Below are 57,671 nucleotides of genomic sequence, written 5' to 3' on the forward strand. Positions count from 1 at the left end.
CAACCATATACTGACTACTGCCCGCCATGCCGCAGAGCTGACCAAACAGCTACTCACTTTTGCCCGCAAGGGAAATTATCAACTTAAGAGCTGCAATACCCACGAAATCATTCGCGATGTTTGTGCAATGCTAACCCGCACTATTGATCGAAGAATCGAGATTGATCAGCAATTAGATGCAAATCGTCCACATATTGTGGGTGACCCTGCTCAACTCAAGAGCGCTTTGCTAAATATCGGAATCAATGCCAAGGATGCTATGCCCTCTGGTGGCTCACTGAGCTTTGTCACTGCCAACATCACCATAGAAAAATCGGCTTCTATCGCCGATTTTGAGATCCAGCCAGGCCAGTACCTATTAATAACGATTACCGATAATGGCACTGGTATGTCTGACGAAGTGCGACGCCGTATCTTTGAACCATTTTTCACTACCAAGGAAAGTGGACGTGGTGCTGGACTGGGCCTTGCCGCAGTGCACGGCACCATTCATTTACATAAGGGCGCTATACAGTGTCAGAGCCGTGAGGGAATTGGCAGCAGCTTTAAGCTATACCTGCCAATTTCCAAGCCCCCAATCAAAAAGAGAACTTACCAAGCCAAGAAACTGGCTCGCGAGCGCAAATTGCGTATTATGGTTGTCGACGATGAGGCAATTGTCCGCACCTACTCCAAAGCCCTGTTCGAAATGAACGGCCATAGCGTCGTTACCTTTGCGACAGCAGAGCAGGCAATAACTTACTATCGAAAATATAGTGATGAAGTAGATTTGGTCCTGCTGGACATGATTATGCCCGGCATGGATGGGCAAGAATTGTTCGCCTTTCTAAAACGGATTAACCCCGAAGTGAAGGCTATTCTCTCCACCGGTTACAGCGTGGATAGTAAAGTTCAGGAAGTAATTTCTGATGGGGTGCTAGATTGCATCCAGAAACCATTTACATTCGAGCATCTCAGTAAAAAGATTGAAGAGATGATTGCCAGCGGAAAAATAACTCTCCCCAGGTAACAAAAAAGTTCTATCTGAATCGCCGCAGCCGACCTAGCTGACAGCTACGTCACAGAGTTCAGATACCAGTTAGTTAGCTGATGGAGTGCCCCCTATGATAATCGGTTGTAAAAAAGTGAAGTGATAAATTAATCAGGAAAAGGCTACACAAAAGCAGCTCAAGCGGAATTTCCCATTATTTTAGTGTTTGCAGACTCCCACAAACCAAAATCAATCGATATGTCATTACCTTCCTGCTCGGTGTAATCTCGATAGTTTTGAAGCCGATGCTTTCTTAGTGGTATGTCACAATTTTGCCGCTACGGTCCCCTTCCCCACCAATCTTGTCAGCTTGGTGTTCTCGTCTCCTATTTCAGTGGACACAGTCTCCACGAAGCGTACCATGCCCGCTAAAATTGCTGCGTTATAGTGCTCTCCACTTGCCTCAAGCTCTTCAACGGCTGCGTTCATATCCTTGAGAGCCATAGATGCTTCCAGATCCCACTCCTGCAGCTTGGCGAGACTTGCCCTGGCAGATGCCACTTGCTGTTCATTCACTCCGTCTTGAGTCGCCGCAAGACTTGCTTCCCGGACGGTTTTTATCTCAGCATCATATTTACGAATAGTAGTCAGGGAACGGCGAACAATACTGTTCAACTTGATAACAGTATCCCGCTCAAATGCGGCCTTGATATCGTTGCTAGCCAGTGCCACTGAAGCAGGTGTTTTTGCGGGGTGGATAACGCTTTCAACATTCGGTGCCGACTCCTGTTTACCTACCCAGACCTTCTCGTTTTCGACTGGCTCTTTGAGAGTGTGCGTAGCTAAAAACCCAAAAGCGATTATTCCGAACACTGCCACTGCAATATATCGTTTGCTATTCATACGGTGAGTTACCTTTGGTATGGCCGCCCCTTACGGAGCGGCACCTGATGGAGAGTGAGAATTTAGCTCATAGCGTAAAAATAGTTTACCTGCGAGTCCTTGATCTACTAATCAGGCTAAATGCTTCGACGTTGTTCATTAAATTCTGCGCGATCTGCTCGCCCATGACTTGGCCTGCAATATTGTCAAAGTCCCAGTGCACTCCGTTATAAATGCGGCTGAGGCCATTTTCCTGTTGAGCGGCGGTATAGGATTCAAAACGGACAGGTACCAAAGGCCTCGGTGTATCCGGCGTGAAAGGGTCGAAGCCTTCCCCATTGTATTCTTCCGATACAAAAGTAAAGGGCTGGTCTCCAAACATACTGCGCATAATCTCGAAGGTGGAAGCACCGAAGGTAGCATGACCCGATGGGTAGGAGGGGAACGGCGGTGTTGGCCTAATCGCAATGGTGGTATTGATGACTGACACCCCTACCGGCAACCACTGCTCATCCTGCAAGGTCGATGGGTTGTCGTCATCGATGCGAATACCGGTAACCGGTCTCCAGTAATTGTAATAGTATTTACTGTCCCACGCAGCGATACCAGAATCCGCCAGCCCCACATTGATCAAAGCAAAATACCGGGCCAGATCCAGCTCATTCTCGACTTTGTTATCCAGTGCTGCCTGCAGGGCGATAAGGTTATATAGTCTCGGGGGAATGCCCAATAACGGTACACCGTCATATCCCCAGTAATTCCCGATAAATCGTGTCTCTGCTGTGGATGTCGATGGGGTAATAGTATTGGCTGGGGACCCGCCGAGGGCCGCCACTTCCTCATAGGCTTCGGCATATTCCTCAGACGTAATTGTAGGCGGAATCGGACTGCGGAATTGATCACCTGAACTTAGTGAAAAAGGTGTCACACTGCCCCAATAGGCTCCGAGAGCCACGGAATCGTGGCCAACTGGATCCACGGGATCAGGCTGCCATTCTCCCGGTACCGTAGCACCCGTGTTGACCGATGTAGAGTGATAGGTGTCATCCCCATCCGCGACAGCGCCGCCCTCACCATAAGCGGGCTCCAAGTGGTCGGCCTTATCGTTGCTTCGCACCGCGAGCATGGCCGCAGCGGCGGCTTCGCCGATCACTTGGCCCTTGGCAATTCTTTCGGCACTATCTCTTGACTGGTCGAGGTCGGATTGCAGTAATTCCTGCAATCGCTCTGCCTGATCGGGGTAGAGTGCGCGCAAGGTTTCGTAAGCGGCGTAAGCGATAGCTGCATCTTTGGATGCATCTCTGGTGTCGAGCACACCGAGATCATTATAAGGTTGATATTTACCGTCAAAGGCGTTCAGAGCGTCAAACACAGCAGTTTGTACGATGGCGAATGCGCGACTGGACCGGGTAGGCCCCCCCTGGTAGAAATCCACTTCACCGGTATCAGGGTCGGGAGTATGATCGATAGCCGATGAGTCGAGCATCGTGTTGAACCAAAATACAACACGATCTCTAGGTCTATTAAGCTCACCAGACTTCCCCGATGTCCGCTCAAGCCGATCAAGTACACCTTTGGAAAGAGTTGATCTGCTGGTTTCTCCTAGATAAGCACTGGTTTGTCCCTTGGGCTGCTTACCCTTCGTCTTCTGAGCTTGTACAACATCCGTTGCCAGTAATAAGCCGGCTGCTAAAAAGCAGGCTGATGTTTTTAAAAAGATATGGTTCATTGTATTACGTCCTTAGATATTAAAGGGCGCGCTGAATCAGTACATCTATCAGTGGCCGTAAGTATGCTTTCGTAAATCGCATCAGGCTGTAGAAATCATGCCGAGTAATATTTCTCGCAAGTCTCTGCTTGCAAACTACAAACCTGCCCCCTATGTTGATCCCTACCGCTTCATATCGATTAATTTCATACATCCCTATAGCCATGGCGCCGATAATGAAGAGAAGGCCAAACATCAAAATGGTTCTCTTATCAGGTAGTTATTTTTTAGATGCTGAGCCAAGCTGAATACGGCTCGCTCTCCCATTTCCTGCTACTAAGGGAGACAAATTTCTCAACAAATTGCGGACAATGGACCTGCATAAAAGTGCTAGATAAAGGTTTTTCAACCAGAGCGAATATAATTTTAAAATTAGCGATCAGACGCTGTTTCCCGCATCGACAATTTACCCATCGGCAGCCTCTTCATCACTACGACTAAAAGTCTTTGATCTAACCTCAAACAATACTCCAGCCTTAAACAAGCACATAAAAACGGATTGATTGACTACCGATGCTAGTTTGGATTTTTGTAAATTCATCTCTTTACCTGTTATTCAACCTTGTCTAATTTCCCCATTTGAAACAGGTTAGTATTACCTGGCGAGGCAAACCTCGAATATAATAATTATTACAAATCTATAGACCACGGTTTATCAACACGGTTCCTGACAATTATTTTCATAAATTTACACACCCATTAAATTCAAACCAGCGGAATTTCCCACCACAAGAAAAGCTTAAACAACCAATTCCCAACCAAAAACCCAATACTAAAAAATATTAATAAATACGTAACTACAATTAACATCTAAACGCGAAAATCATAGCCAGCACAACAAAAACAAAGTCGTCATACGCAAGGCCCTGAGCATCCGAAACAATTAAATTGCCAGTAGATGACAATTCACAGACAGTGCTATGAGAAATATACTCTTGAGATCACACACATACAAAACCTATAGAAGCACCCTCCACTCTCACGCTATTAAGGCAGTAAAATAATAAAATACATTGCCCATTCGCTATGACCCAATGTAAACACATCTTAAGGGATTAACAATTTTCTATGAAGACAGTTAGACTTTTAGATCAGCACTTAGACTGGGCAAATATTTTACCGTCCAGTTTCAGTAACTATTGCCCCTAAAATACTCTATCTACTCAACTAGATCTTACTTGGAATGGCAGGCGACATAATCCAGAACTTCAATAACCAAGCCTAAAAAAGCAACCGCCAATACCTATTTCTAGCTCCATAACTAGCCGGTATTTTTCGATCGAAATCACCGATATAGATATGAAAAATTAGGCGTGCAAGCTAACTGTTGAGCCATTTTTGACCCCATAAAACGGACATAGTGCAGAAATGGAGATTGATCATTGTTCGTGGAGCCATCCACTAACAACGCTTGATTATCTCAACCCAGGAGCAGAGGGCTGATTAGGAGTGGAGAAATATGCCTGTTCATCTAACAGGAGAGAGCGAGATTGGTGTATCACAAGAAGTAATACACCAGATAGGTTAATAAATCTTTCCGACTTCAGAAAACCATGCTCTTAGATTTAACCCAGTTCAATCACCTACCGAAAGGTAGGTGATTGAATTTGCTAGTTACTGACAGGAGCTCTCTTCCCAAAACTGCGGAGCAGCAGATGGAGACCACCAATTTGGTCCATAGGTTGAGACATAAACTTGGCCGCCGAAGGTCACTCTATCTCCAACCTGGTAACCGTTATCACCCGCGTAAGGCTGCTGGAACTCAGGGCAGGAAACTGCAGAGCTATCGTCTCCACTATTGCTATCAGAGCTATCATCGGAACCGTTATCAGAGCTATCGTCTGAACCATTATCGGAGCCATCACAGGTAGTTTCATTCCAGAATTGCGGCGCGGCACTCGGCGACCACCAGTTTGGCTCATGTGTAGATTCATAAGCAACATTGTCATAGATAACTACGTCGCCAATCGAGTAACCTGGATCACCGCCATACTGCTGCACAAACGCTTCACAGCTGGAATTGCCGGAATTTCCAGAATCGCCATTGTCTCCACTATTATCCGAACTATCATCACCGGAATTATTGTCATCATCGGTAGAGTCATCATCCTGGTCTTGAATAAGCTCATATCCAATTTCAACATTTTCTAAACTGCTACCTTCTAACAAGTAGATACTGTTGATGCCATATAGAGGCTCAAAGCTGCTGCTACCATCATAATCACCGGCGCGGATGCTGCTCTGTTCCTGGTTAATCAGCTCAGCCAGATCATGAGACCAGTTTTCAGCGATACCCTGTTCATCTGAGGCAATTTCCAGAACAGTAGAGTATGAGGAGTTCTCACCGGAGCTATCAAATACACGAGTGTAAACTTTATCGCCCACATTCAGGTCTTGAGTTGGGTTAATAGTGCCCCCAACACTCCAGTCAGTATTGACAACATTATCACCGTCAAACTCGACATCGATAACGTTATAGAAGGCATTAACCGTATCACCTACATCCCACACAGCAAGAATTACATGGTAGCCTTCACGTTCCGGCACCTGACACTCGTGTGTCGTATTTACCGCAGGCTGCTCATAGTTGCCATCAACCTCACAGAATGGATCCAGATCAAATTGGTCACGGGTCAAAACCGCATTTGGATTCCAACCTTCTTTGGTAATGTAATATTTCCAGTCCCGGGTTACATGATTGGCGGTAAAGCGCCATTTAAAAGTTTGCCAACCGGAGCTAATATAATTCTTAACCCAGCGATCTGAGGATTGCTCATTTAATTCTGACCAAGAGCTATCTCCTGCACTGGCTATCTGCCCATCAGCAGGACCACTTTCAGGAAAACCTTCATTCCCTTCAATACTTTGCGGTTCCCATTGAACAGCACCGCAGTCAACATTCATCTCTCCTGTATCGAGAGCATATTTACACAAGGTTCCACGAGCGGATGCAACACCACCATCAGCGGCCTCTACATAGCCGTGGCTAAGTGCATTTGAACTCATACCGGCCAGTGCTATTGCCATCAGGGCGCTATTTAATACGGGTAGTTTAATTGCAGATGCTAGTTTGGTTTTTCGTAAAATCATATCTATGCCTGTTATTCAATTTCGTCCAACCTCCTTCCCCAGCTGAACCAGGTCCTTATCCTGATTACACATATTCGATGTGTAATGTTGGCGACAGAATTATGGACCGCTACTTAACAGCACGGTTCCTGACAATTATTGATATAAATTTACAAACTTCAGAAGATCACCAGCGCACCATTTTCCCTTAAAAATAATATTAAGGGGTATTATTTTTCAATAAAGAATAATCAATTAAAAAATAGGACGAAAAAACTACAGCGACTCCTAAAATAGAGAACAGGCAAACCTTTAACAGGATGAGAAATTTCACAGACGATTTTTAACTTAATACAAGTCCCCATACCCGTTAATTATCAATAGATGACACCCTATCTCACGAACAACCCCCTATTACAATTCAAAATAGATAAGCCTGACTGCCTTAAAACCATAAATTTCTCGATATTACCTACCCGCAAAAGTTGCTAGTAGGGCGGGAATTGGCAGCTACCCCAACCTACGAACACGTATTTCATCCTGAGAAAAAACCTCTTTACATATCAAAGAACTATCGCTGTCACCGCTTTTTTTAAACTGTCACTGCAAGTGTTTTCCTGGCAACAAATACCACTGGAGACCAGTAAATTATTCCCATGAGTAAATTACCACTGGGATAAAAGACCTATATTCGCTCACCTCTGTCTACACTGGAAAAGAACCCGGATGATTTTGAGTTTCCCTAACCAATCATTTTCTTGTAGTCACCATTCGTAGTAGGAAAGGTAGGATCAGGGATGATGTTGTACTTGATTATCCGCAGGCTCGGCCTGTGTCTGTTATTTTCTTCTCTTTTGCTTCCAGCCTGGTCTTTGGCTGAAACGGCAACAAACCCGGATAAACGGTGGGCTGCAATTGTTGGAGCCGGCCCGGGATTTTCCAATCGCCGCAATGAACTCACCCAATATCGCCTTGCCATATCCAAGGACCTGCCCTGGCAGTGGTCTCTTGCTGAGAAATGGACGCTCAAAACGCGACTGGAGACCAGTTACTTTGAATGGCGATCCGGCCTGGACGATGGCGATCCAGACGTCTCCAAACGGGGAGAGGATTTAGTTCACGGTATGTCAGTGAGCCCGGTATGGAGGCTTGAGTACCTACCCCAGTGGGACAAGCCTATCTTTCCCTACTTCGAGTTTTCCGTGGGGGCCAGTTACATTACTGAGTCCAATATTGTGAGTAAAAACACAAATCACACAACTCTGGGATGTCATTTCCAGTTTGAGGATCGAATTGGATTGGGCTCTGACTTTGGGAGTGAGCGCCGCTGGGGAGTCACAACTTACGCACTGCACTACTCAAATGCAGGAACCTGTTCTGAAAATTCCGGAGTGAATTTTTTTGAGCTGCGGCTGCACTATAACTTTTAAAGAAGAGGATTGAGCAGGCGCCGGCTTGATGTCAGCGCCTGCAGTCGTTGGCGGGCCCTAGAGGATGATATGTGGCAGATAACGGCTCATATCCTGGGTAATCAGGTTTGAATCTTCCCGGATGGATATTCCCGCTGCCAGGTCATCAACGAGCCAGCTTCCCACCAGAGTATGGTTCTTTCCAAACTTGGGGAGAGGATGCAGAGCCTGATAGATAAATCCTTCTTGCCCATAGGGGCCATCGGATAGCAAAGTGGTATCCGCCCCTTTTACTACTGAAATATTCGCCCCTTCTCGTGAAAAGATTGGCTTCTTAACTAATTCCGGGAAATCCGCAGCCTTGTCCAGCTCATCCTCAAAAAAAGAGGGAAGCAGATTCGGGTGCTCTGGAAAAAGCTTCCACAACATTGGCAGTAGCGCCTTATTGGAAATAATCGCCTTCCAGGGCGGTTCCAACCAACGGACATTGCTTCCTGCCAACAGGGTCCCAAACTCCTCCCGGAGCATAAATTCCCATGGGTACAGCTTAAACATCCAGGTAATTACCTGATCATTCAAATCGGTAAACTGACCCACTTCATCCCGACCAATATCTTCGATAAAGACAAAATGATTATTGATCCCCGCTTCGGAGGCACAATCCTGTAAATATTGAACCGTGCCCCGGTCCTCTTCCGTATCTTTACAGCAGGCGAAATGCAACTCCCGCCCCGGGGTCAGGAACTGTAAATCATGGAAGCGGTTAACCAGCTTTTCCTGCAGGCTATTGAATTGATCAGACTGTAGCGGCAGAGACCTGCGATCGACATTGTCCTGCAGCCACAACCACTGCCAGAAGCCGGTTTCATACAGAGAAGTGGGAGTATCAGCATTGTTCTCATAGAGCTTTGCCGGCCCCTGTCCGGAATAGGCAAAGTCCAGGCGAGAATAGAGACTGGGGTCGCCGTTACGCCAGGATGTTCGCACAAAGTCCCAGTGCTGCTCGGGTATACAGAACCGCCTCAGCAACTCCTCATCCTCTAGCACACGGGCAACGACATCCAGGCACATCTGGTGAATTTCTTCAGTGGGATCTTCAATGTGCTTTTCTATCTGCTCCAAAGAGAATTGATAGTAGGCGCTTTCATCCCAGTAGGGTTCGCCATACATGGTATGGAAGTGAAACCCAAACTCCTGCGCTCGCTCTTGCCAACGCGGGCGCTCACCAATCGGCAACCTCAGCACAAATCAACCTCCCCAGCCGCGCGAACCACCACTGCTGGAGCGACCCCCTCCCCAGTTGGATTTGGCCGATGCCACTGCACCAAAGCCTCCACGGGAAACAGTTTTGGTAACTTTAGGCTTAGGCGCCGTAGCGCTTTTATCCACCTTATAAGATGAACGGCCATAGTCGCCAATGATACCGCCGTCAGCTGTCATCAGCTTGTCGCGGTAACGGGAGCCTGAATAGCGGTAGACCGGGTTGTAGTAGCCATAGTTGTAGTGGCGATCCCTGTCATTGAGCATGGAGCCAACCATAAAGCCCGCCATCAGAGGCATCCAGACGCCGCTACTGGTCTCTTGGCAGCTACCAAACTCAGCCTCACACTGAGAGAGACGAGAATACTTGGGCCCGGTGCGCTCAGCTTCCTCAACCGCGCGCTGATAAGCTGCTTCACATTGAGCTTCGTCCAGCTGGGTATTGGCCACACAGTCATCTACTGAAGAGACAACTTTAACTTCCTCATCTGAGGAGCAACCGACCAGGGCAGCCGCTACACCTAAGGCAAGTGGGCGCAGTAAAAAATTGGAGCCACCGCCCTTGCGCATCCTTGCCAGGTTAATATTCTTGGTACGCTTCATTACCACCCCCAATTAGTAGCTCATGCAAGCCGCATTCAATACGCCAACAGCGATTGTAGTTGCAGCCAACATAACACCGGCACTCACCTCTCCATCTTCGATGCGCTCAACAATACGCGGCATAAATCCAAAGCGGATAATGGCAAAAGCAATTAACTGGGCGATCAATGCAACCAGGGCCCAGATGGCGAAATCGACAATAGAAATAGAGTTACTGGCAGCACCACCTACGGCAATTGCAAAACCCAAAACAGCGCCACCAAAACCTATGGCGGCAGCCGTATTCTTATCTTCGCGGATCAACTTCCACTCATCGTGAGGGGTCACCAGTGCGTATAAAAATTTAAACGCGATCAAAAGTACCAGCGACAGGCCAAAGTAGGCCGCAAAATGCAAGATACCAGTCAGTAAATCATAAGGCTGGTCCATTAAATATCTCCTTATTATCCGTGTATTGTTATTTGTGAGGGGGTCAGAGTAATGCCGGTGCTAATCACCAAGCTGCGGCTCAAGTAGCCTGCATCCTCTTCTTTCTCTTCAGCTGAGAGAAAAAGGGATTCGGTTTGCTGATCAGACAATTCGCGCTCAAAAAGCATGGTGAATTGATCCGTTACTGAATAATCACCATCTTCATCGTAAGTCTTCTCGGCCATATGCACTGGATTGTGGTAGTCCCCTGCTGCGGTCCATACACGGCTATAAGAGCGATCCTGCAGGTGGTAACTGGGTGCGCCAATATCACTCTTTAACAATTTATTCCAAGCCTGCTCCGAACCAACATCCAAAGTATCGTAAAAATGGAACAGCTTTACATCGACAACATGCTCATCCCGCTGACCGCCCTCAGCAATCACTTGCAGCCAGGCATCATCATCAGTGTAAAAGCGATAAATCCAGGTACCATCTAGTTCGACAACACCGGCCGCTTTAATGATCTGGGTCGGTGAACAGGATTCAATGGTCAGTTCATCGAGTATCAGGCGAATAGCCAAAGGGTCCAGCTCAAAACTCGCCCCCATTCGCAAGCCCATAATTTCTGGAGTCTTGACCTTTGGAGCGTCCTTTCCCTTTATTTTATTTATCAGTTTGGTAAACATGTACCAACACCTTCTTCATTACTTTTTATATCGAAACAGCTTTTTTCATCGAGCCGCTTTGCAGAGATATAATACAGCATGTCACCCTCGGTGACCTGATCGGTAAGCCCCGGGTTCACATCAATTTTAACCACGCCCTTTCTACGTACCGCAATTAAGGTCGCGGAGAGATCCCGCTTGAAATGGTCAAATAATTCACCGACAGGAAGAGGCTTTTCACCCCGATATTCAACGCTGTATTGGGTCATGCCGTAAGTGCTATCGAGCAACTGTCGGTGCAATCTTGCAGAACCGGGGTCAAGCGAGGATTTTGCCAACATCTCTACAGCGACAGAGGGAATACATTCGATATTGGGACAGTGGGCACGGAGCAATTCACCCACATTTTCATCTTGGAAATAAGCCGTTTTATGGCTGTTCGGGCTGAGCTTGTCGCAGAATAAGGCGGTTGTAAGGGTTACATCATCCAGAGGGTTGTCGATAATAATTCGAGCGGCATCGGCCAACCCTGCCCTCTGCATACCTTCCCCGTGGGAAAACGATTCCACCCGGACAAAATCAATCTTACCCGGCATCGGATTTTCGATATCGGCTTCAACACAGAGGACAATCTCTGCTGCGCTACCGTTTGTTTTGGAGAGTAGCAACTCAATCAAGCGGAGCGTTCTGGTACCGTTCCAGCCGATAATTACTGTGTGATCAATATGGTTTGTCATACGCAAGCCCTTCTTGCCGCGATGCACAAATTCTGAAACCGCAAAGCCAATTCTTGTGACCACCATGGCAAACAGGCTGAGGCCCACTGGGATCACCCAAGCGGCAACTACGACTTTACCCTCAGGGGTTACCGGGGAGAAATCGCCGTAACCTACTGTCGATGCGGTAACGACCAACCAGTAAAAGAAATTCTCGCCCGCGACAATATCAGCTTCACCGGCAATTTTGAGCAGCCAATAGGAGATGAAAACATAGCTGCCTACAGCTATGAGAATGGTGGTTACATTGGCCCGAATGAAAAGCGACGCCAGAAGGCGTCGCACTCGATAAAGCAGCACTGTGTTAAGCCTTTTCGCGGCCCGCTAACAGTTGAGCCAACTTATCGCTGCCACTTTTCTGGCCGCCGGGCTTGATGCCCGCCGCTTTCAGCTTGGCATCCAGGCTGGAACCGGTTTCCTCTGAAGCCAGCTCTTCCGCAGCTTCAAGCTCAGCAGCACGCTGCTCCTGCTTGTTTTTGATGCGATCCAGGCTGTCCAGCGCTGTTTTGATCTTGCTATTCGCACCCATGTGGCGGGAAGAAACCGCTACCTGTGCTTTTTGAACAGACTCAGTCGCTTTGATCTGGTCAATCTGCTGCTCCATACGGCGCACATTGGTTTTTGCCTGGGTAATATTACCTTTCAGGGTGCTCTCTGAACTCAGGAATCCATCCAGGATGCTGCGCTCAGTTTCCAGCTGGCTTTCCAGCTCGGTAACACGCTCTGCACACTCAAGAGCGAGTTCGTTATCGCCCTTTTCACTCGCGTTGATTGCGTGAGTGCTATAGGTTTCAACGTCGGCTTGCAGCGCTTGGACCTTACTCTCAGTAAGTTTGCGCTTCGCCATGATTTTGGTCAGGTTTTCATCGCAAGCTTTCAATTCTTCCTTCGCCTCGCGTAATTCTTGGTCAAGAATACGAATCGATTGGCTATCCGCTACTGCTTCTGTTCCCTCGTTAACTGCACCTTTCAAAGCAGTCCAAATTCTCTTAAGGCTCATGCTACACCCTCCGTTTCAAAATGATCGGCAAATAAATCCAGGAAGTCACCCACATTGGAAAACAGGGTCTCAACCTCCTCGATAACAACTTCGTCCTTGCTGGACACCGACAGAGCACCGAAAGCGACGTAGTAGTTCTCACCACCAATATTCTTAATCGCAATGGCTGTCAGGGGCACCAGCTGATGTGTTTGCAGAACCATTTCATTGAGCGCTGCCACATCATCTACCTGGCTCACGGGAAACAGAATGCTCTCTACAACTATCTGCTTCTCGCCAACATAGACAAACGCATCGACGCCTTCATCGTTGGAAATACTGAGGCAATCCCCCTCAGATTCGACCACCCATCCGGAGTGGTTTTCCGCCAATTGGCGCAGGTTCTCATTGTTCCAGGTCATCTCAACTCCCTCGCTGTGGAATATTGGTCACAAATATAGCACCAAAAAATCTGCGGTCAATAACTTATTACAAACTAATGTTGCAAATAATACACACAAAGATAATATTTACCACATTGGTGATAGTGAATAGGACGGAGTAGAGCCCATGGACCACAAGCAAAGCCTGAGCAACCAGCAAGCACTGACCCCTTACAAGCAGGCAATTGCTCGCTATGTGCGCGCATCAATGGCACTAAAGGGCATGCGTTACGGGGATCTCGCCCAAGCACTGGCCGAGAGAGGAATTTCAATGACACCGGAAAACCTGCGCAGCAAAGTCAGCAAGTGCATGTTTTCAGCAGATCTGCTGGCAGCCATCATCGATGCCATGTCGGTGGAGGACAGCGCCATGCTTGAAATCCTCAAACAGGCCCGTGAGCTGCAAGATCGAGGACTCTATGCCGAGCAGGAGAAAAGCTAACACGCCACCTCCTTGGACACCAGTACACGCGATCACACTTTGACTCCGTCGTCAGTAATCAAGCTTACCCGCTGAAGAACCGGGGTATCCACGACTCACCTGCACAGCTCCTTTACAGGTGAGTTAGTAGTGATGCAATTTGACGACTGGCTCACCATTACCACACTTTCCGACAACCTCAGGCTCTGAAAGCTTGGCCCCTGCAGGAATAATCTTATTCGTTGGCCACCAAACAAAGCAGGCATACCTGAAATTGACTGCCCAGTTACAGTAGAGGCGTCCGTCCTCTTCCTCATAGAACCGCGCCTGACAGAAACTTAAAGTGGGACTTCGCACCCCTTGAACCTGCTGGGGATCAGCCAAAGAAACTTGCACTCCGGCAATTGCAACCACAGAGAGGGAGAGAATCAGCAACCAGGATTTCATAGATCTACTCTGGAATTTTGCTCAAATCTCCTTGAAGACTAGCAGCTGCGGCGTAACTTTCATCTCTGAGCCCTAAGCAGCGGCACTAACCGTCAGGAATAGCAGCTTCAGATACAGGCACTTTTTCCTGCTGAAGGATCGTCAATAACTGCTCGATGCAGCCCTGCCGGTCTTTTCGCCAGTTAATATACGGCAGGGGAAAGACCGGAATGCCCGCCCGATACAATGCCTTGTAGACCTTTACACTAAAGTAAGACTCGTAGTCGCCGGGATACCCAATCAGGTCAATACCGATAAAACGCCCGCTCACAGCACAAACCACATCTACAATCTGCCCAGCCACAGGAAAGCCTACCCAATGGGGAATTTCGTGCTGGGTTAATAAATGGCTAACTTCACTCGCAAAACGACATACGATTTCATCACCCTGCAAATGACTGCCAACGGAGTGTGGAAACTCAACATATTGACGCAAGAGATGATCCGTAGGGAGAGCTTGGGGCTCAATCGACAATGCAACCAACTGCTTTTCTTTTGCCCTGGTAATTGCGACATTAAACACATCCGCCCGGTTTAAGTAGCTGGCTGCCCTCAACGATTGATTATCAATAGCCATGGAGATAAGCATTAAATCTCGCTCCTCTCCTTGAAAACCATAGGGCGTGGCAACGCGTACAGAAAAACTCTGTAACTTCTGAGAGGAGAAAACCTTAATCAACTCCCCTTCCAAATAATCGGCCTGATCCCGATAGGGAGACAAAACACCGACCGACGGCCGAATTGCAGCATCGGCATAGCGCTCGAAATGCGCTTTCAATTGCGCAATAACCCAGTCGCGCTCTACGGTGTTTCTCCCATTTTTCCTCCGGCGCCCTGGCAGTTGATAAAATTCTAGCGCCGACTCTGGTAATGGTTTGGGCCTGGCCCTCATAACTTTCAAGCGGCCGGAGTAAAAAGCATGGTTACTGAATGCGATCAGCTCTGGATGGCTGCGAAAGTGCTCATCCAGCATCACAACAGCTTGTTGAGTGGGAATCACGTCTGAAGCCAAATCCAAAAGTGATTGATCCCTATAGCTCAGTTTTGGCGGCACCCCGGCATCTTTTACCACTCCCTGCCAGATACTTTGCTGCCGGTTGCGGGAAAGAAATGAAACATGCCGCAGTTGCTTACTGTCACCGACAATCACTGCCCGCTCAGCTCGAAACAGAGCCGGCAGTGAACTCGCAATATCACACTGGGTTGCCTCATCAAAGACTACCAAATCGAACATGGCGGGCGATAACGGCAGCACTTCATTGAGTTCATCTGCCTCCACCAGCCATATGGGGAACGCCTGCATTACCACCCGCATATCAGTTTGGGCAAAGCGCTCCGCCTGTACTTTTGAAGTTCGAGATCGCAAGGCTTGATTGAATTGGCTCAGGGTACCTCGATTCTTTTCCAGCAGTCTGTGCAATGTATCGCGGCGATAAGTATTCAAATACTGACTTGCCAGGCTTTCAAAGTTGCGCCGACAATCATCAATCGCACCTTGTGATTGCCACAGACTTTTAACACTCAATCGATTTGCAAAGAAGCTCCAGGCATGTCGTGCTACCCACTGAGCAAACCGGCCTACACTAACAGCCCGCGCCAATCCCAGCTCTTTGGAGAAGCGCTTCTCCAAGCCCCTCAAGGCTCGATAAGCCCTCTTCAGTTCCCTCTTCACCTGGGCAGGCTTTCTCTCTGGAAGTTCCACCCCCTCTTTCAGCAGCCTATCCAGATGAGCTTTCAAGCTGGGGATAAAACCCCGCTCCTCTCGATGTACATACCCCTGAGTCAGCCCGTACTCATCTCGCAACTTATCCCGCACCACATCCAATGCTTGCTGGTTTTTCGATACCACCAAAACACTTTCACCATGCAGCACTCGATCGAGAACCATAGCGGCGATCGTAAAACTCTTTCCCGTACCGGGCGGACCTGAAACCAGGCTAAGAGGAAAGCGAGCCGCATTTTCCAGTGCCCTCTCCTGTGCCCCACTCAACAGACCCGGCAGCATACCCGGCTCACACGCTTTCTGTGCCGTTTCCCAGTGGCACTCTCCCAGCAATGCCTGTAACGGAGGAGATAATCTTTTTTCCCTGCCTAAAAGTTGTAATTCGTGCAGCACTCCACGAGAACCCCTCGATCTATCTGCAAGAATTACCGCACCCGCCGAGACCAGGGACAACTGAATACCCTTCGATACACTTTCAACAGCTGCCTTATCACTCAGGTTAGGCCAGCGCCCCAATTCCTCCACATTTTCCAAAATAGTGTAATGGGCTAGCCAGCGGCCGACGTCAGCCAGCTGTGTCGAGGACAGCGGCGAAGCAAGCACCGGGAAACTATCTGTTATGGAGGACTCAACATCAGGTTTAAGCAGTTGACGTAAAACAGGGAAATTAACGTGAATGTTTGCAGAGTTGATCTCTACAAAATAATCCTCATCAAAATGTAGCTTGGCAGGAAAATAAAGTAGTGGTGCACAGAGCTTGCGTTTTGCGCTTAGTCCAGATTGGAGAGCGTAGTTACCACAAATAAACAGGCAACCATAAATCAGCCGCCGCTCCTTTCGGTAAGCATCCACTTGTTCCAGCAGTTTTGCTCCCGCAGTAGCGGAGACAGGTATACGTGGTAACTCATCAGCCCCCAAATAGTCCCGCTCATCCAAGAACAGACGCCGATTCGATTTGAGATTTAGAATATTGTTGAGGGAGAGGTCGTAACTGTCAGCTTGATAGCAGCGCCGAAAGTATTCGATTAACTTCTTGGGGTGGTGCTGCATTGCAAATAACTCCTAGAGGACAACAAAATTCTAACGGATGCCGGAACCTTGTTATACCCCCCGGAGATTACTTGTCCTCAGCCATCCGCCATTAGCGACTGATATTTGCGGCGCTCGCCCGCACTCAGCTGAAGATCATACTTATCTACGATTGCCATAAACCGCTTGAGGTAAACTTGCTTGACCGGTCCATAGGGCGGCATCCACTTGTCCGGCCCTTTGTGGCCTTTACTTTGGTTACGACCGTCATCAACCAGCCATAAATTCTCGATGTCCTCAGCAAACCGCTGCTTTCGCTTGCGCGTCCAATCAGCTCCCCCGTGATCGTGCGCCCACTTCAGCGGCACAATATGTTCCACATCAAGATCTGAGGCTTTTACAAAGAAGCCGCCTGTGTAGGGATCCAGCCACAAACCGGTGTCTACTTTGCAGTGATTGGAGCGGGTATAGGTTACCGGGGATAGTGAATAGCGAATTAACAACTCATGGCGGGTATCCTGGCAATCCCGATCGGAATCAGACCACTTGGGCAGCCACTCCGCCCGATCATAGGACGCTGCAAAAGCGGAAAAACTGAAGGAGAAAACTACAGCAATGGAAGAAAGCTTAGAAACTGACCGAACGCTCATACATCAACTACCAATCAAACCAGAGCGCTAGGTTACAAGAAAGTGTGTACCAATTGTATGCGGCGGTTCAAATCAATAAGAAATGGTTCAAACGTTATACAAAACACCCCAAATGAAAAAATAGGGCTATAGCAAGAGTAATGAAGAGCAGGATATTTCGATCAATTTTTTTACTCCTAATAAAAATGCCCCGCCTGATTAACGCTTGACAGGGCATAATTTATCAATGATAGATTTTGCTACTTGTCCAGCCCTACCGCTTGAGGGATATAGATTGCGTGCAACTGTCCTCCGGCCATCATTTCCTGAATCAATTGTGTAGAGGGACCATTTTTTTGGTCACGCACATTAAAGGAATTCAGGTAACTATCCACTCGACCTTCAAAATCATAGTGAAACTGGATTGAACTCAAGAACCAACCATCACCCAGAATATCGCCCACATAAATAACCCCGGATGCTTCAGCATCGGTAGAGAGCGCAGCCTCTATCCCGGTATCATCCAGCCCACTGCGAACCTTGGAGGATTGTGAGTAGTATTGACGGTAGGGCTTACTCTTCACATGCTCTTCCAGCAGCGCTTGGTATTCTTCGTCAGCAGGCTCAGCTTCCAGCTCTCCACTTGCCAGCTGTTTCTCGATCTTCAGATCGAGCTCGTCTTCACTATCGCCAATAATTTCCGGGTTAAATTCGGCAACACGAATCATCTCTCCGGTTTCAGGGTCGAGAACGTAGATCGGTGAGTAATAATTAGATTTATCAAATTGCAACACCAAGCGAGTCTTATTATCGACACCAGCAACCGCTGCCATATTGTCGAAATTTTCATAGTTGTCAGTTATATCGCCATCGGATTTGCTACTCACTACTCTCTTGATGATTCCACCATCTATTGGATTGGTGATATCCGCAAACTCAAGCTGGTATACACCGTACTTGGCTCCAAAATAAAAGCTATTGGGATCTAATGGGTCCCAATCACCATCTTCCGGAGAACGCCACTGGGAGACTTCCATTCCAGTGGTATGAATGCGGAAGGCCTGCTGGCTCATATCGCGAATATCTTCTGGCTTCCCATCTCCGTCGGTATCCCGGCTGGAGAGTTGTACCAACTCAAACATCAATTCGTTATCGTCAAACAGCGCTCGATTGTCACTTTCACTAAAATCAACCACCGGCGCGCCATCGCTATCCAGAACCCGAACCGCATACAGCTCACCATTGGTCAAGCCAGCCTTATCAACTTCACTGCCTTCATTGGTTTTTTCACCAACATAGACTGTGAGAAAACCTCCATTGCGATAAGCATCATCCTCATCCCCCCGAGGCCGTTCATCATCGACAGACAGCAGTATGGTTTTATCCTGTGCTTTATAGTTGGGTACGATATTTTCAAAGCGAGATTTACCGAGTAGTGGCAATTCATAAGCATCACCAGCATTGTCTCCGGTTGTCAAAACAGCGATACCGCGACCGATATAAATTTCCGATTTGTCGTACTCGTAGACAGACTCGATCTCACTCTTGGCTTTCGCCTCGCCACTGATGCTACCAAAAGCATCAAATCGAAGGCCCTCATAACCACGCTTCTCAACCAAACCATCGTAATAAGTTTTGAGGCTCTCGCCACCGTCACTCTCTTCGCCGGTCAAGAACATCCGCACCTGGGTGCCCTTGCCGCTTTCCGCATTGTAGAAAGCAGTTTCAGCTGGCAGAGTTGCGGAGCAGAAGCGTTCGAATGCTCCCGTATTCACAAGGTCCCCATCCGCATCAAAATAGGGTTTCATTTGTGTTACGTAGGTATATCCTGGAGATTCAGCAACCTCACCATCCGTGTCATACAGGGTGCGCCGCCAGGCATAAACACCTTTAATCAGGTCCTCACCACCCTCAATTTCCCCGGTAGTTTTATTGATCACCCACTTTGAAATGAAGGTGCCTGTCGATCGGAGACTGCGATTTGAGTTCTCCAGAACCACCCCATCACCGCCAACAAAGTTGTAGTGTTCCTGGTTCATAAACAGGGTAAATGTACCATCGTCATTATCCAGATACCCCAAACCATCGGGTTCTCCAGACAATACATAAAGGCCATCCGTATCCGCAGCATCAAGACTCGGGTGCTCCTCGAATATAGGAAGCATATCCTGTTGGGGAACATTTTCACTGGAGTAATCTGTAGGGAGATAACCATTGCTGAGCAGATTAATTACCTTGACGTTTTCAGCTGTGGCGACAACATGTGGTACCTGCATTGTTGAAGGACCAATATACGCAGCAGCCTCAGAACCAGCAACTGATTCAAATAGACTGACTTCCTCTGGCACTTCCGGATCTGGAGTTACCACTACCGGATCATCATTATCGTCACTGCAACCAGCCAAAATTGCCGGTATAGCGATAGCTAACGCTGCTCTTTTGAAAAATTTATGATTTTTCATTGCCACTCCAATGCGTTGATTCCCCACCCGAAGGCAGTTCCAGTTATAAAGGCGGCATAGAGTAGTTGTGCTAAATGACAGACTTAATAAGGTTTGATTACAGGCGAAGAATAATTTAGCTCAATAAATTTAATTTTCTGCACAAAGCTCTTCATATATTTCAATGAAAATCCCCCTCTCAGAAAACAACTCTGTAATTAATGGATAAAAAACGAAGACAAAAAAAATCCCGTACCAAGCGAATAGTAACTTGGCACGGGACTCTTAGATCAGCCCCCAATTAGGGCAAACATGTTTTAAACGGATACAGGTTCGCTAATAGCCGCCTCTTTGCGTTGCTCCTTGGTTTCAGTTTCCCCGCCGATTACTTCGTTGGGTCTCACCTTGTGGAATACCGCATAGAACACAGGGATTGCAATCAGTGTCAACACCGTAGCAAATCCAAGCCCACCCATAATTGTCACCGCCATATCCGCAAAGAAAGCGTCGAACAGAAGCGGGGACATTCCTAAAATAGTAGTGACAGCGGCAAGGAATACCGGACGCAAACGGCTAACGCTGGCCCGTTGGATAGCTGTCAACCTCGGCAGGCCCGCATGAGTCTGAACCTCAATCTCATCCACCAACACCACGGCATTTTTAATCAACATACCAGACAAGCTGAGGACACCGAGAAGAGACATAAATCCAAATGGTAATCCCGTCGCCAACAACCCGACAACAACACCGACGAGACACATAGGAACAACCAGCCAGATAATCACTGGCTCCCGAACAGTACCGAACAGCAATATCGACACCAGGATCATAATCAAGAAGCCCAAAGGTAAACCTTTACCTAACGACTTCTGCGCATCGGTAGAACTCTCGTACTCACCACCGAATTCAACCTTGAAGCCTGGTGGCAACTCCATCTCTTCAACCCAGGGACGTATGCGACCAAAGGCTGCCATTGCCGTAACACCTTCAGGCGCATCCGCACTGATGGTAATAGTCGGCACCCTGTTGCGTCTTTGGATCAATCCTTCATCAGCGGTTAACTCGAAATCAGTAATCAACTGTCCTGCCGGAATATATCCCTGCTCATTGGGGCTCCACACTAAGCGGTCTTCCAGTGAACCCACTTGGTTGCGATCTCCCTCTGGCATACGGGCAACAATAGGGATAATTCGGTCACCGCTTTCAAAGTCGCCAACGGTGTAACCCGCAGTGGCAAACTGAATCATACGGCTGACATCAGCATTGGTAACCCCGGCAACTCGCGCTCGCTCATCATCCAGATGTGCGTGCAGAGTAGGCTCTCTGCTGCGCCAGTTGTGACGAATATCTTCCAGTCCTTTTTCACGGAACTGCTGTTCTACACTGACCGCCAAGGTACGCAGTGTCTGGTAATCCGGACCTGAAATACGCACTTCAACATCCGATCCGCCACCGGGACCAAACACCAGGCGCTTGAAAGTAATCAATGCCTCCGGCTGCGCTACACGCAACTTCGCCTTGGCACTCTCAATCAACTGGGGGATTTGCTCCCGGTTTTCAGTGCGGACAATCAACTGGCCATAAGACGCATTGGGTGGCTCGGGAGCATAGGTCAGCATAAAGCGATCAGCCCCGCGACCAGCTACCGCCGTTACGGAGACAACTTCATCCTGTTCCTGGAAGAATGCAGTCGCTTCCTGAAGCGCCTTGTCGGTACGATTAATATCACTGCCCTGAGGCATGAAGTAGTTAACATAAAAAAGAGGAGCATTTGAATTGGGGAAGAACCCCTGCTTCACAAACCCGAAAGCAAAGTAGCTGGCCAGGGTCACCACAATAAGTACTGCAATGGTCAGGCCCCTGCGCTTCAACGCTCCTGATAAAGCACCGGAATACATGTTGTAGAAGCGGCCATCGTACGGATCATCAGAGTCGGCTTGCTTACCCGGCTTAAACAGGTGATAGCCCAAGTAAGGGGTAATAGTAATTGCCAGTATCCAGCTGAGTAGCAGGGAGATACCAATTACCGCAAACAGGGAGAAAAGGAATTCGCCAGTAGCATCATCGGACAGACCGATACCGGAGAACGCCATAATACCGATAATGGTCGCACCCAGCAGTGGCCAGAAAGTCTGGCGGACTACGCGCCTGGCAGCACTCTTAGGCTCTTCTTTTCTCTGAACCCCCATCAGCATCCCTTCGGCAACCACAATGGCATTATCAACCAACATACCCATGGCGATAATCAGAGCACCGAGAGAGATCCGCTGCAAATTCAAGCCAAACAGGTTCATGATTAACACGGTGCCCAAAACTGTCAAACCGAGGACAGTGCCAACCACAACACCGGATCGCCAGCCCATAAATACACAAAGTACTAGAGTAACGATCACGACAGAAGAAACCAGGTTAAAGAGGAAACCGTCAACACTCTCCTCTACTACCTGATGCTGCTCGTAAATAGGATGGATTTCTACACCCAGAGGCAACGCCTGTTTAATCTGCTCCAGCCTGGCCTCTACCGCCTTGCCAACGTTCACGATATTGGTATTTTCCGCACCGGCCACACCCAGCAGAATGGCCTGCTTACCATCAAATCGGGCAATAAAGCTTGGGCTCTCATCGTAACCGAGAGAAATATCGGCGATATCACGGACGGCCAGCATCGCGGTAGAACCGGGTACGCCAACGAGAATATTACGAATGGATTCCAGGTCACTCGCAGGATTATCAACCAGTATACGGGTACGTAAATCCTGGCCTCCAATCTCGCCGACTTTCTGGGTCGAACTTTCAGATTGCAGTACCTGCGCTAAGTCATCCAGGGAAAAACCAAACTGGGCCAGGCGGGATTCATCAATATCCAGGTAAGCCACTTCGTCGATAATGCCTGAGCGGGAAACCTTGGCAACTCCCTCAACTCCCAGTAACTCCCGGCGAATCGCTTTGGTAATTTCACGCATTTCAGTCAGCGAAAACCCTTCTCCGGTAATCGCATAATAAATACCGTAAACCTCACCAAAATCATCATTCACAATAGAAGGTAAAGCACCGCTGGGCAGGTCACTTTGAGCATCATTAACCTTGCGCCGCAATTCATCCCAAACCTGGGCAAGTTCCTGCGAGGCATACTGATCTTTGATTTCCACCCGAATTTCAGACATCCCCGGACTTGAGGTGGAGGAGACCTTGTCCAGCTGTCCCATTTGTTGGATGGCCACCTCAAGCTTTTCTGTGACCTCCTCTTCTACACGCTGGGCGCTGGCGCCTGGGTAGAAGGTGTAAACACGGGCTTCCTTGATCGTAAACGCAGGGTCTTCGAGGCGGCCAATATCTGAAAGCCCCCAAAGACCACCGATTAAGCAAATCAGCATCAACAGCCAGCTATAAACTGGCTTTTCTATAAATATGTCAGAAATCTTCACAACATTTTCCCTACTGTTAACAGGGCCAGAGCTAACACACTAATTAGTGCTGTGCGTAATTGCGTACTTTTGCACCGTCATAAAGGTGCTGGCCGCCGGTAGCAACCAGTTTCATAGCCGGGCTAATGCCATCCTTAATCTGTACCGACTCACCATCAGTACGCCCGAGGGTCACGGAAGCTTTGGAAACAGATTGGTCTGCATTAATTTGCCAAACATAGGGCTTACCTTCCGGGCCAGTCTGCACTGCCGAAAGGGGAACCCACAGGTCACCACTCGCTTTATTCAACTTCACACTAACGCGAGCGGTCATGCCGGGAAGGATCTGTACATTTTCGGGACGGGGCATTCCAAACTCGACAACGTAAGTCTGGGTAACGCTGTCTGCCTCAGCCTGGTGCTCACGGTAAGTAAGTGGGAACTCCTTGCCCGGCAAAAATTCAAATTCGGCGGTCATGGAGTTGACTTGCTCTTCATTAACCGTGGCCAACAGCTTTTCAGGCACGGAGATTTGAATTCGAACTTCAGAAATATTCTGCAAACGGACAATTGCCTGGCCGGCCTGGACGTTGGTGTAATTCTCTACCAGCTGGCGAGTTGCCAAAGCATCGAAAGGAACCCTTAGCTGTGTATAAGCCAGGTCCTGCTCAGCACGTTCCAGGGTCACTTTAGCCAAGTCAAAGTTACTTTTCGTTTCATCCAGCTGCTGCTGTGAAATAACTTTTGACCCTGCCAGAGAGCGCTGACGATTGAGGGTTTTTTCCAGCAACTCTACATTTAATCGGGCTTCTTTTACCCTGCGCAGGTAATCCCGCTGATCAAGCTCTGCTATCAGGGTTCCCTTTGGAATAATTTCACCTTCGCGAATTGTGAGCTTGTTCAGCTTCCCACCGACCTGGAAAGATAGATCGACACTCTGCACTGCCTTAACACGACCGGCAAACTGTCGATCTTTGACCTGGTTATTACTGGCAACGGTAGCTACTTTCACGGGCCAGACGTGCTCTGCCTGCGCCTGCTCCGTCTTCGATTCGGAGCATCCTGCCAGAACTGCAACTGCTGCGATCAAAACGGCCAATGAGAAACGCGATCTTGGCGATATATTCATATTCATCATCCACAAACTGTATTAACTGGGGCTGACCTTTAGTTCAGGTCGGCAGAGAGCGCCAGCAGACGTCCCTGTAAACGTTCAATAATCGGGTCTTCAGACTCAACCACACCGAGTACGCGACCCAGGAACATGCCCTGGGCCGCCAGGATTAGCAGTTCCGCCATTTCCGGGTCACGATACGCATCGCAGATATCGCGACGCTGCTGCTCCTCTTTGTCTTTTACCGGCCCCAGCAACATGGGGTCTTCGGCCACGGCGGCGATCAGTGAGCGAGGCAGCCCCTTGTCGTCCTCCATCAATTCAAAAATGCTCTTCAAGCGCGACACCAACAAGCTGTCCCCCGAGGACACAAAAGTGGCAACACTGTCATCTTCACGAGCTATTGCCGCCTCCAGCATCGCCTTCAGGAGTGACTGCTTAGTTCGAAAATGATGAATCAAACCGCCCTTGCTGAGCCCGCACTGTGCAGCCACCGCATCCAGGGTCAACTTGCGCGCCCCGCGATCCCGGACTACTTCTTCTGCTGCTCGAACAATGGCAGCTTTGTCGACTCTCGACACATGACCTCCTGGGCACCATCAATCAAAACCAACCGGTTGGTCGGTATCTTAGCGGCAACATTTCAAAGGTCAAGCTATGCTACGCTCCCTCACCAGAAAACATGGTTAAAAAGTGTTACGAGAGCGTTAAGTTCACGCTGGAGAGATGATTTATGACGGATCGGTACTGTCCCTGTGGATCGGGCAAGCCCCTTGATAGCTGCTGCGGACTCTATTTGTCGGGAAAGGCTTACCCCAATAATGCAGAAGCGGTTATGCGCAGTCGCTATACAGCCTTTGCAACCGGAAATTTTCGGTACCTGAAAAAAACCTGGCATCCCGACACCTGCCCAGAACTGCAAGCTGAGGATATTGAAACCCAATGGACACAATTGGAAGTTATTAAGAGCAAGGCGGGACTAAAAAAGTCGATTGTGGAATTTAAGGCTTGGTATACAGAAAATGACCAAGAACACCTGATTCACGAAATTTCACTATTTAAGTTATTTAAGAAGCGCTGGGTATATTTGGAAGCTCTACCCGACTGGCCTAATGGGAAATAGGCTAGCAGAGAACACGGCTAACTAAAGAGGCGATATCAACGAAAAAATAGCAGCAAAAGCCTGGGGGCGGGAGTCGCACTCCCGCACCTCTTTACGCAGTTTCTGCTTGCTAGCGAAACGACCCGAAGATTTTGCCTTTACGTGGGCACCGCCCTTTCTCATTAGCGGATTACGCGCAACGTAACTACGAATTTTTTCTTTCTTTTTCATAAAACTTCACCTTTTACTTTTAGTAGATCCACTCTTCCAAATATCTTCTCACTCAAAACTTGTATTGATACCTCCTTATTTACCCCTTGACACAAATTATCTGGCGTAGCGTGTGCACCACTTCCACAAGATCGGACTGGTTCTCCATCACCTGATCAATATCCTTATAAGCAGCAGGAATCTCATCCAGAACGCCCTTATCTTTACGGCATTGCACACCTTGGGTCTGATCTTCCAAGTCCTTTCTGGTAAAACGCTGGCGAGCCGCTGTACGACTCATTTTTCGGCCAGCTCCGTGTGCGCAGGAACAAAAAGATTCCTTATTGCCAAGCCCACGCACGATAAATGACTTAGCCCCCATAGAGCCGGGAATAATTCCCAGCTGATCTCTCTGAGCACTAATAGCCCCTTTGCGAGTCACGAATACATCTCTATCAAAATGACGCTCGCGAACAACATAATTATGGTGGCAATTAATTGCCTCTGTGGTCAAAGTAAACTTTGGTAAGCTTACCTTCAGACATCCAAGCACAAGCTTCATCATTTCCTGCCTGTTCCAGCGAGCATATTCCTGCGCCCAATTAACCGCTTCAATATAATCGTCAAAATTCTGGCAGCCTTCTGAGAAATAGGCCAGATCCTTATCAGGAAGATTGTGCATATGCCCAGCCATATCCCGTCGGGCCAGCTGGATAAAATGCTGGCCAATAGCATTGCCAATCCCTCGACTCCCTGAATGCAACATCACCCAGACAGCACCACTCTCATCAATACAAATTTCGATAAAGTGATTGCCACCCCCTAATGTACCCATTTGGGTCACCCAGGTTTTTTGTGGCTGATGCAGCTTCTTCAGTAGCCCTGGATGCTTTGAAAACAATCTATCCACACCGGGAGCTAAAAGTTTGCAGGCAGATTCCCTGGCGCTGATCAGTTTATGTCGTCCCTGACCAACCGGCACTTTCACCTCAATGGCGTCCCGCAGTGCTTTCAGATTGTCTGGCAGCTGATGGGCTTGTAGCGAAGTTCGCACCGCATTCATTCCACAACCAATATCCACCCCAACGGCGGCAGGAATTATCGCACTTACCGTTGGGATCACCGATCCTACCGTTGCCCCCTTTCCCAAATGTACATCCGGCATAGCAGCAACATGGGAGTGCACAATAGGAAGCAGGGCAATATTCTTTAACTGTTGCATTGCCTTGGGCTCAATATCATCGGTATAGATTTTTACCGGTACCGTGCCAGGCGGTGCATTTCGATTCAACACTGTTTTTACAGGCATATTTTATCCCTGGATTAATCCACTTAAATGAAACGGCAATCCAAGCTAAAACAAAAAAGCCCCGGCATTTGCCAGGGCTTTTAGAAGGTCTGGCTTGGAAAGCAATATCACTTTCCAAGCTCAAGCGCGTGAAAAGCGATTAAACAAATAAACTCTTGATATCTACATTTCGCATTTCACGGCTCCTTAGTGGTGCGATCCACTTCAAAAATACTGCCAATTAGAATGCCAATCTTGAAACTAGATCAGCAATGGAATTTAGGTGCAGTTTATTCTCATTTGGTACCATGTCAAGCCTGTTTTTTGTCTATCGATAAAAATTCTACCCTGAATTTACTAACCAACTTTTACTTTTCAACATAGCTTAAGGGCTCGCTATGCCATAAAATCGTGTTACCGAAATTACAGTCCAGTCGCCACGCCCCCAAAATGACCACTCAAGAACCTACCATTCTCTTTGAAGACGACTACTTACTTGCCGCTTATAAACCAGAGGGATGGCTTGTTCACAGATCAGAAATAGACCGCCATGAAAAGCGTGTACTTTTGCAATATTTGAGGGACCTATGTGGTAACTTTCTTTATCCAGTACATCGACTGGATAAGCCTACCTCCGGTGTTATTATTTTTGCGAAAAGCAGCGAGATTGCTGCGCAGGTACAGCAGCAGTTGGAAAGTGATTTATCATCAAAAAAATATATTGCTGTATGTAGAGGATATAGCCCAGAAGAAGGTGTCATTGACTATGCCCTCCCCCCCGTTGCCGACTTCAAACACCAGAGGAAGCGACCTAAAACGGATCTGCCACGTCAGCAGGCTGTTACACTGTACCGACGCTTGGAGACTATTGAATTACCTTATGAGGTTGACCGCTACCCGACCAGCCGGTACTCCCTAGTAGAAATCCAATTGAAAACAGGGCGACGCCATCAAATAAGAAGACATTTCAAGCATATCCACCACCCTCTAATTGGCTGCCCGAAATATGGAAAGTCAACCCATAATCGTTTCTTTGCCAATAGGCTCGAGTGCTCTCGACTGCTTTTGCATGCATCTGAACTTAAGCTTGAACATCCGGTGAGCGGTTCTCAGCTGAAAATACAATGCGAAATACAGGGAAATTTCTTGCAATTAATTCAGCGATTTAAATGGAAACTTTAATTTATAAAGCGTCCAAGTTACTCAGAAGCCCTCAAGCCTTACATAGTGCATGGGGCGACCTGCCCAGGATAGGAGCACAATGGCGCTGAATTAATAATTTCCGATGCGCAGCAGGCTGAGCTTCCACCATTTAATTGGCCGCATCCGGGGCCGCCACAGGCCCCACACGAGCTGGAACAGCAAGCTCCCGACCCATTGTATATTCCAGCTTTCTCATTTTCGCATACAGCCCCCTTAAGGCCATATATCTTTCTCCCTTGCTTCACTGAAATATTGTCAAAGTAGGCATAGACTTTTTTGGAGGGTGACCACAAAGCTGAACTACCGCCATGAAAAGTACTGAACTGAAATTTATCAATAGCTACCCTATCACTACCAGTCAGCCGCAACCCTTGTTCCTCTACAATTTTTTTTCCATTTATAAACAGCTCGATATATCCGTCAGCATTATTTGCACTGCTATTTAATTGCACAAACAACTCAATCCGATACCAGGTATCCCGCTCAAATCTAAAGCTGTCATTCCCTTGATACCCATCTCCACACCGAGCGACTCTATCCTGATGATAGGTATAGAGCCCAACCCTACCCTCCGCACCAAACTTAACCCGCACACTCCAACTCTTCGGATCAATAGGTACGCATCCTGAAGCCTGTCCCCCACCAGCAAGGCCGTGTAGCTTACCTCCCTTAACAAATTCGAAGTTCCGATGAAACTTCACATCGTAAGCGAGAGTTGCCGATGAAACAGATTTGGCTAACTGGGTTGATGTACTAATTCTCTCCGAACCCTTCTCATAAGGAATATACTGAGCTTCCAGTGCATGCCCATTACCGGGCATTGGAATTAAATTTAAATGCTGATCATCAAACGTAGCCAGTGGCTGCAAATCAAAAGTTCTTCGCAACAAGGTAATATCGGTATATTTCATGTAGGGGATCCCGACCCGATATCTACCAGAATTTGAAATTGCACTGAATCTGCCTTGATTTGATGAAAACCCATATACATAGATCTTCTTTCTTACAAATTTTTTCATTTCCTCATAATTCAAATAGAACTTGAATCCATGGGGAACGCCCTGAGTATCACATATATTGGCAATTCCTTTTGACGACGCCTGATCAGCTCTGGAAATTTTTAATGGAAACCCGCTTCTACTATCGCTACCTAGATAAAGACCAACAGAAACTGACTTGAATACTCCTTTCTGACAAGCCCACCCAGAAACAACCAAGCCTCCCCCCAAATATTCAACCCGATCAACCCTACCGATCATCTGGGCGAAATCCTGATTACCTGTACTAAATGAAAAAAGAGTCACGAGTAAAAACACAGAAAACATCTTGAATAATACCCGACAGTATTGACATCACTATTAAATATAGAAGCTACTTGTTCGGATGAGTGAGGGCGCACATAGCCCGAGAAAATCATAAGAAAGCGCAAACTAAATGCTAAAGGCTTCCTCCGCCTTGGCGGAATAATAATGGATTCAAGGGCGTTTAACGCCCTTTAGAAACTTGAAGAAAAAATATTCACTAAGATGAAAGGCGCTAGTCACGCCAATGAGGGGAGAGAAACTAAGGTCAGTGTTCAGAATTACCGTGAGAAGCCTCTTCTTGAGATTTACTGCGAATCCCAAAGAGCCCCTTGCGCTCAGTTTTACCTTCCGGCTCCGGCTGTAGAAAACTGCGCAATTTATCTTTTTCCCACATGGCATCCTGATAGCCGAGATCGATAAGTTCTTCGATATATGGCCTTTCAAATAATAAATAACTGGCTGCAGAAACACCGCCACCGGGATTGGTCGCACCCGTTGAGCGGAATAACCAGCGTAGCGCCGAGGGAAGGTGACCAAGTTTTCTGCCACTAAGACGCCCTAAACTCTGCGAGGGCTCAATAACAACCGACTCTACCGAACGCAACAATTTCAAATCGGAATGATCTGTTGGATCCACATAGTCAAGTAACATATTTACTCGATCCAGATGCTCCAAGTCTGCCTCCAAGCTATCGATAAATGCGGCATTGAATAACTGAGCAGCTATTTGCGCCATCGAAGGGGACTCCATCTGCGCAGGACTGTTGCGACTCCCCCAATGGGCTGGAGAACGGTTGTCCGACACACCCACCACAAAGACACGCTTGGCACCGAGATGCAGTGCGGGACTAATCGGGGCCATCAGACGAATGGCACCATCGCAAAAATAAACCCCATCCAATTTGACCGCCGGGAAAATGGCAGGAATTGCTGCTGATGCCAATAGGTGGTCCGAGGTTAATTGAGTGGGCACTCCAAAGCGACGAAACCGCTGCCATCCTTTAACATTCTCCGCTCCCTGAAAAAAGCTGACGGACTGCCCTTCACTATAAGAAAGCGCATTAACACTTGTGGCATGCAAATGCCCAGCCGAAATATTTTTTTGAATATTGTCAAAGTTTATCTCGCGCTCAACCAAGCTGCGCAGCGGACTGTTATCCAGGAGTGCCAAAGGTTTTTGTCTACCCACACCTTGGTTCAAGAGCGAACGACTGATAGAAAACAGATTTCCAAGCAAACTACGCCAACTGGTGCGATAAACCTGCTCAACACTAAGCTGCAACCAAACTGAGCACATTCTGTCGACAGCTTCTTTAAAGGTACCTGTATGAGAGGCGAGAAGCATCGCGTTCATAGCTCCTGCAGAGGTGCCGCAGATTATTTGAAAGGGCCGAGGATTATCTTCTGGAACCAGTTCCGCAAGCGCCCTTAAAACGCCCGCTTGATAGGCAGCACGCGCACCTCCCCCAGAGAGAACCAGAGCGTTACGCTGGCCAGGTTTGTTACTTTCACTGTTACTTGTCGACAAAGTTTTCTTCCAATACAACAAGCCCGCAAACAACAGAGTCCGCTTAAAGGCTATTGAGAAAAAAGCCCATATACAACTCAGATTCAGAGTTGTCGGGGATATTTGGTAAGATAAATAGAATCTTTTAAGTGTACTTATTATTCTAAATCGATAGATCTATTAGAGAGCCATATCTACAACGTAACGACCTATTCCATGCCCTCTATTTAAGCGCGCAAGAAACTCTGGAGCCTGATCAAGGCTAATATTCTCCGCAATACTGTCGAGCTTATCGCCGATATACCACTCACTGCCCAACCGCTTCCATACTTCTGCCTTCTTTTCTATTGGCAAAACAGCGCTATCCACACCCAACAAACTAATACCGCGCAAGATAAATGGAAATACATTGGCGTGAAATTGAGCACCTGAAGCCATACCACAAGCAGCCACTCCGCCGCCGTAGCGCAGGGATTTAATGACATTAAAAAGCGTTTCCCCCCCCACAGTATCTACAGCCCAAGCCCACAATGGCTTGGCCATCGCCTTATTGGCAAAAGGGGCCAGTGTATCCCGGTCGAGAACCTTCCATGCACCCAATCTCGCCAAATAATCAGCAGACTCCAACTTTCCCGTCACTGCTGCGACACGAAAGCCTAGCTTCGCCAGCAAGGCGACGGCAACAGAGCCGACGCCCCCGGTTGAACCTGTTACCAGAATCTCTCCATCCTCAGGAGATGCGCCGGACTCCAGGAGTTTTTCAACACAAAGCGCGGCGGTAAAACCAGCCGTACCCAGTGCCATAGACTCCCAAGCTGTTAGGCCCTCGGGGACTGGCAAGGCCCATTGCGGAGGAACGGCAATACGCTCTGCAAGTCCACCAGAAGTATTCATGCCCAAATCGTAGCCATTGACCAATAATTCGGCACCCGGTTGAAACGTATTGCTCCGATCGAACAGCACTTTGCCCACCGCATCAATACCCGGGGTATGGGGGTAAGTATTAGTAATCCCACGATTGCCAAACGCAGATAAAGAATCTTTGAAATTCAAGGATGAATAACTTACGGCCAACAGCAACGGGTTATCGGGAAGCTCAGAAAGTTGACGCTCAACAACAGACTGGTCAAACTTTCCCGAAGCTACTTCGGCAACCTGAATTGCCCGAAATTTTTCATCCCTATCTATTTCCATGGGGTATATCCCGCAACACTATCAACCTGTAACGTTACAACTATTGAGCCTGATGACGCAGAGCTGCCAGCCGTGAAAAGAGACGAGTGACCGCCGATTCCACACCGGCTTCTGCCGCCAGCCCTATTTTCTTAGCAATATTTTTCCGCTCTTTGAATTCCACCTGATATAAGTCGCAGTCCTTAGCACAACTGGTCAAGTATTCATCTGATGTTTTCAGCTCATCGACCAGTCCCAAGGATAGGGCTTTTTGCCCGAACCAAACCTCGCCCGTGGCAACTTTGTCGACGTCGAGTTTTTGACGGTACTCCCCGACAAAGTGCTGAAACAGAATATGGATCTCATCTAAATCCTCTTGGAACTTCTGTTTACCTTCCTCAGTATTTTCACCAAACATGGTTACAGTGCGCTTGTACTGGCCCGCAGTAAACAGTTCGTAATCGATATCATTGCGCTTCAGCAGGCGGTTAAAATTCGGCATCTGAGCTAAAACACCAATAGAGCCCAACATCGCAAAGGGTGCTGCCAGGATACGATCTGCAACACAGGCCATCATGTAGCCCCCGCTGGCAGCCACTTTATCGACAGCAATAGTCAAATGGATACCTGCACTACGAATCCTGGTTAACTGGCTGGCGGCCAAGCCATAGTTCGCCACCATGCCCCCAGGGCTTTCAAGACAAAGGAGAACTTCATCTCCGGACTCTGCCACTTGAAGAATGGCCGTCACCTCTTCACGCAAATGGGAAAGAGCACTCGCTTTGATATCCCCATTAAATTGCATAACAAAGACACGCTTGCGCTCGGAGACCAACTCCCCTTTTATACCCTTAGACTCACGCTCTCCTTCCTCTTTAGCAACGTCGGAAGAAGTAGCAGCACTTTTTTCAGGCTGCTTTTTGCTCTCAGCTTTATGTTTTTTAGCTAGGGCTTTTTCCTGAGTTTTCTTCTCTTTCGCCATTTGCTTTTTACGACGGGCGAATTCGTGCTTATCCATCACAGCTTCAAGCAGTGTTTCTTTAAACTGCTCATAGCGATCATTCAAATGTGTAACTGTGATATGACCCTGAACACGCTCTTTCAGCTGCTCTCGATTTGCAAAAATAAAACCTATCAACACCATTAAGGCCACGACAACCGTAACAATTTTGGCTAGAAAAAGGCCGTATTCAATTAAAAATTCCACTTAGACTCCATTTTCCGTCTTAACTAATTTTTATTTAGCTTCAGTATTTTACTGCCAACCTTCCAGGGCGGAAGTTGCTCGCTGATTAAGGGGGCGAGCCAACAAACCGCTGTGGCTAATACGCACCTCGTAAACCGCACCGTCCTCCATAGGTAGAAATGTGGCACTGCCATATACCGCATCAACAAAGGGCAACTTGCGATCAACACCGCGTACAAACTGCCAAACATCCACGCCATAGTTCGCCCCCTCTATTTCATGGACAGAACGCTCGCGAGCTCGCTCATCCTGTAGCGTGAGATAGCGACCACTCAACCTGTCCAGACGATAAGCGGGCTTAATTCCCCATCGGGCTAATGGACCCTGCCACTTGAGCATTCGGGCATCCAACTGCCACTGATCCCCAAGCAATTCAAACTTTTGCGCTATACCATCCGCATCAGAAAACTTGACTTCAAATTGCTGCTCGGCAATTTTTCGAAACGAAACAATGCCAACACTGTGCTCTTCAGCCAGGTTTCTATAGCTGTAAACATCTGCAGCAATCAGAACAATCCAAAGAGCAGTTGCAAAAAGAAAAAGACCGGCGGAACCACGTATAAACCCCAGGAACCAATTTCCCGATAGCAGGACTCGCGCCCCCCAAAACACAAACAACAACGCCAGGATGGCAATAATAAAGGTAATCGCTATATACATTATGATTTCTACTCCCTGATACTGCGCAACATCTTTAAACCAACCTTACGGGCGGTTCTTCGCCGCAGCCTTTTCGACAAAAGTGTGGATCAAGCGGCCGGACAGGGTTTGTATGGGCGGTATAGCTGGCAATGAGCTGTAGTGGAACCAGTCTGCCTCTTCTATCTCATTGGGGTCCAAGCACAATCCCCCACCTTGCCACTCCGCCAAATACCCGATCATCAACTGCCCAGGAAAAGGCCAGGACTGGCTCCCCACATACTCCAGGGCACCCACTTTGAGCCCCACTTCCTCATAGACTTCACGCACCAACGCTTGCTCTGCACTCTCACCGGGCTCTATAAACCCAGCGAGGGCCGTATAAGTTGCATTTCGACGCGAGGCGTGACGAGCTAAGAGACACTCATCTCCCCTGGTAACAAGCATAATTACACAGGGGGAGATTCTGGGGTAGACAGAAAGATCACAAGCCGGGCAGGTGCGAGCGCGATCATTAGAGTGATAGATGGTGGGAGTACCACAACGACCGCAAAATCGATGTTGGCTATCCCAATGGGAAATCTGTAGCGCCCGCCCAGCCAATGCAAACATCGGCTCCTCAACCAAAGTCAGCAGGCTGCGCAGGTTTCGCCATTCATAGCCGGCAATTTCAACCTGGCGAGACAAAACGTGGACACCACACGCCCGCCCACTTAGCTCTCCCAAATAGTGGCTGGATTGAACAGCCTCCGCTACCAATACCTGGGCGTCGTGGAGGAAAAAATCTCCTCGGCAGAGAATCAGCCCATCAGCAATCAGGATATGCTGGGAAAATTCCGGGACTGCCCACACATTACCCGCTGGGACAAACTTATCTACCAAGGAGACCTCCTTAATTATGCGGCCTCAACGGGATAACCCAGAGCAGCCAAGCTTTCGATAGCGAGACTGAGGGATTGAATATCTGCTTGCCTATGCAGCTTTACCTCTCCCAGATAGTACTCAAGGCTGATAATCGCATCGGCAAAAATATGCAAAGATTGCTCTACTTCAGGACCGGCATCATGACGGTCGATAACAGTCTCAACAAAGTTCAGCAAACCTTCAACTACGGCCGCCGCTCTACTTAAGTTGAGAACGATCAAGCCTCCGCGCACTGAGTTCAAAGTAGTAGAAACATTGCGAATATGGCCATGATCAAAGTCGGACTCTGCATAGGCCGCCAGCGCTCTCTTAATCAACGCCAAACCGGCTTCTGCCTCTTTAAGTACAGCCACTTCCGCTTCTGCCAACTGGCTATGCTCAAAGGCAATATCCGCATGGCCGTATTCATCCAGATCAATAGAAGTGCTCTGCTTGAGAGCCCTTACCGTGCTATCGACCATCAACACCTGGCCTGTCAGTTTCTGCAGTGCGCTGTCCGCTATGGAACCGCCCGCGCCGGAAGCACTCTGGTATTCCGCAACCGCGCTGCGCAGACTCTCTCCAACCCGCTTAAAATTGAGCATCTGCAAGGTGCCGGCCACTCTCTGTAGAGAAGAAGCGAGGCCATCTTCTGCATCCAAGGAAGTAGTACCAATTAACTCAGCGTCATCCAACATTCGGCGCACACCGGACAACTCCTCCTCTAAGGCGTTAGCAACTGCGGTAATTGCCGTGGCGCCAGGGCCTCCAAGGGTGGCTCGCTCCCGCTCTAATTCCTCTTCACTGTAATCAAGAGACTCTGCGGAGAAGGCCTCCAGCAACTTGCCACCAAAGCCCTCGGGCTTGGAAAGAGTCAGCCAATAGAGGCACTCTTTCAGCAAAATCGGTGGCGCAGGCTGATCTAAAGCTGTATCACACTCTTTCTGTAATGCTCGCAGCCAGCGATCAAACATACTGAAAACCATCACCCGGGATCGACTGATGCGCATTTCCTGGGAGGCCATGCCTGCAAGTGCCGCCCCTGCTACCACCCATAAACGCCCATTTGGGCGCCCCATGGTGATGCTTGCGATTCTCTCAAGGGCGCGAGACATCATCGTGTACGCTGGGCCCCGAGGTTTACCTCGCAACAGAGCCAACAAACCAACCTGGTACATATGACGGAATCGGCGAACAAAACTATTCAAGTCTTCCGACATTACCGCAGAAGCCCCTGCACCAGGCACAGCCCCCTCCAAGTTACAACGGAAAAAATGACTTTCCGGCACAGGGGGCTGAGACCGGGCCGCACGCAAATTATTGATATAGGGAATCAGCAATTCTGGACGGGCAATGGCACGACTTTGGACAAAATCCAAGTAGCGTCCCATTACGTAAAAACCTGTGCCCAACGCTTCCATCAGTTCTTCTGAGGCGCTCTGTCTCTCCTCTAACACCTCTGTAAGCGCTTTGATTTTCTCTTGGGCGAGGAGCTCAGCTGCCTGGAGCTGCACCATCTGCAATACTCCACTAACCTGCCTGAGTGCAGCCAAACTCTGTTCGAGAGCCTGCTTTTGGGAAGTATCCGCGGCAAATTTATCCAAGTGTGAGGCGGCATTATCGATGGTAGCTACCAGCTCATCCTTCACTACATTGACAGAAGTGATATTGATCTTGCGCAATTCAGTCTTTGGCTGCACCGCTGCATTCTTCCTATAATCGAACAAAAAACAACCAGATCAGGATGATTCTGGCCTCATTAAGGGCAATTTACCCCAATAAATAAAAGAGTCCACCTTTCGCCAAACAATTTCTACCGAATAATCGACAAATAACCTAGCGGCGGGGCTGAAGCCCCTAAATTACTTGAATTTTCCAGAAAACCCAGTAGCGTTTGCTACTTTCAAGTTTAAAGCTGTACGTTTTTTTGTGTTAAAGAACAAAAACCAATCAATCTGTGCACAATAAACCCAGGGAAGCACGCAGCGATAATTGAGCTCAGGTATCTATTTCGCATACACCGCCGATTCCCAAAGATTCCATTTTGACCCACACCAATATGGGTTAACCAAGGAAGTAAATGATGAACACTTACAACAACACCATTGCGGCATCCGGCGGCGGATTTGGTCGCGCCTTTGCCGAAAATTTTCTCGGCGAAGCGCCTGATTGGTACAAATTGACCATAGCCGCCTTTTTGCTTCTCAACCCATTAATACTGTATGTATCGGGGCCTTTTGTAACAGGCTGGGTCCTTATTGGTGAATTCATTTTTACCCTGGCGATGGCCCTGAAGTGTTACCCACTTCAACCCGGCGGACTGCTCGCAATTGAAGCCGTATTGATGGGTATGACAAGCACCGATGCCGTCTACCACGAGGTAGTTGAGAATATCGAAGTTATTCTGCTACTAATGTTTATGGTGGCCGGCATTTACTTCATGAAGAGCCTGCTTCTATTTGTATTCACTAAAATTTTGATTAATGTGAATTCAAAATCTCTGCTGTCACTACTTTTCTGTGCTGTATCTGCAGTACTGTCAGCATTCTTAGATGCCTTGACCGTAACTGCTGTTCTGATTGCGGTTGCCGTAGGCTTTTACTCAGTCTATCACCGGGTCGCTTCCCAGCAGCCACACCACCACAATGACCACGACCACTCCAACGATGAGCATGTCGTGGAGTATCACCGCGAAGACTTGGACCAGTTTCGAGCCTACCTTCGCAGCCTGATCATGCATGGCGCCGTAGGCACTGCTCTCGGTGGTGTTTGCACCTTGGTTGGGGAACCGCAAAACCTGCTGATCGCTGAGAAAGCGGGGTGGGAATTTGTACAGTTTTTCCTGCAGATGGCCCCAGTGACCATCCCAACATTCTTTGCCGGCCTAGCTACTTGTTTCTTTTTGGAGAAAATTAAAATGTTTGGCTATGGAGCCCAGCTCCCTAGCGCCGTACGTGAGGTACTGGTTAATTTTTCCAAAGAGGAAGAAAAGAAGCGCACCTCGGCACAGGTTGCTGAGCTGTGGATTCAGGGCATTGTCGCTGTAGTTCTGGTTTTTGCCCTGGCATTTCATGTTGCCGAAGTCGGTATCATTGGCCTGATGATTATTGTACTTCTGACCTCGTTTAACGGCGTTGTTCAAGAAGCTAGAATCGGTCACGCGTTTGAAGAGGCACTGCCATTTACTGCACTGCTCGTGGTTTTTTTCGCAATTGTTGCAGTGATTCACCAGCAGCACCTATTCGAGCCTGTAACCAACTTCGTTCTCGCACAAAAGCCCGAACAGCAGCCAGGATTGCTATTCATGGCAAACGGTATTTTGTCGATGATTAGCGACAATGTTTTTGTGGCAACGGTTTATATTAACGAAGTTAAAGCTGCCCTCACTGCAGGCGACATTACCCGAGAACATTTTGACAAGCTGGCCATTGCCATCAATACCGGAACCAACCTACCCAGCGTTGCCACTCCCAATGGACAAGCTGCATTTTTGTTCCTGCTGACATCGGCCCTGGCACCTCTCATACGCCTATCTTATGGCCGCATGGTGATCATGGCTCTGCCCTACACCATCGTACTGAGTATTGTTGCTTTGATTTGCGTGGTCTACGCGATCTAAAGAGAACTTGTATAAGAGACTATCTGGATGGGTGGGGATTGATAATTCCCACCCGCTCAGAAAAAGAAAAGTGCAATAAACATCAAAGTTAAAGAGAACACCTCTTCATTGATGTGCTACCAGAAGTGTTTGCCCGCTGATTTCTCCAGCAAACCTAGCATCGATTGATGCGCTTCAGCTTCCTGTGGCGTAGCACGCGCTACTAGCAGGGGCGCGCGATCTGCCGATAGGCGACGAATGGCTTCACCCGCCGCATCATTTTCCGCCTTCTTACCTTCCTCCCCTTCCGAGGAATCACCCTGTGCCAACACCAAATCGGTTTGGCCACCGGTCATCATCAGGTAGACGTCGGCAAGAATCTCCGCATCCAGCAATGCGCCGTGCAAATCCCGCTGGGAGTTATCGACAAAGTAGCGCTTACAAAGGGCGTCCAGATTGTTTTTCTGCCCGGGGTGCTTTTCCCGGGCCATTGTCAGGGTATCCAAAACCCCACAATGCGCATTGACATTGCGCCAGCGCGGATTACCCAGCAGCCTCAGCTCAGCATCAATAAAACCGACATCGAAGGGCGCGTTGTGAATAACCAGCTCTGCACCTTCACAGAAGGTCATAAATTCATCGGCGATCTGAGCGAATACGGGTTTGTCTGCCAGGAATTCATTAGTGATTCCATGGACCTCAATAGCCCCATCTTCCACTTGTCGCTGAGGATTGATGTACTGGTGATAGTGACGGCCAGTCAACTTCCGGTTAACCAGCTCTACGCAACCAATTTCAATAATACGATGGCCGCTTTTGGGATCGAGACCTGTTGTCTCTGTATCGAGAACCACTTGACGCATATGCAATATTCCCCTCAGGACTCCAGTTCATCGACGCCACGATTTGCCAACTGATCGGCCCGCTCATTGCCCGGGTGGCCGGCATGACCTTTAACCCAGTGCCACTCTACATCATGCTGGGAGACGCTCTCATCCAACTGCCGCCATAGGTCTGCATTTTTGACAGGCTTCTTACTCGCCGTTTTCCAACCATTCTTTTTCCAGTTGTTAATCCAGCCGGTAATTCCCTGGCGCAGGTACTGTGAGTCAGTATGTAAATCAACTTTGCACGGCTGTTTAAGAGCCTCCAAAGCTTTGATTGCAGCTAACAGTTCCATACGATTATTGGTGGTATGCGCCTCCCCACCAAACAACTCTTTCTCCCGCTCACCGTACACCAACAGGGCACCCCAACCGCCGGGGCCAGGATTACCGCGACAAGCGCCATCTGTATAGATAGTAATTTGTTTCAAAACTTACGCCAAAATTAGATATGGGGCCGATTTTCAGCGAAATCAGCGCTTTTGATGCTTCCCGCGTGCTGCAACGCGAGGACTCGACGGGGTGGCAACCAAAGCGGGCTTTCTCTCGGCCCGCCAATTGATTTTAATAGTGCGAACACGTGCCACTTCTTTGCGGGCGACTATGATGTAAAAGCCCCCCCATGGCAAGTGCAAGCGGGAGCCAAGGCGCTCCATCCAAGCCGTCTTGGAAAGCAATTCCTTTTGCTGTAATGGCAAGCGGAAGAAGCCGCGATCTACCCTCTCAGCCTGCAAGTCCAACAGATTCATCCAGTCGGCAATTCGAGCAGCCCGCAGTTGATTTCCGCGCTGGTAAGCCCCCCTGGAAAATAGCAGACGGGACAAGCCGAGCAAGGAAAACGGGTTAAACCCGATTAGCAGCATATGACCACCGGGTATCAAAACCCTGGCCGCCTCTCTCAATACTTGGTGGGGATGACTGGAGAAGTCCAAAAGGTGATGCAGCAGTACTACATCGATTGAATCGGCGGGGAGGGGCAGTTGCTCGAACTCTACTACCGCAGCCCCGCCCTGCTCAGAGGTCGCCCCCAATCGAAAACGATGATTGATACGACTGAAAGCGCCAAAATCAACGGATTGGGTCACGCTGGCCTGTAGAAAGTGATAACCGAAAAAGCCCTCCACTAAGGGTTGGGCCAATGCCAGCTGTTGCGAGAGAATCTCCTCTCCCAGCGAACTGGAAAACCAATGGGATAGCGCTGGGCAGACCTTGCCAAGAGGGGATTGCTCCTCATCATTACCAGGCCTGCTCTTTCCGGTCATCATATCTCCATTGATCAATCTAACAGCTATTCAATTCTACACTCGGGCGATGTTTCCAGGGCCTTATCTAAGTAAACCAGTCCTCAGGTAACAATTCACACCGTCTCACGCCTTCCATGATATTGTTCTGCTATTCAGCGATAAGACGATCCGATTATGCTATCCATCACGCCAATCCCCGCCTTTAATGACAACTATATCTGGCACCTGCAAAAAGATGGTCAGCACTGGGTAGTCGACCCTGGTGATGCGCTGCCAGTAGAAAAGGCCCTACAAGGGACCAGGCTCAGCGGCATTCTCATTACTCATCACCACTATGACCATACCGGCGGCATCGAAACGCTTTGTCGCCAGTACCAGTGCCCTGTCTATGGCCCCGAGCAAATACCTGGTGTCACTCACCCCATTGCCGGTGGAGATTCCTTACAGATCCTTGGCATGCCCTTCCAGGTACACGCTGTTCCGGGGCACACTCTAGACCACTTAGCTTTGGTTTTGAATGAAACCACAGCAGCAGGCGGTGAACAATTGCACCTTTTTTGTGGTGACACTCTTTTTTCCGCTGGCTGCGGCAGGTTGTTCGAAGGCACTCCAGAGCAGATGTACCATTCTCTGCAAAAGCTCAGTAAATTACCCGCCGCAACTTTTGTTTATCCTGCACACGAGTACACACTCGCCAACCTGAAGTTTGCCCAAGCGGTAGAGCCTAACAATCAAGCCATTGAGGCAAGGGTTGCTCAGTGCAAAGACTTGAGAGTAGAAAACAAGCCAACTTTGCCTTCAACTATCGCCCTTGAGCTAGACACCAACCCATTTCTTCGCTGTCAGTATCCGGAAGTTAGGCAGACAGCTATCAATTCGAGACCGGAGTTAAATGACGGAAGCGATAACGTAGATATTTTTGCGAGCCTGCGCGGCTGGAAGGACAACTTCTAAACGCCCAACTTCACCTAAACTCCTCTCAGGCTGGGTGATAAACTAGCAATTCGCATACTTTTTAACCGTCAATATTGACCGAAACTAATTTGCCTAATTAGAATCAAAAGTAATTGACCAAATGCCTGGCGCTTTACCAATAATTGTTCTGAAATGCGTCAGGATGAATTACAAGAAAGACTCGCGGATATCACACATGGTTCACAAGAATTTTGCCGTAGCATTACTAGCCGCTACGGTAGGGGCCTGCTCGCAATTACCGGAACAGGCCTCTGCGCCCGAAACTGAAAATATCCCTGCAGAGGAAACCTCTGTCGCGAGTGACCGAGCTGTTAAAAAGCACGAACCCTCTGAAGCGGTCCCTCCCCCCGTAGACATCTGGGCAAGACTTCGTCAGGGATTCGCCCTGGATCACCACACCAGCGACCCCAAGGTTAAGGAATATATTGCTTACTTCGCCCGCAACGAGGGCTATATGGCTCGGGTAACCGAGCGCTCTCGTCGATATATTTTCCATGTTGCAGAACAGCTGGAACAGGCAAATCTCCCACTTGAATTAGCGCTGCTCCCCATTGTCGAGAGTGCATACGACCCCTTCGCCTACTCCCACGCCCGGGCTTCCGGTATGTGGCAGTTTATCCCGGCCACCGGGCGCTCTTTCGGGCTCGAGCAAAACTGGTGGTATGACGGACGCCGCGATGTCCATGAATCCACCCAGGCTGCGGCAAAGTACTTCAACTACCTGCACGATCGCTTTGATGGGGACTGGGAGCTGGCACTCGCTGCTTACAATGCCGGTGAGGGAACGGTTCGCAGAGCCGTAGAGCGCAATCGTCGCAACGGGCTTGGCACCAGTTATTGGGATCTCAAACTGCCGCGGGAAACCAAACGCTATGTGCCCCAGCTGCTGGCTCTGGCGGAGGTTATATCCCGCCCGGACCATTACAAAATTCCACTGCATGATGTCTCCAACGAGCCCTACTACGCCCGTGTCGATGTAGGCAGTCAGATCGATCTGGCCCAGGCTGCGGAACTTGCAGAAATTGAGATTGAAGAGCTCTACCTACTGAACCCAGGCTATAACCGCTGGGCAACCGACCCCAACGGAAACCACCAACTACTGATTCCAATAGAGACCCAGGAAAAGTTTGAGAGCGCCCTGGCACAACTTCCCAAGGAAGAGAGGGTAAGCTGGCAGCGCTACACCATTGCCCGAGGCGACACCCTTTCCACTATCGCTCGCCGCTACCAGACCACCGTCGGAGCGATACGCGAGACAAACAAACTACGCAGCAATAATATTCGCGCCGGTAAAACACTGTTAATCCCCAGCGCATCGGGCCCCGCGGGACAGTATGCCTACGCACTCGATCAGCGAGTTAAACGCAAGCAGTCTTCCGGCAAGGGCCAGAAAGTTAATTACACTGTACGCCCTGGCGACAGCCTTTGGGGGATTTCACGCAAGCTGGATGTGACCGTAAAGCAACTGGCCAGCTGGAACAGCATGGCACCGGGAGACACCCTGCGCCCTGGGCGCACCCTGGTGGCTTACAACGGCTCCCCCGCAGTATCAGAGAACAACCGCACTACCCGCAAGGTTTCTTACCGGGTACGCAGCGGCGACTCTCTATATCGGATAGCCAATAAATTCAGTATCGAAATCGATGATATTCTCCGCTGGAATAAGATAAACAAGTCCAAGTATTTACAACCCGGACAGCGCTTAACCTTATTTGTGGATAGTGCCAGCAACACTTAAAGCGCACACTACCCTACAGGGAGTTAGCCATAAAAAAACCCGGCAATTGCCGGGTTTTTTTATGGCTCAATAACAACCGTCACTCGGCAGAAGAGGCCAGATCGATTTTTGCCTGATCGGACAAGTAGCGCTGGATAGCTGCTAACTCGGCCCCACCATTTACAGAGGCCAATTGCTGCATCAGTGCCTGACGCTGCTCTTTGCTCTGCTTGGACAGTTCGCCCGGGCGCACGCTGCGCAGATCGAGAACTACCAGATCACCATTATTTGTAGCGAAGCTGGTCACTTCATCTTTGCCAGCAGATGGGGCAGGCAATGCAAATGCCTTGGCATTAATCTCACCGCGCTGAGCAAAACCACCGCGGCGAGTTTTATCACTGGTCTCCAGGGTTAAACCTTGCGCTTCTGCCAGTTCTGCAAAACTAGTACCAGTAGCGAGCTTCTCTTTAAGCTCTTCCGCTTGCTTAGCCAATTGCTCACTGGCCTTATCACGCTTCAAACGGTCAACAATTTGCTGGCGAACCTCTTCCAGAGGGTAGGTACCCGCGGGCTTAGAGTCGGTGACCCGCAAAACGACAGAGTGCTCATTGTTCAGGTTGATCACATCTGAAGTATTGCCATCTTCCTTCACTTCCACAGAGAAAGCAGCCTCGATAACCTGCCCGTTAGAAAGGACGCCAGATGCGCTCTCGCGCGAAAACAGATTGGCAGTCTTCAGGGGAACACCCAACTCTTCAGCGGGCTCAGCCAGGTTATCCGCGTTGTATGCCAGATCGGCAAGACGGGACAAGGCATCAACAAACTCGCGCTCAGCAACGGACTCACGCAGTCGCTTTTCGATCGCCACTTTTTGCTCTTCGAAGCTCGGCGGTTCACTCTGCTCTACTTCCAACAACTTGATAAAGTGAGTTCCACTATCGGTGGTCACTGGAGCAGAAACCTGACCCACTTCCAGCGCGGCCAAGGCCTGCTCGAAAGCCTCTGGGAATACATCACCTGTGGTGTAACCCAACTCACCGCCTTCCTCCGCAGAGCCTACGTCTTGGGAGTAAGTCTTTGCCAACTCGGCGAAATCTTCGCCGGCATCCAGTTTGCTCTGAATCTCAGCAATTTTTTCTGCGTCAGCTTCTTCAAGCAAAATATGTGCAGCACGACGGCGAAGTTCCGATGCGAAACCTTTCAGCTCTTGCTCGTACTGAGCGCGAACATCGCTTTCAGAAATATCAATGTTACCGGCAAATACTTCAGGAGTTAGCTCAATATACTCAACCGCCACCTGCTCTGGACGCTGGTATTGCCCTTGATTCTCCTGGTAGTACTGTTCTACTTCAGCATCCGAAACCTGAGTCTCTGCTAGCAGGCCTTCAACTGGCATCACCACGTAATCAAAATCACGCTCTTCCATAGAGGCGGCAACAATCTGTTCTGCATCCGCCTGGGTAGTAAAAGCACTTTCAACCACACTATTTGCGTACTGCTCCAGCGCCATATCATTTTCCATAATCTGGCGGAAGCCTGCAGGGCTATACCCCATACGACGCAAAGCATCGCGGTACATTTGCGGATCAAAACTGCCGTTCACCTGAAAAGCCGGAATTCCCACGATCGCTCTGTCGACCGCCGCAGAGCTCATCACCATACCGCTGTCCTGAGCAGCTTGGCGCATCACAGCACTGGAAACCAATTGGCGTAAAACTGGCTCACGCAACTGCTCATCGCTGATTAAATCAGCGGGCACATCTTCGCCGTACTGACTAATGATCATATTGCGGCGATTTTGAATTGCGCGTTGCAAATCCAAGTTTGTAATTTTTTCGCCATTAACCTCGGCTACCGCATCGGCAGCACCTCCACTGGCACCGGTGAAGAAATCAATTCCCCCAATGACCATAATAAAACCGAAAAAGGCTGCGACAATAATCGCGGCTGTCCCTTTCAGGTTGTCACGCATGGACTGAAGCATGCTCAGCTCCGAAAATTAATTGTTTTTAACTACTATCAGATACAAAAAAGGCGCATCCCAACTGACACGCCTCTTTGACATTCAGACTCTTTTACAAAGTCTCAAAGCCTGCTGAAAACTTAGTTTACAGCGTCTTTCAGGGCTTTACCGGCCTTGAAGTTAGGAATTTTTGCCGCAGCGATTTCAATGGGATCGCCAGTGCGAGGATTGCGACCAGTACGAGCTGCACGCTCTTTCACAGCAAAGGTACCAAAGCCAACGAGGGCAACTTGATCACCTTTTTTCAGGGCATCAGTGATGCTATCAACCATTGCGTCCAAAGCACGGCCAGCTGCTGCTTTTGGAATATCTGCAGATGCGGCAATTGCTTCAATCAGTTCGGACTTATTCACGCTTAATCCCTCTGTTCTTTTTAAATATGCTTCGGGTGGTCTACAAAAGACACCCATACTTTAAATTTTTTAGCCTTCGGCAATTTACGCGCCGGGCAATAAGCCCCGTTTTATACCAACTGCCCAGAAGCGGGTCAAGGAACCATGCGGGTTTCCGGGCAGATGCACACTTTTCAAGCAGCGTAGATAGCCTGATTGGCGAAGTTTTGGCCTTGCAAGTTGTAAAGGGGCGACAAAAGTCACCCCATTACAAGAGTCAGTGAGTTTGGATTCCTCGCTGCGAGCGCTCCTCTGCCTTTTTCTGTAAGGCGGAATACTCTTCATCAGACAGGGATTCAGGCTTGTGTTCGAGCGCCAGCTCAAGTACCTGATCGATCCACTTAACGGGCCTAACTACCAAGTCCTGAAGAATATTATCGGGAATATCCTTCAGATCTCGCTCGTTATCAGCAGGAATCAGTACAGTTTTTATACCGCCCCGATGCGCTGCCAATAACTTTTCTTTAAGACCACCAATTCTTAAAACTTCTCCACGCAGAGTAATTTCTCCAGTCATCGCCACATCTGAGCGAACGGGAATATCCGTTAACACAGACACCAAAGCGGTGCACATGGCAATACCCGCCGAAGGGCCATCTTTGGGGGTGGCACCTTCAGGCACGTGGATATGAATATCCCGGGTCTCGTGGAAGTCCGGACCTATTCCCAGTGCCTGGGAGCGAGAACGCACAACCGTCAAGGCCGCCTGAATAGACTCCTGCATAACATCACCGAGGGAGCCGGTTTTGATCATGCGCCCTTTACCCGGCACAGCTGAAGCTTCAATGTTAAGAAGCTCACCACCCACCTCGGTCCAGGCGAGACCGGTAACAATTCCGATTTTGTCCTCTTCCTCCGCACGACCAAAATCAAACTTGCGAACACCGAGAAGCTCTTCAAGTTGCTCTGGCTGTATTACAGCCTTCTTCTCTGAAGGGTTGCGAACGTGCTCCGTTACTACCTTGCGGCAGATCTTGGCAATCTCCCGGTCCAGGCCACGCACACCCGCTTCACGGGTGTAGTAGCGGACAATATCTCGGATACTGTCATCGGAGAGATCCAGCTCATCATCTTTAAGGCCGTTGGCCTTGCGCTGCTTCGGCACAAGATAGCGCTGAGCAATATTCAGTTTTTCGTCCTCGGTATAACCGGGGATTCGAATAACTTCCATACGATCCAGCAACGGGCCTGGAATATTCATTGAGTTAGAGGTGCAGACAAACATCACATCGGAAAGGTCGTAATCCACTTCTAAGTAGTGATCATTGAAGGTTTTATTCTGCTCTGGATCCAAAACCTCAAGAAGCGCTGAGGCGGGATCGCCCCGCTGATCCATCCCCATTTTGTCGACTTCGTCGAGCAGGAACAGGGGATTTTTCACTCCAACTTTCGAAATTTTCTGAATCAGCTTGCCCGGCAGTGAGCCAATATAAGTGCGTCGATGCCCGCGAATCTCGGCTTCATCGCGAACGCCGCCCAGGGCCATACGCACATACTGACGATTTGTCGCTCGGGCAATAGATTGACCGAGGGAGGTTTTACCCACCCCGGGAGGACCAACCAAACATAAGATCGGCCCTTTCACTTTCTTCACTCGCTTTTGTACCGCGAGGTATTCCAGAATCCGCTCTTTAACCTCTTCCAAGCCGTAGTGTTCTTTCTCGAGAATTTCCTCGGCTTTAACCAAATCGTGTCTCACCCGGCTGGCTTTTTTCCAGGGCAGGCTCAACATCCAGTCGATATAACTGCGTAAAACCGAAGCTTCCGCAGACATAGGCGACATCATTTTCAATTTAGCCAGCTCAGCGCGGGTTTTCTTCTCTGCCTCCGCACTCATGCCGGATTCGGCAATTTTGTTTTCCAGCTCTTCAATTTCATTGGGCTCTTCGGTGATCTCGCCCAACTCTTTTTGAATCGCCTTCATCTGCTCATTGAGATAGTACTCACGTTGGCTTTTCTCCATCTGCTTTTTCACACGCCCACGAATGCGTTTTTCCACCTGAATCAGATCGATTTCAGCATCCATAAGGCCCAGCAAATGCTCCAAACGCTCTTTAACACTGAGAGTCTCTAGAAGCTCTTGCTTCTGAGCCAACTCAAGGGACATATGTGCAGAAATGGTATCTGCCAAGCGGCCAGGTTCATCAATTCCCGACAGGGAGGTAATAACCTCATTGGGGACTTTCTTACTTACAGAAACGTACTGTTCAAACTGAGACATCACAGAGCGCACAAGGGCATCTGCTTCGCCTTCCGGCAACTCCTGCGTCTCCATCGGCGAAACGGTCGCCTCGAAATGGTTCTCCCTCTCCATCACTTCGTGGATATTTACGCGCTCCCCCCCTTCTACCAGCACCTTCACAGTGCCATCGGGGAGTTTGAGTAACTGCAAGACACTGGCAATAGTGCCCACGCGATAGATATCGTCTGCACCTGGGTCATCCTCAGATGCCTTTCGCTGCGCCACAAGCAATACCTGCTTATCCCTGCGCATGGCCTCTTCCAGGGCCTCTATGGACTTTTCCCTGCCGACAAAAAGCGGGATCACCATATGGGGGTAAACAACAACATCGCGCAATGGCAACAACGGATATTCAAGTGTGGTGTCGGATGACTGATCCATAGAACTCCTCTCGGCCCTATCACTGGGTATTTGGCGCGGCATCATGCTGCTGTTGGAATTGACAGCTTAACCTGGGCCACCGCCCTTCAGATGCTAGTAATGGGGGGGAAGGGCCCGAAATACAAGTCTAATCTCGCGACCAATTTGTGCCGAGCTAAGAGTGCTATTCGAGCCAGGAATACCCAGACAGGTAGTTAGATACCCGGGTAATCAGAAAAAACTATAAAAAAAGCCCCAATATTGGGGCTTTTTGAGGTGGGATTTGAGCTACTCTTCCGGCGCCGCCTTCTGCGGCTGGGACTCACTCTCATAAACCAGCAACGGGGCTGATTCGCCTTTAATGACCGCCTCGTCAATCACAACTTTCACCACATTATCTGTGGATGGGATGTCATACATGGTCTCCAACAATACGGACTCCATGATAGAGCGCAGGCCACGGGCGCCTGTTTTCCGCTCCATTGCCTTGGTGGCAACTGCATCCAACGCATCGGGGCGGAAATCCAGTTCTACATCTTCCATCTCAAACAGTTTTGCGTACTGTTTGGTCAAAGCATTACGTGGCTCGGTGAGAATCTGTACCAGAGCCTCACGGTCCAACTCTTCCAAAGTTGCGGTCACCGGTAGGCGGCCAACAAACTCCGGGATCAGCCCGTAACGAACCAGGTCTTCAGGCTCCAGGTCACGCAGGATCTCACCAAAATTACTGGTGCCATCCTTCGATTTAACCTCTGCACTGAAACCAATTCCACCCTTCTCCGAGCGATCGCGGATAACCTTATCCAGCCCCGCAAAAGCGCCGCCACAAATAAACAGGATATTGGAGGTGTCGACCTGCAAGAATTCCTGCTGCGGATGCTTGCGTCCACCCTGCGGCGGCACAGACGCCACAGTGCCTTCAATCAACTTCAGTAGCGCTTGCTGCACACCTTCACCGGACACATCACGGGTAATTGAAGGGTTGTCTGACTTGCGCGAAATTTTGTCGATCTCATCGATATAGACGATACCCTGCTGGGCTTTTTCTACATCGTAATCACACTTCTGCAAAAGCTTCTGGATGATATTCTCAACATCCTCACCCACATAACCAGCTTCGGTCAGGGTGGTTGCATCGGCAATAGTGAAAGGAACATTGAGCAGGCGAGCCAGGGTCTCGGCAAGAAGGGTTTTACCACTACCGGTTGGGCCTACCAGCAAAATATTAGACTTACTGAGCTCTACTTCATCCTTACTTTTAACACCAGACTTGGTGCGCAGACGCTTGTAGTGATTGTATACGGCAACAGCCAGCACACGCTTGGCTCTCTCCTGCCCAATCACATACTGATCGAGGATTTCAGTAATCTCACGGGGTGTCGGCAGGCGCCCTTCAGGCCCCTCCGCAGTCTCTTGTACTTCTTCACGAATAATGTCGGTACACAGCTCGACACATTCATCGCAGATAAAGACTGACGGCCCAGCGATTAACTTCCGCACTTCCTGTTGGCTCTTGCCACAGAAAGAGCAGTACAGCAATTTTCCGCTGTCTTCTCCGCTGCTTTTGTCGGTCATCAAAATACTCCGTCGTCACTGGCCGGCCAGGGCCCTAAATTCAGCTTACCCAGCAAGATGCTGCCTTTTGGCGTGATTTTCAAGTCCCAACGAAAGCCAGCCTGTCAAAAAAACTAACTTTCGCTGAAATCCGCCTCCGGCAAACTTTTAATGTAGAAAAATCTACTTATCGAATGCCTGTCGGCGAGACAATACATCATCGACCAAGCCATATTCCTTGGCTTCATCGGCGCTCATAAAGTTGTCGCGCTCTGTATCCCTCTCAATATCACTGACTGGACGTCCAGAGTGATGCGCCATGAGCTCATTCAAACGATGACGAATCTTGAGAATTTCCTGGGCGTGAATGTGGATATCGCTCGCCTGCCCTTGGGCCCCACCGCTGGGCTGGTGAATCATCACACGGGAGTTTGGTGTTACGAAGCGTTTGCCTTCAGCACCGGCAGTCAACAAGAAGGCGCCCATACTACAGGCCTGCCCAATGCACATAGTGCTGACGTCAGGCTTAATGAACTGCATGGTGTCATAGATAGACATGCCGGCAGTTACCGAACCGCCCGGTGAATTAATGTAGAGGTGAATATCCTTATCCGGATTTTCTGCCTCGAGGAAAAGCAGCTGCGCAACAACCAGGTTGGCCATGTGGTCTTCTACAGGCCCGACCAGGAAGATCACACGCTCTTTTAACAGGCGAGAATAAATATCAAATGAGCGCTCCCCTCTGGCGGTTTGTTCTACCACCATGGGAACTAAACCTGATGCTGAGGGCTCTATCGAAGCTTTTGGAAAATCAATTCGTGCCATAGGTACCATTGCTTCCTTTTGTGGCGTATTCGGCAGGCCAGCGAATAGGCATCGTATGCCCATGCTGAAAAATTTGGTTTTCAGAGCTTAACCGGTCAGGCGAGAGAAAGCCAGCCGGTAAAAAGGAAGGAGATGTAGGGGCGTCACGCTTGAGCGGACGCCACCTTACACCTGAATGAAGTGAGAGATTAGCTTTGTTTTTGCGGCTTAATCACTTCGTCGTAGCTGCTGTCAACTTCAGATACTTTAGCTGAAGCCAGTACGTGATCAACAACCTGGTCTTCCAGTACAACAGACTCAACACCAGACAGCAGCTCACGGTTGCTGTAGTAGTAGTCAACCACTTCTTGCGGCTGCTGGTAGGTAGAAGCCAGCTCTTCAACTTTCGCCTTTACGCGATCGGCATCAACAGAAAGTTCATTCTGCTTAACAATCTCACCGACTACCAGACCGAGAACTACACGGCGCTTTGCCTGCTCTTCGAACATAGTGTCAGGTAACATACGCTCGGCATCTTCAGCCTTGATCTGACCACCAAACTGCTGAACCATTTGACCACGCAAGGTAGTTACTTCACTGGCAACCAGAGCGGACGGCAGCTCAACTGGATGCTTTTCGAACAGCTGATCCATGATCTGGGTCTTAACTTTGTTAAGAGCGGCATTTTTCAGCTCACGCTGCATATTGTTGCGAACTTCCTCACGGAACTTCTCTTCGCCACCTTCCTGAACACCGTAAGCTTTGAAGAACTCTTCGTTCAGCTCGGGAAGTTCAGGCTTCTCGGAAGAAGTCACCTTGATATTAAAGGTAACAGCAGCACCGCGAAGCTCTTCCGCCTGGTAATCTTCCGGGAAGGTCAGATCAATGTCTTTCTCTTCACCGGGCTTCATGCCCAGAATGCCTTCTTCGAAGCCAGGGATCATCTGGCCGGAACCCAGTACCAACTGGTGACCTTCGGCCTTGCCACCTTCAAACTCTTCGCCGTCTTTGCGACCAACAAAGTTGATAACAACACGATCGCCCTTTTGAGCTTTGCGCTTGGTATCTTTCCAGGAAGACTGTTGCTTACGCAGAACATCGATCATGTTCTTCACGTCAGCATCAGTAACTTCTGCAACAGGACGCTCTACAGCGATCTCAGCCAGATCAGCGAGTTCAACTTCAGGGTAAATCTCGAAAGTAGCAACGTACTCCAGATTTTCGCCAGCAGCAGTCTGCTTAGCTTCGATGCTAGGCTGGCCGGCAGGTTTAACCTCTTCCTTCTGTACCGCTTCGTAGAAAGAACGGCTCATTACCTCACCCAGAACTTCCTGACGAACGCCGGCGCCAAAGCGCTGACGAACAACCTTCATCGGCACCTTGCCTTTGCGGAAGCCATTGATGCGAACAGTCTTAGCAGCCTGCTGGAGACGCTTATCCACTTCTTTGTCGACAATTTCTGCCGGCAAGTTGACCGTTAAGCGACGCTCCAGACCGGAAGTAGTTTCGATGGAAACCTGCATGTTTATCCTCGTGAGACTATCTCTGTAATCGCGCCGCAGCGCCAACGAATACCGGGTCACCGAGACTTAGTCAGCAACCTCGTGGCCCAGCACCAAAACAATACTTTTGTGCTGCCGCCAAATACACAAGAAGCCCGCACCCACCCCTCCAGGGCAAGTCACACGGACTTCAAGGCTTTTAATTTGGTGGGGACGGGGAGACTCGAACTCCCACACCTTTCGGCACCAGAACCTAAATCTGGCGTGTCTACCAATTTCACCACGTCCCCAAATCGAACCTGCCGCTAACTCTTTGATATTTAAGCGCTTTCGCTACTTTTTTAGAGCCCATCGCGACAAGGGGTGCAGATTGTGCCACAGCATTTTGGGGTCTTCAACACTTTACTGAACACTTTTCTCATAAAATAAAAAAAGGCGCCTCAAAGGCGCCTTTTTTCGGGGTCTAATTTCCTTAGACTCGCTCTACAACAGTGGTAATACCCTGCCCCAGACCGATACACATGGTAGACACACCCAGGTTGCCGCCCTCATTCTGCATAACGCTCAGCAGGGTGCCAGTAATGCGCACGCCAGAGCAGCCGAAGGGGTGACCCAGGGCAATAGCGCCACCGTACAGGTTGACCTTCTCATCCATCTGCTCGAGCAGATCCAGGTCTTTCAGCACCGGCAGCGCCTGCGCGGCAAATGCCTCATTCAGCTCAAACTTGTCGATATCGCCAACAGTTAGACCCGCTCTCTTGAGCGCCTTCTTGGTAGAGGGCACCGGGCCATAACCCATAATGGACGGATCAACACCAGCCAGCGCCATTTCTTTCACGCGAGCAATAGGAGTCATACCCAAAGCCTGAGCGCGCTCAGCGGACATTACCAGCATCACAGAGGCACCGTCGGTAATCTGAGAGGAGGTGCCAGCTGTTACCTGACCGTGCTTCGGATCGAATGCTGGCTTCAGCTGAGCCAGACCTTCCACGGTGGTGTCCGGACGGATGGTTTGGTCCGTCTCAACCAGGAAAGGTACGCCGTCATCGTCATGACCTTCAATAGCGATAATTTCGCGATTGAATTTGCCAGCCTTGGTAGCTTCAGCAGCGCGATGGTGAGAGCGTGCACCGAACTCATCCATCTGCTGACGTTGGATACCGTGCATCATCGCCAGGTATTCAGCAGTCATACCCATGGAGCCGGCAGCTTTAGCCATATAGCGACCCAGCATTGGGTTGGGGCTAACATGCTCCATCATGTTCAGGTGACCCATGTGCTCAACACCACCCACAACGTACACATCACCAACGCCAGCCTGGATGTTGGCAGCTGCAGTATGCAGGGAGGACATAGAAGAGCCGCACAGGCGGTTGACGGTTTGCGCCGGGATAGTGTGTGGCAGACCAGCGCGCAGCAGGATAAAGCGAGCTACGTTAAAGCCCTGCTCATCGCGCTGCATAACACAGCCCCAGATCAGGTCATCGATCTCGGCGGGATCGAGCTTATCATTGCGCTGCATGAACTTTTTCAGCAGCTCAGCGGACATATCATCGGCGCGAACATGGCGATATACGCCATTCTTCGAGCGACCCATGGCCGTACGCGCGTAGTCGACGATTACGGCATCTCTAGGATTTAAACTCATCGCTATTCTCCTTACTTGTCGCCGTAGTAGGTTTTGCCACTTGCGGCCATTTCACGCATGCGATCGGTCGGCTTGTACAGCTCACCCAGATCGGCGTACTTATCGGCAATCTTCACGAATTCATCCAGACCAATGCTGTCCAGCCACGCGAAGATTCCACCGCGGAACGGGGGGAAGCCAATGCCGTAGATCAGCGCCATATCAGCTTCAGCTGGGGAATCCACGATACCCTCTTCCAGGCAGCGAGCCAGTTCGGTTGCCATAGGCACCATCATGCGCTCGATAATTTCGTCTTTTTCAAACTCGCGACGTTCAGCAACGTGCGGCTTAAGCAGCTCGTAGGACTCTTCAGTAGCCACTTTCTTCGGGCGACCTTTTTTGTCCTGCTCGTAGCTGTAGAAGCCATTGTTGTTCTTCTGGCCGTAACGACCCGCTTCATACATAACGTCGGAAGCGGCGGTAAAGGTTTTACCCATGCGATCGGGGAAGCCTTCAGCCATTACGCTTTCTGCGTGAACACCGGTATCGATACCGACAACGTCCATCAGGTAAGCGGGGCCCATCGGCCAACCCCAACGCTCCATCACCTTATCAACGGCCTGGAAGTCAGCGCCATCGCGCACCAGCATGGAGAAACCGGCAAAGTAAGGGAAGAGAACGCGGTTAACCAGGAATCCAGGGCAGTCGCGTACAACAATAGCCTTCTTGCCCATCTTGTTTGCGTAGGCAACAACGCGAGCTACAGCTGTGTCGGAAGTTTTCTCTCCGCGAATCACCTCAACCAGCGGCATTTTGTGCACTGGGTTGAAGAAGTGCATACCGAGGAAGTTCTCCGGACGAGAGAGCGGCTCAGCCAGCTGGTTAATAGAAATAGTGGAGGTATTAGAAGCGATGACAGTGTCTTCGCTTACTTTGGTTTCCACTTCTTTCAATACTGCGTGCTTCACCTTGGGATTTTCAACCACCGCTTCCACAACAACATCGATATCGTTGAAGCCGTCGTAGCTCAAGGTAGGCTCGATACGGTTGAGCACTTCACCCATTTTAACGGGGGTCAGGCGCTTGCGATCAACCAACTTGGACAGCAGCTTGTTCGCCTCATTCAGACCAAGATCGATACCCTTCTGGTCGATATCCTTCATCTTGATCGGAGTGCCTTTGTAGGCAGACTGGTAAGCGATACCGCCACCCATAATGCCAGCACCCAATACTGCCGCACGCTCAATCGGCTTATCGGCCTTCTTCTCCCAACCTTTGGCAACTTTACCAATTGCCTGGTCAGCCAGGAACAGCCCTACCAGAGACTTCGCAGTGCCGGTCTGCGCGCAGAAAATGAACTTCTCCTGCTCGATTTTCAGCGCTTCATCACGGCTCAGCTTGTAGCCCTGTTCGATTGACTCAACCGCAGCTACGGGAGAGGGGTAGTTTTTACCCGCCTGCTGACCCACAAATGCCTTGGTGGTAAAGAAGGCCATTAGCGCTTCAGTATCATTCAAGGGGATTGGAGATTTCTTCAGCTCGCGAATGGCTTTGTAGTCCAGCTCGCCATTAATAGCGCGCTCAAGCAGCTTGACCGCTGCATCTTTGAGCTTGGCAGTGGGGATAACCGCATCGACAGCGTGAGCTTCCAGAGCGGCGGCAGGCTTCTGCTCCTTACCCGCTGCAATCCACTCAGCAGCAACATCAACACCCACTACACGCGGCAGGCGAACAGTGCCACCCCAGCCCGGAATCAGACCCAGCTTAACTTCCGGAAGGCCAACTTTGGCCTCTTCGCCCATCAGGCGGAAGTCACAGCCAAGACACACCTCAAAACCACCGCCAAGCGCGTAGCCATTAATTGCTACCGCAGTCGGTACCGGAAGGTCTTCCAGGCGGTTGATATTTTCGTTGTTCTGATTCATCAGATCAGCAACGCCCTCTGCACCTGCAGAGAAGGCACCACCAAACTCAGTGATATCAGCACCAACAATGAAGACGCCTTTACCGCTGGTCAGCAGTACACCTTTTACACCATCCGCTGCTTCGATAGCATCCAGCGCTTGGGAGAATTCAGAAACCGTCTGACGGTTAAATTTATTGACGGATTCGCCTTGCAGGTCGAATTTGAGCTCGGCGATGCCGTTGTCCAGCATCTGTACCGTGAGCGCTTTGCCACTAAATAACATTGATTGACCTCTTTTATTCTGGGCCGCGATCCTGGGCCCGGGGTCGGAATTTTTGTGCAACCAAGGGCCGCCCCGCACAGCGCGGTGACACTTAGGCCCAATTTGGTCAGCCGTAGTATAGCCAGATTCAAACGATTGTTTGAATACTATTTCTTACAAATGGAGTGGCACCAGGAGTGCCAAAGTACAGAAATTCGCCAGTTTGCGAACAGAGAGAAATTAAAGCTGGGCTAGTCTATCTCGGATCGTGCTGCCTTATCAGCCACTTGGCACGAACTCCCTCTTTTCTAAACCACCTTTCAGGAATTGGGCTCTTGAAGGTCGGGATGCCCATAAGCCGGCATCATTGCGCTGACAACTACACAGTCACAGCGACCTGTATTTCGAAAGCGGTGCGGACGCTGAGCATCAAAATAATACCCATCACCGGCACTCAGCAGGGCAAAGTCGGAGCCAACCGTAACCTCCAGGTCACCACTGACAACCACCCCACCAATCTCCCCCTCAGCAGATTCGAGAGAAAAGCCGGTGTCATCCCCAGCCGGAAATACTTTCCACAATAGCGACATGCCGCAGTTTGCTTTTGCCCCTCCAAACAAACGGCAGGACACAGAGCCGTGACCGATCTCAGGCACTTCATTTCCGCGAAAAAAAATTTGCTTTGCGCCCGATATTTCCAAGGAAAAAAAATCGGTTAGCGGCATAGGAATGGCGCCCAATATTTTTTTTAAGGAGCTTACGGAAGGGCTAACCTTTCCCAATTCAATAAAAGAAATTGTTGCGTTGGTTACCCCAGCCCGTCTCGCCAACTCCCTCTGTGAGATACCGTAAATGTGGCGCACCATTTTTAAGCGGGCGCCAACATCCTCTTCAGGATCATCCATGCTCCCCATTAGCTCCTTTTGTGCAATCTCCCTTCAGGTAAAAATCACCGAAATTGAGGCATTATGTAAAAGCCAATCACACCATATCTTCAAAGGGATTTCCATTTGGCAGCTTCACCGGCGGCATTCCGGGTAAACAAATTTCTTCTTCTGAGATAGTGATCTCACTTTCATTGATCATGCCCTCACCAAATCGATAAATAACATCAAGCTCACCACGAGAAGCCTTGGTGTTGTACTTTTCGCTCTGCTCTACAACCTTCTCGTTCAACGCTTGAGACGTCACAATGGCCGATTTGCCATGACGCTTTTCCATCATTGATTTTGTGATCTGCGGGGACAAAATTGTTGCCGTCGCATTATTTCCGCCAAAACCTTTCGAGTTTAAGAACGCTAAATCAAGCGCACCCCTGCCCCTATCGGTATGTTCAAGGGAAATATCCAAATGCTTACAATGAACATCATCGGCGATGTGATCAACGGTGGTCACTCCCGGGAGAATGCCGCGATCAAATACACCTAACGCTGTAACTAACTGATCTCCACTGGCTGAAGCGACGGTATGCCCCAAAAAGGCCTTGACCGCACAAATCGGCCACTCGGCAATGCCAAATGCGCC

General features: G+C 49.3%; 47 protein-coding genes and 1 tRNA gene (2 of these 48 running past the window's edge). 8 read left to right on the forward strand and 40 right to left on the reverse strand.

Annotated features, from left to right (window positions below; genetic code table 11):
- Window positions 1-1,009, forward strand: the 3' portion of a protein-coding gene (locus ACJJI6_RS08535) for a hybrid sensor histidine kinase/response regulator (RefSeq protein WP_444896735.1). The gene continues 623 nt to the left of window position 1, outside the view; 1,009 of the gene's 1,632 nt are visible here — the last part of the coding sequence; its start codon lies beyond the left edge, outside the window; its stop codon occupies window positions 1,007-1,009.
- A gap of 285 nt (window positions 1,010-1,294) precedes the next feature.
- Here ACJJI6_RS08535 and ACJJI6_RS08540 read toward each other — a convergent pair whose 3' ends face one another.
- The 3 genes from ACJJI6_RS08540 to ACJJI6_RS08550 all read right to left on the reverse strand — a co-directional run bounded on the left by ACJJI6_RS08540 (window position 1,295) and on the right by ACJJI6_RS08550 (window position 6,710).
- A complete protein-coding gene (locus ACJJI6_RS08540) occupies window positions 1,295-1,873 on the reverse strand; it encodes a hypothetical protein (RefSeq protein ID WP_475713140.1) in 579 nt (192 codons plus the stop codon).
- An 85-nt stretch (window positions 1,874-1,958) separates the two neighbouring features.
- Entirely contained in the window at window positions 1,959-3,581 is a 1,623-nt protein-coding gene (locus tag ACJJI6_RS08545) for a vanadium-dependent haloperoxidase (RefSeq protein ID WP_444957287.1), read from the reverse strand.
- 1,653 nt (window positions 3,582-5,234) lie between these two features.
- Complete coding sequence (locus tag ACJJI6_RS08550) at window positions 5,235-6,710, reverse strand: lytic polysaccharide monooxygenase (RefSeq protein WP_475713141.1); 1,476 nt, start codon at window positions 6,708-6,710, stop codon at window positions 5,235-5,237.
- A gap of 776 nt (window positions 6,711-7,486) precedes the next feature.
- Here ACJJI6_RS08550 and ACJJI6_RS08555 point away from each other — a divergent pair.
- Entirely contained in the window at window positions 7,487-8,119 is a 633-nt protein-coding gene (locus ACJJI6_RS08555) for an acyloxyacyl hydrolase (protein WP_282933394.1), read from the forward strand.
- A gap of 57 nt (window positions 8,120-8,176) precedes the next feature.
- On the opposite strand, the gene ACJJI6_RS08560 is transcribed toward ACJJI6_RS08555, so the two are convergent.
- The 7 genes from ACJJI6_RS08560 to ACJJI6_RS08590 are packed head-to-tail and all read right to left on the reverse strand — an operon-like array spanning window position 8,177 to window position 13,214.
- Complete coding sequence (locus tag ACJJI6_RS08560) at window positions 8,177-9,343, reverse strand: glutathionylspermidine synthase family protein (protein ID WP_475713142.1); 1,167 nt, start codon at window positions 9,341-9,343, stop codon at window positions 8,177-8,179.
- A 3-nt stretch (window positions 9,344-9,346) separates the two neighbouring features.
- Window positions 9,347-9,961 (reverse strand): DUF1190 domain-containing protein, encoded by a 615-nt coding sequence (locus tag ACJJI6_RS08565; protein ID WP_282933397.1) that lies wholly within the window; start codon window positions 9,959-9,961, stop codon window positions 9,347-9,349.
- A gap of 12 nt (window positions 9,962-9,973) precedes the next feature.
- Window positions 9,974-10,390, reverse strand: a complete 417-nt coding sequence (locus ACJJI6_RS08570; protein WP_282933398.1) for a DUF350 domain-containing protein — start codon at window positions 10,388-10,390, stop codon at window positions 9,974-9,976.
- A gap of 14 nt (window positions 10,391-10,404) precedes the next feature.
- A complete protein-coding gene (locus tag ACJJI6_RS08575) occupies window positions 10,405-11,058 on the reverse strand; it encodes a YjfK family protein (RefSeq protein WP_413665198.1) in 654 nt (217 codons plus the stop codon).
- On the reverse strand, window positions 11,043-12,113 hold the full coding sequence (locus tag ACJJI6_RS08580) for a potassium channel family protein (RefSeq protein WP_413665197.1): 1,071 nt from the start codon (window positions 12,111-12,113) through the stop codon (window positions 11,043-11,045). Before ACJJI6_RS08580 ends, ACJJI6_RS08575 begins: the two co-directional genes overlap by 16 nt.
- A 4-nt stretch (window positions 12,114-12,117) precedes the next feature.
- Window positions 12,118-12,813, reverse strand: a complete 696-nt coding sequence (locus ACJJI6_RS08585) for a PspA/IM30 family protein (protein WP_282933401.1) — start codon at window positions 12,811-12,813, stop codon at window positions 12,118-12,120.
- Window positions 12,810-13,214, reverse strand: a complete 405-nt coding sequence (locus ACJJI6_RS08590; RefSeq protein WP_108732689.1) for a DUF2170 family protein — start codon at window positions 13,212-13,214, stop codon at window positions 12,810-12,812. Before ACJJI6_RS08590 ends, ACJJI6_RS08585 begins: the two co-directional genes overlap by 4 nt.
- Window positions 13,215-13,362: 148 nt before the next feature.
- On the opposite strand from ACJJI6_RS08590, the gene ACJJI6_RS08595 reads away from it, so the two are divergent.
- Complete coding sequence (locus ACJJI6_RS08595; protein WP_108732688.1) at window positions 13,363-13,677, forward strand: DUF6471 domain-containing protein; 315 nt, start codon at window positions 13,363-13,365, stop codon at window positions 13,675-13,677.
- A gap of 123 nt (window positions 13,678-13,800) precedes the next feature.
- On the opposite strand, the gene ACJJI6_RS08600 is transcribed toward ACJJI6_RS08595, so the two are convergent.
- The 7 genes from ACJJI6_RS08600 to ACJJI6_RS08630 form a co-directional block, all read right to left on the reverse strand.
- Window positions 13,801-14,103, reverse strand: a complete 303-nt coding sequence (locus ACJJI6_RS08600; protein ID WP_282933402.1) for a hypothetical protein — start codon at window positions 14,101-14,103, stop codon at window positions 13,801-13,803.
- A gap of 85 nt (window positions 14,104-14,188) precedes the next feature.
- Window positions 14,189-16,915 (reverse strand): DEAD/DEAH box helicase, encoded by a 2,727-nt coding sequence (locus ACJJI6_RS08605; RefSeq protein ID WP_475713143.1) that lies wholly within the window; start codon window positions 16,913-16,915, stop codon window positions 14,189-14,191.
- Window positions 16,916-16,992: 77 nt separating this feature from the next.
- A complete protein-coding gene (locus tag ACJJI6_RS08610; RefSeq protein WP_413665195.1) occupies window positions 16,993-17,544 on the reverse strand; it encodes a GmrSD restriction endonuclease domain-containing protein in 552 nt (183 codons plus the stop codon).
- A gap of 239 nt (window positions 17,545-17,783) precedes the next feature.
- Window positions 17,784-19,985 carry a hypothetical protein gene (locus ACJJI6_RS08615; RefSeq protein ID WP_475713144.1) on the reverse strand — a complete coding sequence of 734 codons (2,202 nt, stop codon included), beginning with the start codon at window positions 19,983-19,985 and terminating at the stop codon, window positions 17,784-17,786.
- Window positions 19,986-20,281: 296 nt separating this feature from the next.
- The gene (locus ACJJI6_RS08620; protein WP_475713145.1) at window positions 20,282-23,389 is read right to left on the reverse strand and encodes an efflux RND transporter permease subunit; all 3,108 of its coding nucleotides are present in this window, start codon (window positions 23,387-23,389) and stop codon (window positions 20,282-20,284) included.
- 43 nt (window positions 23,390-23,432) lie between these two features.
- On the reverse strand, window positions 23,433-24,497 hold the full coding sequence (locus ACJJI6_RS08625) for an efflux RND transporter periplasmic adaptor subunit (protein ID WP_475713146.1): 1,065 nt from the start codon (window positions 24,495-24,497) through the stop codon (window positions 23,433-23,435).
- A gap of 38 nt (window positions 24,498-24,535) precedes the next feature.
- Entirely contained in the window at window positions 24,536-25,063 is a 528-nt protein-coding gene (locus ACJJI6_RS08630) for a TetR/AcrR family transcriptional regulator (RefSeq protein ID WP_282933409.1), read from the reverse strand.
- Between the two features lie 152 nt (window positions 25,064-25,215).
- Between ACJJI6_RS08630 and ACJJI6_RS08635 the strand changes: the two genes are divergently transcribed.
- The gene (locus ACJJI6_RS08635; RefSeq protein ID WP_475713147.1) at window positions 25,216-25,605 is read left to right on the forward strand and encodes a YchJ family protein; all 390 of its coding nucleotides are present in this window, start codon (window positions 25,216-25,218) and stop codon (window positions 25,603-25,605) included.
- A 21-nt stretch (window positions 25,606-25,626) separates the two neighbouring features.
- Here ACJJI6_RS08635 and ACJJI6_RS08640 read toward each other — a convergent pair whose 3' ends face one another.
- Both ACJJI6_RS08640 and ACJJI6_RS08645 read right to left on the reverse strand, forming a co-directional pair.
- Complete coding sequence (locus ACJJI6_RS08640) at window positions 25,627-25,815, reverse strand: hypothetical protein (RefSeq protein ID WP_413665191.1); 189 nt, start codon at window positions 25,813-25,815, stop codon at window positions 25,627-25,629.
- Window positions 25,816-25,894: 79 nt separating this feature from the next.
- Window positions 25,895-27,103 carry an RtcB family protein gene (locus ACJJI6_RS08645; RefSeq protein WP_475713148.1) on the reverse strand — a complete coding sequence of 403 codons (1,209 nt, stop codon included), beginning with the start codon at window positions 27,101-27,103 and terminating at the stop codon, window positions 25,895-25,897.
- Window positions 27,104-27,532: 429 nt separating this feature from the next.
- Between ACJJI6_RS08645 and ACJJI6_RS08650 the strand changes: the two genes are divergently transcribed.
- Window positions 27,533-28,264, forward strand: a complete 732-nt coding sequence (locus ACJJI6_RS08650) for a pseudouridine synthase (RefSeq protein ID WP_475713149.1) — start codon at window positions 27,533-27,535, stop codon at window positions 28,262-28,264.
- Between the two features lie 38 nt (window positions 28,265-28,302).
- Here the strand turns inward: ACJJI6_RS08650 and ACJJI6_RS08655 are convergent, their stop codons facing one another.
- The 7 genes from ACJJI6_RS08655 to ACJJI6_RS08685 all read right to left on the reverse strand — a co-directional run bounded on the left by ACJJI6_RS08655 (window position 28,303) and on the right by ACJJI6_RS08685 (window position 36,757).
- A complete protein-coding gene (locus ACJJI6_RS08655) occupies window positions 28,303-29,196 on the reverse strand; it encodes a polysaccharide lyase (protein WP_475713150.1) in 894 nt (297 codons plus the stop codon).
- Window positions 29,197-29,854: 658 nt separating this feature from the next.
- Complete coding sequence (locus tag ACJJI6_RS08660; RefSeq protein ID WP_282933415.1) at window positions 29,855-31,117, reverse strand: patatin-like phospholipase family protein; 1,263 nt, start codon at window positions 31,115-31,117, stop codon at window positions 29,855-29,857.
- Between the two features lie 159 nt (window positions 31,118-31,276).
- Entirely contained in the window at window positions 31,277-32,290 is a 1,014-nt protein-coding gene (locus ACJJI6_RS08665; RefSeq protein ID WP_444932765.1) for a YhdH/YhfP family quinone oxidoreductase, read from the reverse strand.
- Window positions 32,291-32,330: 40 nt separating this feature from the next.
- Window positions 32,331-33,476, reverse strand: a complete 1,146-nt coding sequence (sohB, locus tag ACJJI6_RS08670) for a protease SohB (RefSeq protein WP_413665186.1) — start codon at window positions 33,474-33,476, stop codon at window positions 32,331-32,333.
- Window positions 33,477-33,524: 48 nt separating this feature from the next.
- Entirely contained in the window at window positions 33,525-34,175 is a 651-nt protein-coding gene (locus ACJJI6_RS08675) for a cation/multidrug efflux pump (RefSeq protein ID WP_413665185.1), read from the reverse strand.
- 45 nt (window positions 34,176-34,220) lie between these two features.
- Window positions 34,221-35,036: an NAD(+) diphosphatase gene (nudC, locus tag ACJJI6_RS08680; RefSeq protein ID WP_475713151.1), complete on the reverse strand. Its 816-nt coding sequence runs from the start codon at window positions 35,034-35,036 to the stop codon at window positions 34,221-34,223.
- Between the two features lie 14 nt (window positions 35,037-35,050).
- Window positions 35,051-36,757, reverse strand: a complete 1,707-nt coding sequence (locus ACJJI6_RS08685) for a FimL-related protein (protein ID WP_475713152.1) — start codon at window positions 36,755-36,757, stop codon at window positions 35,051-35,053.
- Window positions 36,758-37,140: 383 nt separating this feature from the next.
- Between ACJJI6_RS08685 and nhaB the strand changes: the two genes are divergently transcribed.
- Window positions 37,141-38,676, forward strand: coding sequence for a sodium/proton antiporter NhaB (gene nhaB / locus ACJJI6_RS08690; protein ID WP_444908425.1), 1,536 nt, complete (start codon window positions 37,141-37,143; stop codon window positions 38,674-38,676).
- A 116-nt stretch (window positions 38,677-38,792) separates the two neighbouring features.
- Here the strand turns inward: nhaB and dnaQ are convergent, their stop codons facing one another.
- Genes dnaQ through ACJJI6_RS08705 form a run of 3 tightly spaced genes read right to left on the reverse strand, consistent with a single transcriptional unit; the run spans window position 38,793 to window position 40,801 of the window.
- A complete protein-coding gene (gene dnaQ / locus ACJJI6_RS08695) occupies window positions 38,793-39,518 on the reverse strand; it encodes a DNA polymerase III subunit epsilon (RefSeq protein ID WP_444894319.1) in 726 nt (241 codons plus the stop codon).
- Between the two features lie 14 nt (window positions 39,519-39,532).
- Window positions 39,533-39,970, reverse strand: coding sequence for a ribonuclease HI (gene rnhA, locus ACJJI6_RS08700; protein WP_413665181.1), 438 nt, complete (start codon window positions 39,968-39,970; stop codon window positions 39,533-39,535).
- A gap of 42 nt (window positions 39,971-40,012) precedes the next feature.
- Window positions 40,013-40,801: a class I SAM-dependent methyltransferase gene (locus ACJJI6_RS08705; protein ID WP_444942151.1), complete on the reverse strand. Its 789-nt coding sequence runs from the start codon at window positions 40,799-40,801 to the stop codon at window positions 40,013-40,015.
- A 156-nt stretch (window positions 40,802-40,957) separates the two neighbouring features.
- On the opposite strand from ACJJI6_RS08705, the gene gloB reads away from it, so the two are divergent.
- Window positions 40,958-41,737, forward strand: a complete 780-nt coding sequence (gene gloB, locus ACJJI6_RS08710) for a hydroxyacylglutathione hydrolase (RefSeq protein ID WP_475713153.1) — start codon at window positions 40,958-40,960, stop codon at window positions 41,735-41,737.
- Between the two features lie 196 nt (window positions 41,738-41,933).
- Window positions 41,934-43,496, forward strand: coding sequence for a LysM peptidoglycan-binding domain-containing protein (locus ACJJI6_RS08715; RefSeq protein WP_444905765.1), 1,563 nt, complete (start codon window positions 41,934-41,936; stop codon window positions 43,494-43,496).
- Window positions 43,497-43,575: 79 nt separating this feature from the next.
- Here the strand turns inward: ACJJI6_RS08715 and ACJJI6_RS08720 are convergent, their stop codons facing one another.
- The 11 genes from ACJJI6_RS08720 to ACJJI6_RS08770 all read right to left on the reverse strand — a co-directional run.
- Window positions 43,576-45,459, reverse strand: a complete 1,884-nt coding sequence (locus tag ACJJI6_RS08720; RefSeq protein ID WP_413665177.1) for a SurA N-terminal domain-containing protein — start codon at window positions 45,457-45,459, stop codon at window positions 43,576-43,578.
- A 119-nt stretch (window positions 45,460-45,578) separates the two neighbouring features.
- Window positions 45,579-45,908: a non-specific DNA-binding protein Hbs gene (gene hbs / locus ACJJI6_RS08725; RefSeq protein ID WP_255422880.1), complete on the reverse strand. Its 330-nt coding sequence runs from the start codon at window positions 45,906-45,908 to the stop codon at window positions 45,579-45,581.
- Between the two features lie 199 nt (window positions 45,909-46,107).
- On the reverse strand, window positions 46,108-48,513 hold the full coding sequence (gene lon, locus ACJJI6_RS08730; protein WP_413665176.1) for an endopeptidase La: 2,406 nt from the start codon (window positions 48,511-48,513) through the stop codon (window positions 46,108-46,110).
- A gap of 267 nt (window positions 48,514-48,780) precedes the next feature.
- Window positions 48,781-50,067, reverse strand: coding sequence for an ATP-dependent Clp protease ATP-binding subunit ClpX (gene clpX, locus ACJJI6_RS08735; RefSeq protein WP_282933429.1), 1,287 nt, complete (start codon window positions 50,065-50,067; stop codon window positions 48,781-48,783).
- A 162-nt stretch (window positions 50,068-50,229) separates the two neighbouring features.
- Window positions 50,230-50,871 (reverse strand): ATP-dependent Clp endopeptidase proteolytic subunit ClpP, encoded by a 642-nt coding sequence (clpP, locus tag ACJJI6_RS08740; RefSeq protein WP_282933430.1) that lies wholly within the window; start codon window positions 50,869-50,871, stop codon window positions 50,230-50,232.
- Between the two features lie 188 nt (window positions 50,872-51,059).
- Complete coding sequence (tig, locus tag ACJJI6_RS08745) at window positions 51,060-52,373, reverse strand: trigger factor (protein ID WP_444896707.1); 1,314 nt, start codon at window positions 52,371-52,373, stop codon at window positions 51,060-51,062.
- A 184-nt stretch (window positions 52,374-52,557) separates the two neighbouring features.
- Window positions 52,558-52,642: transfer RNA gene (locus ACJJI6_RS08750), tRNA-Leu, on the reverse strand.
- Window positions 52,643-52,824: 182 nt separating this feature from the next.
- Window positions 52,825-54,000, reverse strand: coding sequence for an acetyl-CoA C-acyltransferase FadA (gene fadA / locus ACJJI6_RS08755; RefSeq protein WP_413665174.1), 1,176 nt, complete (start codon window positions 53,998-54,000; stop codon window positions 52,825-52,827).
- Between the two features lie 11 nt (window positions 54,001-54,011).
- Window positions 54,012-56,168 carry a fatty acid oxidation complex subunit alpha FadB gene (gene fadB, locus ACJJI6_RS08760; RefSeq protein ID WP_444896706.1) on the reverse strand — a complete coding sequence of 719 codons (2,157 nt, stop codon included), beginning with the start codon at window positions 56,166-56,168 and terminating at the stop codon, window positions 54,012-54,014.
- A 299-nt stretch (window positions 56,169-56,467) separates the two neighbouring features.
- The gene (locus ACJJI6_RS08765) at window positions 56,468-57,052 is read right to left on the reverse strand and encodes a type II toxin-antitoxin system RelB family anti-toxin (protein WP_444942156.1); all 585 of its coding nucleotides are present in this window, start codon (window positions 57,050-57,052) and stop codon (window positions 56,468-56,470) included.
- A gap of 76 nt (window positions 57,053-57,128) precedes the next feature.
- On the reverse strand, window positions 57,129-57,671 hold the final stretch of the coding sequence (locus ACJJI6_RS08770) for a beta-ketoacyl synthase (RefSeq protein WP_475713154.1). Its footprint extends 1,314 nt past the window's final position; only the last 543 of its 1,857 coding nucleotides appear in the window; its start codon lies off the right edge, out of view — the gene reads right to left on this strand; the stop codon is at window positions 57,129-57,131.

The organism is Microbulbifer maximicatervae (SeqCode), assembly GCF_056232625.1.

Coding starts and splice junctions, on each gene's coding strand:
- ACJJI6_RS08540 (WP_475713140.1), bottom strand. CDS start 1,873: ATGAATAGCAAACGATATATTGCAGTGGCAGTGTTCGGAATAATCGCT.
- ACJJI6_RS08545 (WP_444957287.1), bottom strand. CDS start 3,581: ATGAACCATATCTTTTTAAAAACATCAGCCTGCTTTTTAGCAGCCGGC.
- ACJJI6_RS08550 (WP_475713141.1), bottom strand. CDS start 6,710: ATGATTTTACGAAAAACCAAACTAGCATCTGCAATTAAACTACCCGTA.
- ACJJI6_RS08555 (WP_282933394.1), top strand. CDS start 7,487: ATGATGTTGTACTTGATTATCCGCAGGCTCGGCCTGTGTCTGTTATTT.
- ACJJI6_RS08565 (WP_282933397.1), bottom strand. CDS start 9,961: ATGAAGCGTACCAAGAATATTAACCTGGCAAGGATGCGCAAGGGCGGT.
- ACJJI6_RS08570 (WP_282933398.1), bottom strand. CDS start 10,390: ATGGACCAGCCTTATGATTTACTGACTGGTATCTTGCATTTTGCGGCC.
- ACJJI6_RS08575 (WP_413665198.1), bottom strand. CDS start 11,058: ATGTTTACCAAACTGATAAATAAAATAAAGGGAAAGGACGCTCCAAAG.
- ACJJI6_RS08585 (WP_282933401.1), bottom strand. CDS start 12,813: ATGAGCCTTAAGAGAATTTGGACTGCTTTGAAAGGTGCAGTTAACGAG.
- ACJJI6_RS08590 (WP_108732689.1), bottom strand. CDS start 13,214: ATGACCTGGAACAATGAGAACCTGCGCCAATTGGCGGAAAACCACTCC.
- ACJJI6_RS08595 (WP_108732688.1), top strand. CDS start 13,363: ATGGACCACAAGCAAAGCCTGAGCAACCAGCAAGCACTGACCCCTTAC.
- ACJJI6_RS08600 (WP_282933402.1), bottom strand. CDS start 14,103: ATGAAATCCTGGTTGCTGATTCTCTCCCTCTCTGTGGTTGCAATTGCC.
- ACJJI6_RS08605 (WP_475713143.1), bottom strand. CDS start 16,915: ATGCAGCACCACCCCAAGAAGTTAATCGAATACTTTCGGCGCTGCTAT.
- ACJJI6_RS08610 (WP_413665195.1), bottom strand. CDS start 17,544: ATGAGCGTTCGGTCAGTTTCTAAGCTTTCTTCCATTGCTGTAGTTTTC.
- ACJJI6_RS08615 (WP_475713144.1), bottom strand. CDS start 19,985: ATGAAAAATCATAAATTTTTCAAAAGAGCAGCGTTAGCTATCGCTATA.
- ACJJI6_RS08625 (WP_475713146.1), bottom strand. CDS start 24,497: ATGAATATATCGCCAAGATCGCGTTTCTCATTGGCCGTTTTGATCGCA.
- ACJJI6_RS08635 (WP_475713147.1), top strand. CDS start 25,216: ATGACGGATCGGTACTGTCCCTGTGGATCGGGCAAGCCCCTTGATAGC.
- ACJJI6_RS08640 (WP_413665191.1), bottom strand. CDS start 25,815: ATGAAAAAGAAAGAAAAAATTCGTAGTTACGTTGCGCGTAATCCGCTA.
- ACJJI6_RS08645 (WP_475713148.1), bottom strand. CDS start 27,103: ATGCCTGTAAAAACAGTGTTGAATCGAAATGCACCGCCTGGCACGGTA.
- ACJJI6_RS08650 (WP_475713149.1), top strand. CDS start 27,533: ATGACCACTCAAGAACCTACCATTCTCTTTGAAGACGACTACTTACTT.
- ACJJI6_RS08655 (WP_475713150.1), bottom strand. CDS start 29,196: ATGAAATATACCGATATTACCTTGTTGCGAAGAACTTTTGATTTGCAG.
- ACJJI6_RS08665 (WP_444932765.1), bottom strand. CDS start 32,290: ATGGAAATAGATAGGGATGAAAAATTTCGGGCAATTCAGGTTGCCGAA.
- ACJJI6_RS08675 (WP_413665185.1), bottom strand. CDS start 34,175: ATGTATATAGCGATTACCTTTATTATTGCCATCCTGGCGTTGTTGTTT.
- nhaB (WP_444908425.1), top strand. CDS start 37,141: ATGAACACTTACAACAACACCATTGCGGCATCCGGCGGCGGATTTGGT.
- dnaQ (WP_444894319.1), bottom strand. CDS start 39,518: ATGCGTCAAGTGGTTCTCGATACAGAGACAACAGGTCTCGATCCCAAA.
- ACJJI6_RS08705 (WP_444942151.1), bottom strand. CDS start 40,801: ATGACCGGAAAGAGCAGGCCTGGTAATGATGAGGAGCAATCCCCTCTT.
- gloB (WP_475713153.1), top strand. CDS start 40,958: ATGCTATCCATCACGCCAATCCCCGCCTTTAATGACAACTATATCTGG.
- ACJJI6_RS08715 (WP_444905765.1), top strand. CDS start 41,934: ATGGTTCACAAGAATTTTGCCGTAGCATTACTAGCCGCTACGGTAGGG.
- ACJJI6_RS08720 (WP_413665177.1), bottom strand. CDS start 45,459: ATGCTTCAGTCCATGCGTGACAACCTGAAAGGGACAGCCGCGATTATT.
- hbs (WP_255422880.1), bottom strand. CDS start 45,908: ATGGGTGTCTTTTGTAGACCACCCGAAGCATATTTAAAAAGAACAGAG.
- lon (WP_413665176.1), bottom strand. CDS start 48,513: ATGGATCAGTCATCCGACACCACACTTGAATATCCGTTGTTGCCATTG.
- clpX (WP_282933429.1), bottom strand. CDS start 50,067: ATGACCGACAAAAGCAGCGGAGAAGACAGCGGAAAATTGCTGTACTGC.
- clpP (WP_282933430.1), bottom strand. CDS start 50,871: ATGGCACGAATTGATTTTCCAAAAGCTTCGATAGAGCCCTCAGCATCA.
- tig (WP_444896707.1), bottom strand. CDS start 52,373: ATGCAGGTTTCCATCGAAACTACTTCCGGTCTGGAGCGTCGCTTAACG.
- fadA (WP_413665174.1), bottom strand. CDS start 54,000: ATGAGTTTAAATCCTAGAGATGCCGTAATCGTCGACTACGCGCGTACG.
- fadB (WP_444896706.1), bottom strand. CDS start 56,168: ATGTTATTTAGTGGCAAAGCGCTCACGGTACAGATGCTGGACAACGGC.
- ACJJI6_RS08765 (WP_444942156.1), bottom strand. CDS start 57,052: ATGGATGATCCTGAAGAGGATGTTGGCGCCCGCTTAAAAATGGTGCGC.